The 51,419-nt window shown below is 28.7% G+C and carries 46 protein-coding genes, 1 pseudogene and 1 other annotated feature; of the genes and pseudogenes, 31 read left to right on the top strand and 16 right to left on the bottom strand.

Going from position 1 to position 51,419, the window contains the following annotated elements:
• Positions 1-744: 744 nt before the first annotated feature.
• From B3W71_RS08615 to gltX, 4 genes are all read left to right on the top strand, one after another.
• Positions 745-927 carry a hypothetical protein gene (locus B3W71_RS08615; protein ID WP_414632007.1) on the top strand — a complete coding sequence of 61 codons (183 nt, stop codon included), beginning with the start codon at positions 745-747 and terminating at the stop codon, positions 925-927.
• Between the two features lie 203 nt (positions 928-1,130).
• On the top strand, positions 1,131-4,823 hold the full coding sequence (gene pglX, locus B3W71_RS08610; RefSeq protein WP_346888529.1) for a BREX-1 system adenine-specific DNA-methyltransferase PglX: 3,693 nt from the start codon (positions 1,131-1,133) through the stop codon (positions 4,821-4,823).
• A 224-nt stretch (positions 4,824-5,047) separates the two neighbouring features.
• A complete protein-coding gene (locus B3W71_RS08605) occupies positions 5,048-5,182 on the top strand; it encodes a hypothetical protein (RefSeq protein ID WP_346888528.1) in 135 nt (44 codons plus the stop codon).
• A 413-nt stretch (positions 5,183-5,595) separates the two neighbouring features.
• Positions 5,596-7,251, top strand: a complete 1,656-nt coding sequence (gene gltX / locus B3W71_RS08600) for a glutamate--tRNA ligase (RefSeq protein WP_346888527.1) — start codon at positions 5,596-5,598, stop codon at positions 7,249-7,251.
• Between the two features lie 50 nt (positions 7,252-7,301).
• On the opposite strand, the gene B3W71_RS08595 is transcribed toward gltX, so the two are convergent.
• Positions 7,302-7,937 (bottom strand): DNA-3-methyladenine glycosylase, encoded by a 636-nt coding sequence (locus B3W71_RS08595; protein WP_346888526.1) that lies wholly within the window; start codon positions 7,935-7,937, stop codon positions 7,302-7,304.
• A 443-nt stretch (positions 7,938-8,380) separates the two neighbouring features.
• Here B3W71_RS08595 and B3W71_RS08590 point away from each other — a divergent pair, with 443 nt between their 5' ends.
• Together B3W71_RS08590 and B3W71_RS08585 are read left to right on the top strand one after the other, a co-directional pair.
• The gene (locus tag B3W71_RS08590) at positions 8,381-9,169 is read left to right on the top strand and encodes an SDR family oxidoreductase (RefSeq protein ID WP_346888525.1); all 789 of its coding nucleotides are present in this window, start codon (positions 8,381-8,383) and stop codon (positions 9,167-9,169) included.
• Positions 9,170-9,251: 82 nt separating this feature from the next.
• Positions 9,252-10,805: a methyl-accepting chemotaxis protein gene (locus B3W71_RS08585; RefSeq protein WP_346888524.1), complete on the top strand. Its 1,554-nt coding sequence runs from the start codon at positions 9,252-9,254 to the stop codon at positions 10,803-10,805.
• Between the two features lie 39 nt (positions 10,806-10,844).
• On the opposite strand, the gene B3W71_RS08580 is transcribed toward B3W71_RS08585, so the two are convergent.
• On the bottom strand, positions 10,845-11,090 hold the full coding sequence (locus B3W71_RS08580; RefSeq protein ID WP_346888523.1) for a TIGR03905 family TSCPD domain-containing protein: 246 nt from the start codon (positions 11,088-11,090) through the stop codon (positions 10,845-10,847).
• Positions 11,091-11,209: 119 nt separating this feature from the next.
• Positions 11,210-11,929, bottom strand: a complete 720-nt coding sequence (locus tag B3W71_RS08575) for a lysophospholipid acyltransferase family protein (RefSeq protein WP_346888522.1) — start codon at positions 11,927-11,929, stop codon at positions 11,210-11,212.
• A gap of 188 nt (positions 11,930-12,117) precedes the next feature.
• Between B3W71_RS08575 and B3W71_RS08570 the strand changes: the two genes are divergently transcribed.
• Positions 12,118-12,291 (top strand): hypothetical protein, encoded by a 174-nt coding sequence (locus tag B3W71_RS08570; RefSeq protein ID WP_346888521.1) that lies wholly within the window; start codon positions 12,118-12,120, stop codon positions 12,289-12,291.
• A 125-nt stretch (positions 12,292-12,416) separates the two neighbouring features.
• Here the strand turns inward: B3W71_RS08570 and B3W71_RS08565 are convergent, their stop codons facing one another.
• The 3 genes from B3W71_RS08565 to B3W71_RS08555 form a co-directional block, all read right to left on the bottom strand.
• Entirely contained in the window at positions 12,417-13,181 is a 765-nt protein-coding gene (locus tag B3W71_RS08565; protein ID WP_346888520.1) for an alpha/beta fold hydrolase, read from the bottom strand.
• Between the two features lie 368 nt (positions 13,182-13,549).
• Positions 13,550-13,906 carry a DUF1540 domain-containing protein gene (locus B3W71_RS08560; protein ID WP_346888519.1) on the bottom strand — a complete coding sequence of 119 codons (357 nt, stop codon included), beginning with the start codon at positions 13,904-13,906 and terminating at the stop codon, positions 13,550-13,552.
• A 122-nt stretch (positions 13,907-14,028) separates the two neighbouring features.
• Positions 14,029-14,862 carry a PHP domain-containing protein gene (locus B3W71_RS08555; protein ID WP_346888518.1) on the bottom strand — a complete coding sequence of 278 codons (834 nt, stop codon included), beginning with the start codon at positions 14,860-14,862 and terminating at the stop codon, positions 14,029-14,031.
• A 423-nt stretch (positions 14,863-15,285) separates the two neighbouring features.
• Here B3W71_RS08555 and B3W71_RS08550 point away from each other — a divergent pair, with 423 nt between their 5' ends.
• Both B3W71_RS08550 and B3W71_RS08545 read left to right on the top strand, forming a co-directional pair.
• Positions 15,286-15,663, top strand: coding sequence for a PadR family transcriptional regulator (locus tag B3W71_RS08550; protein ID WP_346888517.1), 378 nt, complete (start codon positions 15,286-15,288; stop codon positions 15,661-15,663).
• Positions 15,664-15,772: 109 nt separating this feature from the next.
• Complete coding sequence (locus B3W71_RS08545) at positions 15,773-16,351, top strand: N-acetylmuramoyl-L-alanine amidase (protein ID WP_346888516.1); 579 nt, start codon at positions 15,773-15,775, stop codon at positions 16,349-16,351.
• A 92-nt stretch (positions 16,352-16,443) separates the two neighbouring features.
• On the opposite strand, the gene B3W71_RS08540 is transcribed toward B3W71_RS08545, so the two are convergent.
• The gene (locus tag B3W71_RS08540) at positions 16,444-17,547 is read right to left on the bottom strand and encodes an iron-containing alcohol dehydrogenase family protein (RefSeq protein WP_346888515.1); all 1,104 of its coding nucleotides are present in this window, start codon (positions 17,545-17,547) and stop codon (positions 16,444-16,446) included.
• A gap of 191 nt (positions 17,548-17,738) precedes the next feature.
• On the opposite strand from B3W71_RS08540, the gene B3W71_RS08535 reads away from it, so the two are divergent.
• The 9 genes from B3W71_RS08535 to B3W71_RS08495 all read left to right on the top strand — a co-directional run bounded on the left by B3W71_RS08535 (position 17,739) and on the right by B3W71_RS08495 (position 27,248).
• Complete coding sequence (locus B3W71_RS08535) at positions 17,739-17,891, top strand: hypothetical protein (RefSeq protein WP_346888514.1); 153 nt, start codon at positions 17,739-17,741, stop codon at positions 17,889-17,891.
• Positions 17,892-18,026: 135 nt separating this feature from the next.
• Positions 18,027-18,755, top strand: a complete 729-nt coding sequence (locus tag B3W71_RS08530) for a pseudouridine synthase (RefSeq protein ID WP_346888513.1) — start codon at positions 18,027-18,029, stop codon at positions 18,753-18,755.
• Positions 18,748-19,290: a class I SAM-dependent methyltransferase gene (locus tag B3W71_RS08525; RefSeq protein ID WP_346888512.1), complete on the top strand. Its 543-nt coding sequence runs from the start codon at positions 18,748-18,750 to the stop codon at positions 19,288-19,290. Before B3W71_RS08530 ends, B3W71_RS08525 begins: the two co-directional genes overlap by 8 nt.
• 216 nt (positions 19,291-19,506) lie before the next feature.
• A complete protein-coding gene (locus tag B3W71_RS08520; RefSeq protein ID WP_346888511.1) occupies positions 19,507-20,394 on the top strand; it encodes a MurR/RpiR family transcriptional regulator in 888 nt (295 codons plus the stop codon).
• 252 nt (positions 20,395-20,646) lie between these two features.
• Positions 20,647-21,999 (top strand): NADP-specific glutamate dehydrogenase, encoded by a 1,353-nt coding sequence (gene gdhA, locus B3W71_RS08515; RefSeq protein ID WP_346888510.1) that lies wholly within the window; start codon positions 20,647-20,649, stop codon positions 21,997-21,999.
• Positions 22,000-22,298: 299 nt separating this feature from the next.
• Positions 22,299-23,516, top strand: coding sequence for an NAD(P)/FAD-dependent oxidoreductase (locus tag B3W71_RS08510; protein WP_346888509.1), 1,218 nt, complete (start codon positions 22,299-22,301; stop codon positions 23,514-23,516).
• A gap of 94 nt (positions 23,517-23,610) precedes the next feature.
• Positions 23,611-24,273, top strand: coding sequence for a (d)CMP kinase (gene cmk / locus B3W71_RS08505; protein WP_346888508.1), 663 nt, complete (start codon positions 23,611-23,613; stop codon positions 24,271-24,273).
• Between the two features lie 58 nt (positions 24,274-24,331).
• Positions 24,332-26,251: a bifunctional 4-hydroxy-3-methylbut-2-enyl diphosphate reductase/30S ribosomal protein S1 gene (locus B3W71_RS08500; RefSeq protein ID WP_346888507.1), complete on the top strand. Its 1,920-nt coding sequence runs from the start codon at positions 24,332-24,334 to the stop codon at positions 26,249-26,251.
• A gap of 130 nt (positions 26,252-26,381) precedes the next feature.
• Positions 26,382-27,248 carry a GNAT family N-acetyltransferase gene (locus B3W71_RS08495; protein ID WP_346888506.1) on the top strand — a complete coding sequence of 289 codons (867 nt, stop codon included), beginning with the start codon at positions 26,382-26,384 and terminating at the stop codon, positions 27,246-27,248.
• Between the two features lie 168 nt (positions 27,249-27,416).
• Here the strand turns inward: B3W71_RS08495 and B3W71_RS08490 are convergent, their stop codons facing one another.
• From B3W71_RS08490 to B3W71_RS19275, 3 genes and pseudogenes are all read right to left on the bottom strand, one after another.
• Entirely contained in the window at positions 27,417-28,613 is a 1,197-nt protein-coding gene (locus B3W71_RS08490) for a pyridoxal phosphate-dependent aminotransferase (RefSeq protein WP_346888505.1), read from the bottom strand.
• An 81-nt stretch (positions 28,614-28,694) separates the two neighbouring features.
• Positions 28,695-29,003 (bottom strand): annotated as a pseudogene (locus B3W71_RS08485) (aminotransferase); the annotation flags it as partial.
• On the bottom strand, positions 28,976-29,152 hold the full coding sequence (locus B3W71_RS19275; RefSeq protein ID WP_414632005.1) for a hypothetical protein: 177 nt from the start codon (positions 29,150-29,152) through the stop codon (positions 28,976-28,978). The pseudogene B3W71_RS08485 and the gene B3W71_RS19275, both read right to left, overlap by 28 nt.
• Positions 29,153-29,586: 434 nt before the next feature.
• On the opposite strand from B3W71_RS19275, the gene B3W71_RS08480 reads away from it, so the two are divergent.
• From B3W71_RS08480 to B3W71_RS08470, 3 genes are all read left to right on the top strand, one after another.
• On the top strand, positions 29,587-30,882 hold the full coding sequence (locus tag B3W71_RS08480; protein WP_414632004.1) for a uracil-xanthine permease family protein: 1,296 nt from the start codon (positions 29,587-29,589) through the stop codon (positions 30,880-30,882).
• 463 nt (positions 30,883-31,345) lie between these two features.
• The gene (locus B3W71_RS08475) at positions 31,346-32,173 is read left to right on the top strand and encodes a DUF975 family protein (RefSeq protein WP_346888504.1); all 828 of its coding nucleotides are present in this window, start codon (positions 31,346-31,348) and stop codon (positions 32,171-32,173) included.
• A gap of 277 nt (positions 32,174-32,450) precedes the next feature.
• Complete coding sequence (locus B3W71_RS08470; protein WP_346888503.1) at positions 32,451-33,482, top strand: pyruvate kinase; 1,032 nt, start codon at positions 32,451-32,453, stop codon at positions 33,480-33,482.
• Positions 33,483-33,753: 271 nt separating this feature from the next.
• On the opposite strand, the gene carB is transcribed toward B3W71_RS08470, so the two are convergent.
• Both carB and B3W71_RS08460 read right to left on the bottom strand, forming a co-directional pair.
• A complete protein-coding gene (gene carB, locus B3W71_RS08465) occupies positions 33,754-36,960 on the bottom strand; it encodes a carbamoyl-phosphate synthase large subunit (RefSeq protein ID WP_346888502.1) in 3,207 nt (1,068 codons plus the stop codon).
• 46 nt (positions 36,961-37,006) lie between these two features.
• On the bottom strand, positions 37,007-38,056 hold the full coding sequence (locus tag B3W71_RS08460) for a carbamoyl phosphate synthase small subunit (RefSeq protein ID WP_346888558.1): 1,050 nt from the start codon (positions 38,054-38,056) through the stop codon (positions 37,007-37,009).
• A 336-nt stretch (positions 38,057-38,392) separates the two neighbouring features.
• Between B3W71_RS08460 and B3W71_RS08455 the strand changes: the two genes are divergently transcribed.
• From B3W71_RS08455 to argS, 6 genes are all read left to right on the top strand, one after another.
• On the top strand, positions 38,393-38,530 hold the full coding sequence (locus B3W71_RS08455) for a hypothetical protein (RefSeq protein ID WP_346888501.1): 138 nt from the start codon (positions 38,393-38,395) through the stop codon (positions 38,528-38,530).
• A gap of 284 nt (positions 38,531-38,814) precedes the next feature.
• Entirely contained in the window at positions 38,815-38,982 is a 168-nt protein-coding gene (locus B3W71_RS08450) for a hypothetical protein (RefSeq protein WP_346888500.1), read from the top strand.
• A 130-nt stretch (positions 38,983-39,112) separates the two neighbouring features.
• Positions 39,113-39,475: a YccF domain-containing protein gene (locus tag B3W71_RS08445; protein ID WP_346888499.1), complete on the top strand. Its 363-nt coding sequence runs from the start codon at positions 39,113-39,115 to the stop codon at positions 39,473-39,475.
• 53 nt (positions 39,476-39,528) lie between these two features.
• Positions 39,529-39,789 (top strand): DUF1653 domain-containing protein, encoded by a 261-nt coding sequence (locus B3W71_RS08440; protein ID WP_414632003.1) that lies wholly within the window; start codon positions 39,529-39,531, stop codon positions 39,787-39,789.
• A 111-nt stretch (positions 39,790-39,900) separates the two neighbouring features.
• Positions 39,901-41,481 (top strand): ABC-F family ATP-binding cassette domain-containing protein, encoded by a 1,581-nt coding sequence (locus tag B3W71_RS08435; RefSeq protein ID WP_346888498.1) that lies wholly within the window; start codon positions 39,901-39,903, stop codon positions 41,479-41,481.
• A 137-nt stretch (positions 41,482-41,618) separates the two neighbouring features.
• Positions 41,619-41,875, top strand: a binding site (T-box leader).
• 79 nt (positions 41,876-41,954) lie between these two features.
• Positions 41,955-43,649 (top strand): arginine--tRNA ligase, encoded by a 1,695-nt coding sequence (gene argS / locus B3W71_RS08430; protein ID WP_346888497.1) that lies wholly within the window; start codon positions 41,955-41,957, stop codon positions 43,647-43,649.
• Positions 43,650-43,703: 54 nt separating this feature from the next.
• On the opposite strand, the gene B3W71_RS08425 is transcribed toward argS, so the two are convergent.
• The 3 genes from B3W71_RS08425 to B3W71_RS08415 form a co-directional block, all read right to left on the bottom strand.
• Positions 43,704-43,862: a FeoB-associated Cys-rich membrane protein gene (locus tag B3W71_RS08425; protein WP_346888496.1), complete on the bottom strand. Its 159-nt coding sequence runs from the start codon at positions 43,860-43,862 to the stop codon at positions 43,704-43,706.
• Between the two features lie 238 nt (positions 43,863-44,100).
• Positions 44,101-45,876: a ferrous iron transport protein B gene (gene feoB, locus B3W71_RS08420; RefSeq protein ID WP_346888495.1), complete on the bottom strand. Its 1,776-nt coding sequence runs from the start codon at positions 45,874-45,876 to the stop codon at positions 44,101-44,103.
• Position 45,877: 1 nt separating this feature from the next.
• Positions 45,878-46,105, bottom strand: a complete 228-nt coding sequence (locus B3W71_RS08415) for a ferrous iron transport protein A (RefSeq protein ID WP_346888494.1) — start codon at positions 46,103-46,105, stop codon at positions 45,878-45,880.
• 237 nt (positions 46,106-46,342) lie between these two features.
• On the opposite strand from B3W71_RS08415, the gene B3W71_RS08410 reads away from it, so the two are divergent.
• The 3 genes from B3W71_RS08410 to B3W71_RS08400 all read left to right on the top strand — a co-directional run bounded on the left by B3W71_RS08410 (position 46,343) and on the right by B3W71_RS08400 (position 49,516).
• Positions 46,343-46,996: a ribonuclease H-like domain-containing protein gene (locus B3W71_RS08410; protein WP_346888493.1), complete on the top strand. Its 654-nt coding sequence runs from the start codon at positions 46,343-46,345 to the stop codon at positions 46,994-46,996.
• 170 nt (positions 46,997-47,166) lie between these two features.
• Complete coding sequence (gene ade, locus B3W71_RS08405; protein WP_346888492.1) at positions 47,167-48,864, top strand: adenine deaminase; 1,698 nt, start codon at positions 47,167-47,169, stop codon at positions 48,862-48,864.
• A 91-nt stretch (positions 48,865-48,955) separates the two neighbouring features.
• Positions 48,956-49,516, top strand: a complete 561-nt coding sequence (locus B3W71_RS08400; RefSeq protein ID WP_346888491.1) for an FUSC family protein — start codon at positions 48,956-48,958, stop codon at positions 49,514-49,516.
• Positions 49,517-49,585: 69 nt separating this feature from the next.
• Here B3W71_RS08400 and trhA read toward each other — a convergent pair whose 3' ends face one another.
• Positions 49,586-50,242 carry a PAQR family membrane homeostasis protein TrhA gene (trhA, locus tag B3W71_RS08395; RefSeq protein ID WP_346888490.1) on the bottom strand — a complete coding sequence of 219 codons (657 nt, stop codon included), beginning with the start codon at positions 50,240-50,242 and terminating at the stop codon, positions 49,586-49,588.
• A gap of 419 nt (positions 50,243-50,661) precedes the next feature.
• Here trhA and B3W71_RS08390 point away from each other — a divergent pair, with 419 nt between their 5' ends.
• Positions 50,662-51,246, top strand: a complete 585-nt coding sequence (locus B3W71_RS08390; protein ID WP_346888489.1) for a DUF1836 domain-containing protein — start codon at positions 50,662-50,664, stop codon at positions 51,244-51,246.
• Positions 51,247-51,419: the final 173 nt, after the last annotated feature.

Raw genomic sequence — 51,419 nt, 5'->3', positions numbered from 1 at the left:
TTAGCTCAGTTGGTAGAGCACCTGACTCTTAATCAGGGGGTCCAGGGTTCGAACCCCTGATGGCGCACCAAAGCTCGTAATACGAATAAAAGTATTGCGAGCTTTTTATTTAAAAACTATAGAACAGTATAGTTTTTAAATAAAATATATTAAAGTAAGTATAGATATTATATGTGATATAAGAAGGAAAAAGTAATGAGTATGGTAAGATATGTCCTCAATGTGGATTTATTAGGTATCCTAGAATAAGTCCGGCTATAATAGTTGCTATAGTTAAGGAAGTAAAGTTACCTATTGTTAGTAGTGCTCAATCAAAACATAGTTTTTATAGTGTTTTAACAGGATTTTTGGAACCGAGTGAAACTTTAGACAATGTGCAGAGAGAGGTAATGGAATAAGTTGCATAAAAGTTAAGAATATAAATTATTTTAGAAATCAGTCATGACCTTTTCTTAACTTTCTTATGGTAGGATTCAAAGTAGAATATGATGCTTATGAAATAGAAGTTGATGGAGTTGGATTGTATGGGCAGAGTTGTTTGATGCAGATAATTTGCCTAATATTCCAAGGAGTATTAGTATTTCAAGAAAATTAATAGATTAAGGAAAATTATACTATATACTAAATTTATAGTTGAATTTAAAGTAAAGAGTAGTTTGTTTTTACAGTATACTAAAGAAACTTTAACACATAATAAATATGAATAGATGTGTTAAAGGAGGGATAAATATGGATCATAAACTAATAAGAGAGCAGCAATATGAGGTTAAACAACGCGAAGATGATAAAAGAAAATATACAAAAGAAAACTATCTTCGTAACGGTAGTAAATCTCAAGGACAATATGCTCAAAGCAGCTTCAATACAACTATAGAAGAGCCAGGTACGAATGATAGTGGTATTGTAGCAAAGAAGAATGGTTATTAAAATCAAATATTTTATTTATAAAAGCTTTCGTTCAATTAATTTTGAATGAAAGCTTTAAATTTTTATTACAATATTTTTAAATGTAAAAATAAAATAGTATAGTTTATAAGTAATTAAATTACATAAATTTTTAATAAAGAATTTTACCTATGGTATAATAAAGCTATTAAATTTTTACATAGTGTATAAGGAGCAATTAAATTATGGATAAGAATAAGGTTAAGGCTTTTGCAATATGGTCAAGAAATAATCTGATTGAAAGAGTAAAAGATAGAGCATATAAAATTGGTATTGAAGACAATAGGATTAAAGATATAGAAGAAGTTGAAGGTGGATTTAAAGTAGTTGGAGGAGAAGAAGTATTCAATATTTTACCTACCCATAGAAAAGCGCTAATAAAGGAAATAGAAAGTAAATCTTTAGATGAAGTTGTAGAAGATGTGGCATATACTTGGTTTAATAGATTTATAGCTTTAAGGTATATGGAAGTGAATGATTATCTTCCTATTGGAATAAGAATTATGTCTTCAGAGATACCAGGTAAGAGAGAGCCTGATATTATATCTAGAGTTGGTGAAGTTATAAGAGAGCTAAAACTAGATTCTGACTTAGTCTATAATTTATTAGATAGCGGTAGAAATGCTGATAGAGAAAGATTATATAAATATATTATAATAAGACAATGTAATGAATTAGGGAATATTATTCCTAGTCTATTTGAAAAAATAGAAGACTATACAGAATTGTTGTTTCCAGATAATCTTTTGGAAGAAGGATCTATATTGAGAAGAATGTGCAATGACATAGATGAAAGAGATTGGAAACAAGAAGTAGAGATTATAGGATGGATGTACCAGTACTATATATCTGAAAAAAAGGATAGGGTTTTTAATGATTTAAAGAAAAATATAAAAATTACTAAAGAAAATATTCCGGCAGCTACTCAGCTATTCACTCCTAAGTGGATAGTGAAATACCTAGTAGAGAACTCTCTAGGAACTATGTGGATTCAAGGACATGAAGATGAAAATTTAAAGAAAGAATTGGAATACTATTTGCCAGAAAGTATTCAAGAATCAGAAATAAATGAGCTTTTAGATAGCATTAGATTAAATAGAAAAAATTTATATCCTGAAGATATAAAAATTCTTGACCCATGTATGGGATCAGGTCACATATTACTATATACTTTTGATGTGCTTCATAAAATTTATAAATCTGCGGCATATCCAGAAAGGGAGATTCCAAGAAAAATATTAGAAAATAATATTTTTGGATTAGACATCGATTCAAGAGCAACTCAAATTGGTACTTTTGCCCTTGTCATGAAGGCTAGATCTTATAATAGAAGATTTTTTAGAGAGGTTGAAAAGAGACCTTTGAAGCTTAATATAGAAGCCATAGAAGAAAGTAATGGTATTACCTATGAAATTATAGAGTACTTCGCAAAGGGAAATGAAGAATTAAGGGGAGATTTATCTTATCTAGTAAATACTTTTAGAGATGGTAGAGAGTATGGATCAATATTAAGAGTTGAGGAAGTTAACTTTCAAGTTTTAGAAGAAAGATTGAAAGAAATAAATGAAGAAAATAATTTAGTATTTAGTGATTATAGACAGGTAATTTTAAATAAATTACCTAAGCTTATAAATCAGGGAAAAATAATGAGTAATAAATATGAAGTTTGTATTACTAATCCACCTTATATGGGGCTTAGAGGTGCTAATGATACCATTGCTAAATATTTAGCTAATAAATATCCTTTGTCTAAGCATGATCTATTCTCTGTGTATATGGAGGTATGTAAGAATTATCTAAAAAAAGATGGAATTTATGCTATGGTAAATCAACATTCATGGATGTTTTTAAGTAGTTTTCTAGAGCTTAGAACAAAAATTTTAGAAGAAAGTACTTTTATAAGTATGATTCATTTAGGAGCTAGGGTATTTGAAGATAATGTTGGAACCATAGTACAAAATGTTGCTTTTATAAATCAAAATAGTGAAATTCCTAAATATAGAACTAGAATTATAGATGTAACCAAGGATACAACTGCTATAGAAAAAGAAATGAAAATAAAGTCAGTTTGTAATGGCATTGATAAACACAGAACTTATGATATATGGCTAAAAAAACTTATGACAATTCCAACAAAACCTATTGCTTATTGGATAAATGACAATATATTAAATTTATTTTATACCCTAGGTAGATTCGAAGATATTGCGAAGCCTAGACAAGGAATGGCTACATCTGATAATAAACGGTTTTTAAGAGAATGGTATGAGGTTAATATAAATGAAATCAATTTTACAGCTGCAGATAGTGAGGAAGCTTTAGCAAGTAAAAAAAAGTGGTTCCCATATAATAAGGGTGGAGAGTTTAGAAAATGGTTTGGAAACAATAGATTTATAATTAATTGGGAAAATAATGGTGCTGAGGTAAAGGATTATGCAGCAAAACTATATAAATCATATAGTAGAACTATAAAGAATGAGGAATTTTATTTTAGAAGCGGCCTTACTTATACTTTTATTTCTGAAGATATGGGAGTGAGATATTCTCCAAAGGGATTTATATTTGATGTTGCTGGCTCTTCTATATTTTTTAATGATAAATCTATAGAAAAAGTAATATTGGCATTATTATGTAGTAAGGTTGCAAATATGTTTCTAGATATAATGAATCCTACTTATAATATACAAGTAGGTGACCTAAAGAATATTCCGGTACATGAAGATATATTTAAAAAAGAAATTAGATCTGTAGTGGATAACATTGTAGAAGAAAATATAGACATTAGTGAAGAAGAGTGGAATAACTTTGAGATATCATGGAACTTTAAGGTTCACCCATTGTTGAGAGGGGCAAGGAAAAATAATTTTAAGGATGTAACAATAGAGTCTACGTTTAACCTTTTAGAAAAAGATAATATTAAAATTATAGAGAAACTTAAAAGTAACGAAGAAAAGCTAAATAAAATTTTTATAGATGTTTATGGATTAAATGAGGAATTGAGTCCAGAACTGTCTTACAAGGATATCACATTAAGAAGAGCTGATGTAGAAAGAGAAGTAAAATCTCTCATATCCTTTGCGGTAGGATGTATTATGGGTAGGTATTCACTAGACGTTGAGGGATTAATATATGGTGGAGGATGCTTTGAAGATAAGTGGGATTTTAAAAATAATAAAGTTAAAAAAGTTGAAAAAGATAATATGGAAAAAGTAATTGTTGATCAATGGATAGATTCAAATTTTATGCCTAAGAGTGATAATATAATACTTATAACAGAAGAAGAATATTTTTCAGAAGATATAATGACTAAATTTGTTCAGTTTGTGACTGTAGTCTATGGAGAAGATACACTAGAAGAAAATCTTAATTTTATAGCTGATACTTTAGGAAGAAAAGATGGCGAAACTTCAAAGCAAAGTATAAGAAGATATCTCTTTAAAGAATTCTACAAAGATCATATAAAGATGTATGCTAAGAAACCTATCTATTGGTTATTCGATTCAGGTAAGAATGAAGGATTTAAGGCTTTAATATATGTCCATAGATATGATAGTGCTACGGTGGCTAGATTAAGGACAGAATATGTTCATACCATGCAGAGAAAATATGAAGATGAGCTAAGTAGACTAGAATTAGTAAGTAATTCACAGGAATATAGTGCAAAGGAAAGGGCCACTGCCAGAAAAAGAAGTGATAAGTTAAAAAGGCAAATAGAAGAGCTTATTGAATATGATGAAATAGTTGGATATGTAGCTAATGAAAAAATAGATATTAGTCTAAATGAGGGAATCAGGAAAAATTATGATAGATTTCAAGGTATTAAGATAATTAAAAGAAATGGCAAGGAATCTAAGAGGAATCTTTTATATAAAATCTAAATAATTTACATTTAAATCTTGGAGGGATAATTATGGGTGGAAAATATAAATAATAATCAATAAGCAACTCTAGGATATATTTATTTTAAAATTCAGACTAAGAATATTATTTTATTGGAAATATTTACTCTGATCATTTTATTATAATAAGAATATTAAATAAGTGCAATTTCTTTAAACAGATATTGAAGGAAAATGCATCTGGCTTATTTTTAGTAGGCTGTATGAATAGAGGTAAAGAGCACTTAAAATATATTGAGGAAACAACGACTTCGAGTAATATTTTCCCAGGAAATGTTTGGAAAGTGATAGATAATCATGATAGTGGATTCATAGAAAATAATTATATAAAACTTTGAATAAGAAAGCCATTAGATAAAATGGAGTGTATAGTGTTTTTTCTTCTATCTGCATTATAGAGGAGGAAAGCAACATTAACTTTTTAACAACCTATAACTATGTAAATTCCAAATTATAAAAGTTAATTTAAAAGAGGATATTTGAGTATTACATATAAAATAATTAATATTATATTTACAATGTTAATTCTTAAAGTTATAATCAAAATTGTGTTAAGTTTAGTAAAATATTTATACATCCTTTTTAATTTATGGTAATACACTGAACTAATTCACATTTAATAGAATTTGTGTAAGTTAAAATTAAAATAAAATTACTACATGTCTCATACTGTACATGAGTCTAAGTTATAATATATAGATTAAGTTAAAGTATGGGATATTTAATAAATATATAAGGTAAGGTGAGTAACATGAACTATGAAATATTAGCAAATACAATTTTCCCTAATATTGATAAGGAGCCACAATATTATATTTCAAAGTATCCAAAGAGAAACCTTAAAGAAGGTGCAATGGTTACTAGATATGCTCCAAGCCCAACAGGGTTTCAACATATAGGAGGAGTATTTTCTGCATTAATAGATGAAAGAATAGCTACTCAAAGTGAAGGAGTCTTTTATTTAAGAATAGAAGATACAGACCAAAAGAGAGAAGTAGCTGGAGCTATTGAAGATACTATAAATACTATGCATAAGTTTGGATTAGATTTCACAGAAGGTATGACAGGAGATAATTCCTTTAAAGGTGATTATGGTCCATATAGACAAAGTGAAAGAGAAGAAATATATAAAAACTTTGCTAAAGATTTAATTAAAAAAGGTCTTGCTTATCCATGTTTTTGTACAGCAGAGGATTTAGAACAGCTTAGAGAAAAACAAACTAATGAAAAATTAACTCCAGGATATTATGGAGAGTATGCAAGCTGTAGAAGTTTATCTCCAGATGAAGCTTTAGAAAGAATAAATAAAGGTGAAAAATACATTATAAGATTAAAATCACCAGGTAGTCCAGAAAATAGAGTGGAATTTCATGATTTAGTTAAGGGTGATATTTCCTTCCCAGAAAATAATCAAGATATAGTTATAGTTAAATCAGATGGACTTCCAACTTATCATTTTGCGCATGCTATTGATGATAGTTTAATGGGAACTACCACAGTAATTAGAGGAGAGGAATGGTTATCATCTCTTCCAATTCATATTCAACTTTTTGATATTCTTGGATTTGATAGACCTGAATATGCACATACACCTACAATAATGAAGTTAGATGGAGATTCAAAGAGAAAATTATCAAAGAGAAAAGATCCAGAAAGTGCGGTAAGCTATTATGATGAAGAAGGATATCCTATGATATCTGTTATCGAGTACTTACTTAATATAATAAATTCTACTTTTGAACAGTGGAGAGAAGAAAATCCATCGTCTGATTATCATGAGTTCAGAGTATATCTAGATAAGATGAGTAAAAGTGGTGCTTTATTTGATATTGTAAAATTAAATGATGTAAGTAAAAATGTTATTTGCAAATTAAAGGCTGATTTAGTATATGAGTATTATATAAATTGGGCTAAAGATTACGATAAAGAAATGTATGATTTAGTAACTAAAAATGAAGCAATGTGTAAGGAAATATTTGAAATTGATAAAGAAGGTCCAAAACCTAGAAAGGATTTTGCTAAGTGGAGTGATGTTAAGGAAAAAATATTTTTCTTTTTTGATGAATTATTCAATGATACTTTAGAAGAAATAGAATTCCCTAAAAATATTGATTTAGTAGAAGCTAAAAGAGTAATAGAAGCTTATAGTAAAGCTTACAACTTCAATACAGATAAAGATACTTGGTTTGAAGAGTTAAAAGTAGTAGCTGTGGAATTAGGATATGCTACAGATAGAAAAGCTTTTAAGAAAAATCCAGAAGAATACAAAGGTATGGTTTCAGATGTAGCAGGTTGCGTAAGAACAGCCTTAGCTCATAGAAATAATACACCTGATCTTTATACTATTATGCAAATAATGGGTGAAGAAAGAGTTAGAAATAGATTTGATAAGTTTATACAATTATAATTAATAGTGCAATTAAAGGTACCTAAATAAAAAAAATCATCTCTGTAATTTTACAGGGATGATTTTTTATCTATAATTGAAACATATTTATTACCATCAATATAATATCTCCAAAGAAAATCTTTTGCTTCTTCTGCGTAATCAATACCTATTCTTCTAGAATATATAATATTAAAGTCTTTAAAATTATCTTCATATAAGGTCAATTCTTCACTGAATATAGAATGAGCATTTAAAGATTTATCTATATTAAAGGCTATACATAGTTTTCCTGGTCCAGAAGTAAGATTTAATATTTCTTTTGAATTAAGCTGGGAGAAAGGTTTTTTAAATCTATTCTCACTCATAATTTCAACACCTTCTATTGGTTCAATAGCACGGATTAAGACCCCTTGAGGATCACCTTCAGCACCAGTTACTATATTCATACAGTTATACATACCATATATTTTGTATACATAAGCTATACCGGCACTTGCAAATAAGGGCTCAGTTCTAGGTGTTCTTTTATAGTTATAGGCATGAGAAGCTTTATCTATTTTACCAACATAAGCTTCAGTTTCTACAATTATTCCTGTAAGTTTAAATCCTTCATAGCTTCTTACTATTATTTTGCCTAATAGGTCTTCAGCAACTTCTCTTGCATCGCGCTGAAAAAAACTAAGAGGAAGAGCGTTTAATTTCATAAGTATCCTCCATATCTACGTTTTATAGTTGAAATAATAAATTTAATTCCTAAGTACTGTAAACTCCATATTTATGAAGGTGGAATCTAACAGTATGTGACTACAGATAAGTTTAACTAAACTTCATTAGAAAATCAAATCTTATCTGAAAGTGAGCTTCACTTTATGTTATAGTTTAAATCAATAGTATATATATTATTTACTTTATATAAATAATTTTAGAGTTATTAAGTTAATTTATCTAGTAATTTTAGCTAAATTGAATTAAAATTTGAACTAATGATATATATAAGTTTTAATAGAGTTTATACATTAAATTTGTTTAGAATTCTAGATTACGCTAGGTAGTATTAATGAATTTTATTTATTGGAATCTATATATTGAAAAAAATAAAATTATGATTATATTAATATGGTTACAGCTTTATCAGGAGGAATTTTAAATGAAAATTAAAAGAAAATGGGCGCTAATTACTGGAGCTTCATCAGGTATTGGATATGAGTTTAGCAAAATATTTGCTAAAAATAACTATAATCTAATTTTAGTTGCTAGAAGCATTAAAGCTTTAGATAGAATTAAAGAAGATTTATCAAAGATTTATGGCATAGATGTTATTATAATTCAAAAAGATTTATCAAAATCTCACAGTGGAGAAGAAATCTTTAATGAGCTTATGAATTTAAATATAAAAGTAGATATACTTATAAATAATGCTGGCATAGGGGATTGTGGTTTATTTCATGAAATTAGTATGAAAAATCATAGTTTAGTTATGAAAACAAATATGATTTCTTTAACAGAGCTTACTCATTTAATTTCCAAGGATATGATTGAAAGAGGTGAGGGAAAGATTCTTAATATAGCTTCTACTGGTGCTTATCAACCAGGTCCTTATACTGCAGTATACTATGCATCAAAAGCCTATGTATTGTCTTTAACAGAGGCTTTATCAATTGAACTAAAACCCTATAATATTCAAGTAAGTGGGCTTTGTCCGGGAAATACGAAAACTAACTTCCATAGTAGAGCTGGTAAAGGAGAATTGCAAGGAGCCATGTCACCTAAGTTAGTGGCTGAAATAGGGTATAAGCAGCTTATTAATGGAAAGAGAATAATTATACCTGGAGTTAAGAATAAAATAGCTATAGGAATATCTAAAATCCTTCCCAGAAAATTATTAGGAATAGTTGTGGGATATATTCAAAAATCAGCTATTTCGCTTAAGAAGTAATATTTATTGTATGAAATTGCTTCATATTAATGTATAATTATATATTATATGGTATAAATTTTATAAAGAAAGGGGTAAGAATTTGAAAACACAAGGTATAATTTGGGGAATGGTATGTATTTTTCTTATAATTTTAATTATTATTTTTACACTTAATAGAAGAATTAAAAGTTCAATAAGAAGATTATCTAATGAGATGGAAAGAATTGCTCGAGGAGATTTAACAAAGAAACTAAAAGATGATAAAGTTAAAATCGTAAAAGACTTAATAATTTATACAAACTCTTTCATGGTAAAGGTTAGAAGACTTATAGGAAAATCTACAGAGATTGGTGATCGAATACTTATAAATTGTGCTACCTTAGATAAAAATATAAAAAACATGGAATTAAATGTGATTGAAAACGTAGAGTCCATAACCACAATATCTGAGGATATGAATAGTCAGGTTGATAAAGTTGTATCAGTTAGAAGAGATATGGAAAATATTGTTTTAAATCATGGAAGTATGGTTAAAAATTCTCATAATGTAGAAAAAATAGCTATATCAATGCTAGAATCTGTAAATGAAAGTAAGAATGAGTTTGATAAACTTATTAGTAAAATGGAAAAATCATTAATTTTAGAAAGTGAGCTATCCATAAGGTTAAAAGACTTAGGTGCAGGGGCTCAGAAGATTCAAGCTATATCTGATACAGTGAAAGAAATAAGCGCTACTACTAACCTATTATCTTTAAATGCATCTATAGAAGCTGCAAGAGCAGGAGAAGCAGGAAGGGGTTTTTCTGTAGTAGCAGAGGAAATAAGAAAATTAGCAGAAATGTCATCTGTACAAGCTAATGAGATTCAGAAAATTACAGATAAGGTACAAAATGATATTTATGAGTTTGGAACTATTATGGAGGAAGATTTATCAGTTATAAAAGAATCCATTTCATACTCCAAAGAAAATAGTAAAAATTTTCAGTCTATATCTAAAGAGAGTATGAATACCTTAGAATCTATACAAGAAATAAATAAAGCTATTGATGAGCAGAATATAAATTTAAAAAATATAGAGCTATCTATAAATAGTATCTCTAACTTTGTATCTAAGACTACTATTCATGTTCAAGATACAGCGGAACGTTCTAAGACTCAACTTGAGGTAGTAAAGAGTGTATCAGATAATATTAAAGAAGTTGTAAGTATGAATAAGGATATGAAACTAGTAATATCGTCATTTGCACAGAATTATACTTTAGATGAAGATACTGAAATATATATAAATAATGCCAAGAATATTTTAAGTAGTATTTCAAGAGAAAAATCAATAATTTCTTTAGAGGAGATTAAGTGTAATAAAGTCTTAAAGGAATTTATAAGAAAATATCCATTCTTTTATTTGCTTTCAGTTATGGATGTAAATGGAGATACCAAGGGGATAACTTTAGAGGGAAGTAGGGCTGAGTTATATTGTAATTACTCCCATAGGCCATATTTTAAGGCAGCCATTAAAGGTTCAGCTTATAAATCAGAGCCCTATATATCTTCTGATACTGATGGATATTGTATAGCACTTTCAGTACCTATTAAAAACCATGCTGGACAAGTAGTTGGGATTGTAATGGGAGATTTAGTGCTAGAAAATAATTAAAATGTAAAGGCTATCTTAGATTACTAAGATAGCTTGACTTTAATTTTCAGATTTATATAGTTCTAAGGCTCTTGCTAATTGATCAGGACATGAAGTATCCTTTACACCACAATGAATTCCTTTAAGCCTAGATATAGCTTCATCTATATCCATATTTTCTACTAGACTGCCAATTCCTAATAGATTACCAGCACAACCTCTTACAAAGCTTACATTTCTTAATTTATTATCAACTACGTCAAAGTTAATTTCCTTTGAACAAACTCCTGAAGTAATATATTTCATTTATTACGCCTCCCATGCAAACTAACATACTATTAGATAATACTTTAATTTGGTTAATACTTCAACATTAAATAACAATTATTTTATAATTAAATAGATAATGTTGTGATAATTAGAAGCTAATTAGAAATTTTACTAGCTATTATTTCTTTAACCATATTAGGAAGCTTTTCTTGTTCTTCCTTAGATAAATTTTTAGTTTCAATTGGAGGATGAATAAATAAATCTACATTGGCAGCTTTAATTTTATTGTTATTGGCCTCCATAAGTTTGTAGGAACCATTTATAGTTATGGGCACAATAGGAGCATTAGACTTAGTTGCTAGCTTAAAGCTACCAGCCTTAAATTCACCTAGAGGGCCTCCTTTACTTCTAGTACCCTCTGGAAATATAACTAGTGAATGTCCATCTTTAATTATCTTTACACCTTCAATTATAGCAGATGCAGACTTCCTAAGGTTGCTTCTATCCATAAATACACAGTGAATATATTGCATCCATGTTCTAACTATAGGTATTTTTAAAGTCTCTACTTTAGCAATAAATCCTTTAGGTTTGTCAATATAACTCATTAATAGTGGAATATCAAAATTGCCTTGGTGATTACTAATAAATACTACAGGGATATCCTTTGGAATATTTTCTTTTCCATGAACAGACACTTTTGCTCCGCTGTATTTGAGCTGAGACATAGCCCACTTTGAAGTTACTTTATGTATATAGGCCTCTTTTTCTTCTATTTTACCTTGTTTATCTAAGGACTTAACTTTATACATAGGTCCTGTTTTGGTCAACAGACTTAGAGCAAAATGACCAAACCATATAATCGTTCTTAACATAATAAATCCTCCATTATAGTAATTTATACTATTATAATTATAGTACAGAGTGTCAATTTAATAAAGAATAAAAATTATATCCTAAGGAAATTATAAAATATTAGAAAATTATTAAATAAAAGTTTTAACAATTTTCATATAATAAGTGGTATAATCCATTATAAGATAATATAGAAAGGGTGATATCTATGACTTTAAAGGATATAGACATAAAGAATAAATTCAAAAATCTTGAATTAAAACAGTTGGAAAAGCACAATGAGAAAATGTCTTCAGTATTAGTTGTAGGTGCAGTTATTGGAGCCATTGGAATTGGATATAAGGTTACTAAAGCTGTGATGAAAATAAAAAATAAAAAATAATCAGGATAAGTTTATACAAAATGAAGTTAAATGGGATAAATATAGTTAGATATATAGAATAATAAAATGGGTNNACCCATTTTATTATTCTATATACATTTAAATATTAAGTTGAATCTATTGGGTTATAAGTATGTGTCAAACCATTGAAGAGTTTCAGAAACCATAGCTTCTGTTATATAGTGATTTAGTCTATCATAGGTTTTCATATCTATTAAATCCTTATTATCATAATGTTCTTTTATTGCATTAAAGAAAGTAATTTCACTTTTTATTGGTACTAAAACATCCTTATCTCCATGAAGTAAGAGAAGAGGTGTATTAGTAAATTTATTAATATTATTTATAGGACTAAAAGAAGACAGTTCATTTAAAATTTTATCTATAAAATTTTTATTTTCTTTATGCTGATCTCCTATTATCTCCATGGTTGCTTCAACCCATGCTCCAGAGCTATTCATAATTACACCAGCTCTAATACACTTATTATGGGCCATAATACCAGAAGTAATCATTCCACCCATGGAATGACCACATACTCCAATCCGATGTTCATCTATATTATAGTGAGATTTAATATAATATAGAATAGAATTAAATTCCTTAACAGAATGTAAGATAGTTGGCCAAAATTTAGTTAGCCCACTATCAACGTGCCAATAATCTAAGGTTCCACGATCGCCATGATTTATTGAATCAGGTATAACTACCATATATCCATTACAAGCTAAGAAGCTCCCAAGATTTTTGTGTACATCTTTGTTAGAACTCCAGCCGTGGTAAAAGAACACTATAGGAAGTTTATTGGTAAAGTTCTTAGGATATATTATAAGAGTAGATATATCCTCTATAGTTGCTCTTTCTATATTAATTAAATTATTAATCCACATTGTTATGCCTCCTTCTCTAAATATCCATAGATTATAATAAGTTATATATTATTTATTAAAAAGTTATAGTTTTCTATTTTGTTTATAAATTACATTATACATAAAACATTATAATTTTGAAAGATGGCCACCATTATTATTGAATGAATATATTAAAATTAGATATTATACTTGAAAAAGTTTTATAATATATATTTATAGTTACATAACTTCATAAAAAATAGAGACAAATTTCACATTTTGTTGTATAAGTTATTTTGCTAACAATCTTTAACAAAATGAATAATTATAAATATTTTTCACATTGCATAAAAATAAGTATAAGTAATAATANNTATTATTACTTATACTTATTTTAAGGTAAATATTTAGCTAGGGTTATATTGAAAAGTAGCACATTGAGTTTCTTCATTAGTAGATGATGTATAGCCAGAAACATCAATAGAGTTTGCGGTGCATTTAAAATTCTTATTATAAACACAATGTTTAGCTCTACAATTTATATTGGAATAAGGTCTATTTATACTTATAGAGTTAGTTAAAGCGTTTGCTTTGTTTATAAAGTTTTCGCAATTTGTACCATCTGGCTGATAAGTATTAGAACCACTAATGGTTATTTCACTTAAGTTACAGTAATTAGAATTATTATTTACACAGTTATGAACTGAACATTGAAGTAAAACCATTTTATCTCCTCCAAAATCAATTTTAACGTAACCATTCATCCACCACATAATGATTAATAACTACAATAAATACAGCATATTGTAGTTAAATTTTACTGAAACTCAATATATAATATGTAATAGATAAATAGTTACATTTTAATTTAGTATACTTAATTATTCTAATTATTATACATAATCATAAATTTCTTAAAATCTTCCTCACTTAGAAACATATCTCCAATATTTCCGTGTTTAGTGTCATCATTAGAAATACCATGAAAATCAGAACCACAAGTTATAATCATATTACGTGATCTAGCTAATGATATAAATTCGTCTGTTTCTCTTTTGAAGTTCTGATAATAGAGTGCTTCAATACCATGAAAATCATATTTTAATATATTCTTAATAGATGTTTTTTTAATAAGTTTAGGATGTGCCAGAACTACTATGCAGTTATATTTCTTTAAAAGTTCAATTCCTTCTGGTATTGATATATGTTTATTAGAAACATAAGCAGGGCTATCATTTCCTATAAAGTTATCAAATATATATTGAAAGTTATATGGATATCCAGCATGGATTATAGCCTGAGCTATGTGAGGTCTAGCGACCACTCCATTACTAATTTTTAAAACATCTTCCGCATTTATTTTAATATTAAAATATTTATCTAAATTATTAACTATAGACAAGGCCCTAGTTTCTCTATTTATTTTTAAATTCTTAAGAAATTCTATTAGGGTTTTATTTTTATAATCAGACCCCTTGAAATATCCTAATATATGTATACTTTCTCCATTATGGTTACAACTTAATTCAATGCCAGGTATAAAATTAAGGGAAATTTCATTAGCTTTTGCTAAGGCTTCCTCAATTCCTTCTGTGGTATCGTGGTCTGTAATAGATAAAAGTTGAACATTTTTATTTTTAGCCATTTCTACTACTTGAGTAGGGGAAAACCTCCCATCTGATGCAGTTGTATGACAATGAAACTCCGCTATAACGTTCATAAAATATCTCCTTTCGCTTTACAGTAAATAATTTAAGTAATATAAATTTATTATATCTTACATAGAGAAGTATTTATACTAAATAAAACGATTCTACAATTTTAAATAAGATATAATCATCATATTTATTATATTTATAATATAATTTGTTATACTAGTTAAAAGTAATATAAATTACACTATAAGTATTTAAGATTTCAGTAGTAATATTAAGTGAAAATATACCAAAATGTTAATAGATAAAATAACTATTTAAAATTTTAAAAAGTTAAATAGCTTACTGTACAACTTTTTAATCTATCTATATAGAAGAGAGTATATATTTGTTTAAGAAAATTAAAATTATATATCATAAAAATGATTGTCATAATTGAAAACAAGTAGTATAATAAAATTATAAAAATAAAATTAAAGGAGAAAAAAATGAAAGGTGAAACAAGAAAGAGAATTGCAACATTAGACAACAGAATTAATACTACAAAACTTGTCAAGTTATATATTCTTCATTATTTAATATATGAAAATAGCGAGGAGTATGGTCTAGAAATAGTAAACTACATAAATAAAAACTTTACTAAAGTTTCCAATGGTTTAGTGTATCCTCTTCTTAGAGATATGGAAGAAAATTTATATCTTACAGCTAAGTGGGAGGATTTCGACAGAAAAAATAAGCGATTATATAAGATTACAGATGAAGGTATAGAACATTATAAAAGAATAAAAACAGATTATTTTGATGCCATAGAGTATAATATTTCTATTTATAATAATGTTTTAAGTCAAATCTATAATAAAAAATAGGTATTTTGTGATATAGCATTATTAGTGTCTATGTACAATTCTTAATCACATATACAATCTAAAAAGAATATCATATATGAAGAGGTTAATTAATAGGGGGCATTAAATTATGTATAAGATAACCTTAGATCCTGGACACGGTGGTAGTGATCCGGGAGGAGTTTATGGTGATTTAATAGAAAAGGATATAGTACTAGCTATAGCTTTAGAATGTGAAAAAGAGTTACGTAGACATGAAGTGGAAGTTCAGATGACTAGAACTATTGATAAATACTTAGGACTTTCCCAAAGGGCTACCATGGCTAATAATAATATGTCAGATTATTTTATTTCTATCCATTGCAATGTAGGTGGAGGAGATAGAGGTGAAATAATTTATTCTATATATAATGGTAACGGTCTAGAGCTTACAAATAAAATTAGTAGTGAAATTATGAAGAATGGTCAGACTCAAGTTAAAACTTATAATAGAATGAATAATAGTGGGAGAGATTACTTTCCATTATTAAGAGATACAACTATGGATGCGATTATTATTCAGTGTGCATTTATAGATAATGATGAGGATAATAAAGTAATTAATACTACAGAAAATCAAAAAAAATTTGGTAAAGCTATAGCAAAAGGAATTCTTTCTCAGCTAAACATTGAGTATAAGGACATTATAGAATCAACTGATAATGATTAAATTCTTTTTAAAAAGAATGAATGTTAAGTTTATACTTATTCATGAAGAATGTATTAGACCCATTAGCATATTAAGTGCTAATGGGTCTAATATTATTTTATACTTTTTACATATATCTGAAGTATATCTTCATAGCTTAATGTATAAGGATGATTTTTAAGTTTTGCTTCATTGGAGCTCATGTATGAAGCATAATTTTTTAATTCATCATGGGTTATTTTAAAATCACTTGCAAATAATTGATCTATAAAGCTTCCAAATTCATTTAGACTGGAGAAGTTTAATAAAGATAGAATTTTATTTACTCTATTATTATCATTCTTTGCATATATTTCAAGATACTCTTTTAGAAGAACTCCGTTAGCTTTACCATGAGGTATATTATGATAATAGGTTAAAGGGTATCCCATTCCATGAGGAATAGATGTACCACTTTGTGAAATTACCATTCCAGCTATGGAAGATGAAATTAATAATTTTTCACGTATCTCAAATGAAATACTTTCAGAAGATATATGTGAAATGCATTCACTAAATAGACTTAGGCCACTTTCTGCAAGGTAGTTACTAAAGTAGTTAGCGTTAGTAGACAAATACCCTTCTATCAAATGTGAAAGAGCGTCTATAGAAGTATTTATTGTTACATTTATGGGTGTATCCATCAAATAAGTAGCATCTAAAAAAGATACTACAGGAAAAATTTTAGGGGATATACCTCTTTTATTTCTTATACTATGGTCTGTTAATATAGAGTAAGGAGTAGTTTCTGTGCCAGTTCCAGCAGTAGTAGGAACAGCAACAATTGGAATGGAGCTAAGATTTGAATTTGTAAATAAATCTTCAATATCAGCTTGAGGGTTTGATAGAAGTACACCTGCAGCTTTAGAAGCATCTATAGGTGAACCACCACCAATTCCTATAATAAAATCTATATGTTTACCTTCACCAAAGGCTTTAATCTTACTAACTGTAGCTGTAGATGGATTTTCTTCTACATCATCAAAAATATGATATTCTATATTATTTTCTTTTAAAGAATTTAAGACATGGTTTAAAGACCCATTAGCTTTAGAAGAATGTTTACCAGTAACTATTAAAGCGGTATTACCTAGAGATTTCATTGTACTACCATAATTTATTATTGCATTTCTTTCACATATAACCTTAGTTGACATAAAAAATATTGGATTGCTCAAAATTTCATTCCTCCCTTAAAGTTTGATTATAATTTTTAAGTTTTATTCCTATATTTTAATATAGCATTTATTACAGATTTTCTCAATTAATTAATAGATACCACAGTTATATAAATTTTTGTTTATAAAAATTATACCTATTGAATATTAAAATTAGTTTTGAAAATAATAGATAGTAGGAGGTGAGCTTTATGGCTAAGAATAAAAAAAATAAACCTAAAAAATCTTCAAATAAGATGAATGGTGAACTTACTTCTATGAATGACAAATCAAATGAAAGTAGAAATTCAAAGACGGGATATAAGGAACAAACACCTAATTCTCACTTAAATCAATTAAAATAAGCCTATATCATACAAAAACCGGTAACTCTATGGAATATAACATGTGGAGTTATCGGTTTATTATTTAATTGCATTGATTTTTTTATTAATAAAAATTATAATTCATTTTATTAGTGGTATGAAGGGATGTTTAGAATGGAAGAGAGATTGCAAAAATATATGGCTAGGTGTGGTGTTGCTTCTAGAAGAAAATGTGAAGAAATAATATTGTCTAGTAGAGTTAAGGTTGATGGTACTATAGTAAATGAATTAGGAATGAAAATTAATGCTGACATTAATGAGATTAGACTAGATAATATAGTAATAGTACCAGAGGAAAAAAAGACATATGTAGCTCTTAATAAGCCAGTAGGATATATATCCGCTGTAAAGGATGATAGAGGAAGGAAAACCTTATTAGATATTGTTAAAGTAGAGGAGAGGATATATCCTATTGGAAGGTTAGATTATGATACTTCTGGACTAATTTTTTTAACTAATGATGGCGATGTATACAATAATATAATGCATCCAAGGGTTTCTATAGATAAAACATATGTAGCTACTGTAGAAGGAATAATAAGTGCTAATGAAATAAAGCTTTTTGAAAATGGAATTGATATTGGAGATTATATAACGGCACCAGGAAAGTGCAAATTATTAAAAGCTCATCAGGCAAGTTGTGATGTAGCTATAACAATTCATGAAGGGAAAAATAGGCAAATAAGAAGGATGTGTGAAGCTATAGGACATCCAGTTATAAAATTAAAAAGAATTTCTATAGGAAAAATAAAATTAGATAAAGAATTAAAAGAAGGTCAATGGAGATATCTAACTGAAAACGAAATAGAGTATTTAAAGAGTGGGGGAGTTAAAAATGTTTAGATATCTAGGTGAGATAACAGATTTGTCTCATTATATAATTAAAAACTTTGTAATAGATAAAAATATAGCTATTGATGAAACTCTTGGAAATGGTGGAGATTGTGATTTTCTAAGTGAGAACTTTAAAAAAGTTTATGCCTTTGATATTCAATCACAGGCTATAGAGCAATATAAGAAAAGATGTAAAGACAATGTAACTCTTATTTGTGATTCCCATGCAAATGTAGAAGAATACATAAATGAAGAAATAGATGTAGCCATATATAATTTAGGATTTCTTCCAGGTGGAGATAAGTCTATAACTACTAAAGCTGTGTCTACATTAAAGAGTATTGAAGGTACTTTAAAAATACTAAAAAGTGGAGGATTTGCCATAATAGCAGTTTATGTTGGTCATAATGAAGGCGCTCATGAGAGTGAAGAAGTATTAAAATATGCAAGTTCTCTGCCTAAAGATAAGTTTGGAGTCATGCTTCATAAAGTGATAAATAGGAGTGAGAAAGCACCATATTTACTAGTAGTCGAAAAGAAATAATACCTTAGAAGTTAGGAACTTACAATGTTTAATATAGATTTATAAATCTTATTATAAGTTTATAAATATCTCTTATATGGAAAAAACTTCATAAAAATCATATTCATCAAAGTTTTAGGTTGAAGGATAATCTATCCTATGTTAATATGAAGTATATAATTCATTTTACTGAAAAATGAATTATATACTTTATAATCTTTTAAAAGGAGCTATGTTATGGAAAAGAATGGGACTGATTTAATGAGAATGATACAAACTAAATTTTCAAGGCTAAGCAAAGGACAAAAACTTATAGCTGAATATATTTTAAAGCACTATGATAAAGCTGCATTTATGACTGCTGCAAAACTTGGAGCAAGTGTTGGCGTTAGCGAATCAACTGTGGTTAGATTTGCTAATCAGCTAGGTTACGAAGGATATCCTGAACTTCAAAAAGCATTACAAGAGCTTATAAAGAATAAACTTACAACAGCTCAAAGAATAGAATTATCTAATGATTTCATTATTCCTAATAATGCGTTAAAGGGAGTTTTAAAATCAGATATAGAAAACATTAGATCAACTATGGAAAAAATAAATTACGAAGCCTTTGAGAGTACAGTGAATAGCATATTAAACTCTAAAAAGATATATATTGTAGGATTAAGAAGTTCCGCTGCACTAGCAGACTTTTTAGGCTTTTATTTAAATTTAATATTAGATAATGTGAAAATTGTGTCTTATGGAATGAGTGATATTTTTGAGCAAATGTTAACTTTAGGAGAAGGGGATTGTGTTATAGGTATAGGATTCCCACGTTATGCTATGAGAACTGTTGAAACTCTTAACTATGCAAAGTCAAGGGGAGCTGATGTAATTGCAATTACAGATAGTGTACTATCTCCTCTGGCTACAAAAGCTGATTATGTGCTGATTGCTGAAAGTAATATGGCTTCTTTCGTCGATTCACTAGTAGCACCATTAAGTGTCATTAACGCTCTTATTATAGCAGTAGGATTAAGGGAGAAGGATAAAATATCTAAAACCTTTACGGACCTTGAACAAGTATGGCAAGAATATCAGATTTATTCTTACAAAACAAGTAAAGATATTAATAAATTTTAATTTTATACTTAAAATGTCTAAATTTTTATAAAATTATGTTGATTTATGATTAAAAGTATTCTATTATGTAAATAAAGGTATGTAATCGTTTTTAAAAACTGCAATAAATCTGTTAAAATGTTTTTGAAAAGAAGGAAAAAAAGCGTTTGCATAGAATATATATTACATGTAAAGATTTACTTAAGTATGCTATCATACAGCAAAGTAAATTATATAAATAATTTTGTTTAAATTTTAGGAGGTATTGATACTATGGACACTAAAGCTTATATTGAGCAAGTATTAGAAAACGTGAAAAAAAGAAACAGCGCTGAACCAGAATTTATCCAAGCTGTTGAAGAGGTTTTGAACTCTATAGGACCTGTACTTAATAACCATCCAGAATATGTAGAGTCTAACATACTAGAAAGATTATGTGAGCCTGAAAGACAAATAATGTTTAAAGTATCTTGGAAAGATGATAATGGTAAAACTCATGTAAATAGAGGATATAGAGTTCAGTTTAATGGAGCTATAGGACCTTATAAAGGTGGGTTAAGATTCCATCCATCTGTTTACTTAGGAATTATCAAATTCCTAGGATTTGAACAAATTCTTAAAAATGCATTAACTGGACTTCCAATAGGTGGGGGTAAAGGTGGCTCAGACTTCGACCCAAGAGGTAGATCTGATGCTGAAATTATGAGATTCTGTCAATCATATATGACTGAATTACAAAGACATATTGGACCAGATATAGACGTTCCAGCTGGAGATATCGGTGTAGGTGCAAGAGAAATAGGATACTTATACGGTCAATATAGAAGAATTAGAGGAGCTTTCGAAAATGGAGTCTTAACTGGAAAAGGTTTAACTTATGGTGGAAGCTTAATGAGACCGGAAGCAACAGGATTTGGTGTTGCTTACTTCTGTGAAGAAATTCTTAAACATGAAGGAACTGATTTCAAAGGAAAAACAGTTGCAGTTTCTGGTTTCGGTAACGTTGCTTGGGGGGCATGCCAAAAGATTGCTGATTTAGGTGGTAAAGTTGTTACTTTATCTGGACCAGATGGTTACATCTATGATAAGGATGGAATAACTACTCCAGAGAAAATTAACTACTTAGTGGAAATGAGAAATTCAGGAAGAGATAAAGTTCAAGATTATGCTGATAAATTTGGATGTGAATTCTTCCCAGGACAAAAACCATGGGGTGTTAAAGTTGATATCATAATGCCTTGTGCAACTCAAAATGATATTCATATAGAACATGCAAAACAAATTGTTGCGAACGGAGTTAAATTCGTATGTGAAGCTGCAAATATGCCATGTACAAATGAAGCTGTTGATTACTTCCTAGCTAACGGATTAATAGTTGGACCTGCTAAAGCTGCTAATGCTGGTGGAGTTGCTACTTCTGCATTAGAAATGGCACAAAATAGTATGAGAATATCTTGGACAGCTGAAGAAGTTGACCAAAAACTTCATCAAATAATGGTAACAATCCATAAAAATGCTATGGATGCAGCTGAACAATGTGGATTTGGCTATAACTTAGTTGCTGGTGCTAATATTGCTGGATTTATGAAAGTTGCTGAAGCAATGTATGCTCAAGGAGATTTTTAATATTAAATTATAATAGTTTTAATATTAAAAGGAGGGAATTTTTAAATTCTCTCCTTTTTCATGTGATATGAAGATATATTTCAATAACATTAATCATGTTTTACTAGAGTAAATAGAAATTTGCTTCTTACATAATACTTAATTTTATAATATTCGATTTTTAATGGTGCTAGGATAGATAAGATACAATATTAATGATATAAAATTTGATTTAACAGAATAAATTCATTGAATAATAAAGAAATTTATATTAAATTATAATATAGGTGTATATTTAGAATAGAAGAGGTGGTGATTTTTTGACACAGGTAGTGGTTGTAGGCGGAGGTCCAGGTGGTATGATGGCTGCAATAGCGGCAAGCAAAAACAATAGGGTTATTCTAATAGAAAAGAATAATAAACTTGGGAAGAAGTTGTTTATTACTGGAAAAGGTAGATGTAATGTAACTAACGGTAAGGATATTAGTGAATTCTTTGATTACATTCCAACCAATCCTCATTTTCTTTATAGTGCTCTTTATACATTTACTAATGAGGATACTATGAAGTTTTTTAAAGAAAGAGGAGTCGAACTTAAGGTAGAAAGAGGAGATAGGGTATTTCCTAAATCAGATAAATCTTCAGATATTATTAAAGCTTTTGAAAAAGCTTTAATAGAAAATAATATTGAAATTAAACTTGGAGTTGCGGTAAAAGACTTAATAGTCAAAAATCACAAGATTACTTCAGTAATACTTGATAATGGTGAATTTATAGAATGCGACAATGTAATTTTAGCTACTGGAGGGGCATCATATCCTCAAACGGGATCTAATGGTGATGGATTTAAAATTTGCAAAAGGATTGGACATAGTATAATACCTATAAAGCCATCTTTAGTTCCTATAGAAATTGGTGAAGAGTGGGTAAAAGAAATCCAAGGACTATCACTGAGAAATATACAGCTTACAGTATTAAATTATAACAATAAAATAATTTTTAAAGAGCAAGGTGAAATGCAATTTACTCACTTCGGAATTTCTGGACCATTATGTCTTAGTGCAAGTAGTTTAATAAAGCCTGGAGAAAAATATAAAATTGTAATAAATCTTAAACCTGCACTTAGCGAAAAAGAGCTAGATTTAAGAATACAAAAGGATTTTTTAAAGTATAATAATAAGGACTTTAAAAATGCTTTAAATGATTTATTTCCACAAAAATTAATTCCTATCATGATTAATTTAAGTAAAATACCAGAAAATCAGAAGGTAAATAGTATTACAAAAGAACAACGTAGGTATTTTGTAAATCTTATTTCAAATCTCACAATGAATGTAAGAGGCTTAAGATCTGTAGAAGAGGCAATAGTAACATCTGGAGGTATTGATACAAAGGAAATTGATCCTTCCACAATGCAATCTAAATTGATTTCTAATTTAAGTTTTGCAGGAGAAATAATAGATGTAGATGCATATACTGGTGGATACAATGTTCAGATTGCTATTTCTACAGGATTTATAGCAGGAAGTAAGATATAAATATATATGTAAGTTATTATTTATAAATAGAGAATTATAAAAGAGTTATTAAAACTATGTATTAATAATAACAATGCAATTGAGGAGTGATACTATGAAAATATCAATAGCTATTGATGGACCTGCTGGAGCAGGAAAAAGTACTATAGCAAAATTAATAGGTGAAAAATATAATTTAATGTATATAAATACTGGATCTATGTATAGAGCAGTCACTTTGTTTGCAATGCAAAGAGGAATAGAGCCTACCCAAGTAAAAGAATTATGTGAACTTATAGATACTTTAAATATGTATTTTAAAAATGAAAATTTATTTGTTAATGATGTAGATATCACTGACCAGTTAACAAGTATTCAAGTTACTAATAATGTGTCTAGATATGCATCCATATTAGAAGTTAGACAAAAGCTAGTTCAAATGCAACAGAAGATAGCCGAAAATTATGATGTAGTCATGGATGGTAGAGATATAGGCACAGTAGTACTTAAAGACGCAAGTTTAAAAATATTTTTAACAGCTAGAGCAGAGGAAAGAGCTAAACGTAGATATGATGAACTTATAGCCAAGAATGTAAAAGTAGATTATAATAATATATTAGAGGATATAAAAAAAAGAGACTATATTGATTCAAATAGGAAAATTGATCCTCTAAGAAAAGCTGAAGATGCTATAGAAATTGATTCTTCTACTATGGACATAAATGAAGTAGTAGAGGCTATATCTAGATACATATCATCGATGCATGTGAAAAAATAGTGATATATAATTTAACGTAAATTGTTTTATAATAAACAGAATTGAAGGTGATAATCACATGGCAGAAGTAATTCTTGCGAGCAAAGCAGGTTTTTGCTTTGGAGTAAAGCGAGCAGTTGAAGAAACTATAAAATTGAGAGAAAAATATAATAGACCAATATATACATTGGGACCATTAATACACAATAACGATGTAGTAAAAAGCTTAGAGGAAAAGGGAATACATTCTATAACCCTTGAAGAAGCATATAATCTTAAAGAAAATGATGTTGTAGTAATAAGATCTCATGGAGTTGGTAAAAATGTATTTGACTATTTAAGGAATAATAATGTTATAATAGAGAATGGGACCTGTCCATATGTGAGAAATATACAACAAAAGGTTGAGGAGTATTACAACAAAAGATATAATATAATTATTGTTGGAGATTATAAGCACCCAGAGGTAATAGGTATCAATGGATGGTGTAATAATTCAGCGATTATATCTAAGGATGGAGAAAACATAAATGCAATTAAAGGTAAGGTGTGCGTAGTCTCCCAAACCACAGAAAAACAAAGTAATTGGGAAAAGGTTTTGAATAAGGTAATATTATTAGCCAAAGAAATAGTTGCTTTTAATACTATCTGCAATGCCACAGAAGAGAGACAAGAATCAGCCCATAAGCTTTCAAAGGATGTTGATTTGATGATAGTTTTAGGTGGATATAATAGCTCTAATACTACAAAACTTTATGAAATTTGCAAAAATAATTGTAAAAATACTTATCATGTAGAAAAAGTAGATTCTTCACTTTTCGATATGATAGGGAATGAAAATATAAATAAAATTGGAATTACTGCTGGAGCATCAACTCCAGAGTATGTAATTGAGGAGGCTATTAGTAAAATGAAAAAACAAAACGATGTAAGTCAAGAGGATATGGACCTTTATGATAAATATTTTAAGGATACCAGCAACATATCTGTAGGTAGCATTTTAGAAGGTGAAGTATTTAAGGTAAATGAAAAAGAAGCATATTTAACTATAGGCGCAAAAACTGAGGCTATAATTACAGCAGAAGAATACTCAAGAGATAATGAAGCTCCTTTAAATGAACAGATTAAAGTAGGAGATATTATTAAAGCAAAGGTAATAAATAGAAAAAATTCTGATGGACTAGTTGTATTATCAAGAACTGAAGTTTTAAGAGCAGAACAACAACAATTACTAAAAGCTGCTTTTGATAATGGAGAAGTAATAAACGTTCAAGTTAAACAAGAAGTAAAAGGTGGACTTGTGGCTTTATTTAAAGGTGAAAGAGTATTCATACCGGCATCTCATATAGAACTAAGTAGAGTTAATGATCTATCTAAATATGTAGGTCAAAATTTTGATATAAAACTTATTGAATACACTAAAGAAAGAAATAGAGTTAAAGTTGTTGGTTCAAGAAGAGAGCTTTTAGAGAAAGATAACGAAGCTAAAAAAGCAACTACATGGGCTTCTTTAGAAAAGGGCATGGTAATTGAAGGTGAAGTTAAGAGATTAACTGCTTTTGGTGCTTTTGTAGAAATTAACGGTATAGATGGATTGCTTCATAGCTCTGAAATGTCTTGGAATAAAGTTAATAATCCATCAAAATTATTTAAAGTTGGTGAAATTATTAAAGTTGGCATTTTAGAAGTTGATAAAGAAAATAACAAATTAGCTTTAAGTGTTAAGATGTTAAGTGAAAATCCATGGAATAATATTAGTGAAAAATATCCAATTGGAAATATCGTAGCAGGAAAAGTAGTAAGATTTGCACCATTTGGAGCATTTGTTGAATTAGAAGAAGGTATAGATGGTTTAGTACACATATCTCAAATTTCCAATGAGAGAGTTGAAAAAGTTGAAAATGTTTTAAAAATTGGAGAAACAGTAAAAGCGGTTATAACTCAAGTAGATTCTGAAGGAAAGAAAATTGGTCTTAGTATTAAAGATGTAGAAGCATAATATATTATTAAAAGGTACACTAAGTGTACCTTTTATTTTTATAAATTAAAATAAATATCCTAAAAATGGTTATATTATTTGAATTTGGATTATAATATATATAGATTCAAGATAAGAGGTAGATGAATTTATGTATAGACTAGAAACATTAAATAGTTCAAATTTAAATTTTATAAATGAATTTAACATTACTAATGAGTATAAAGAGGAGCTTATAGATATATGTACAAATAAAAACATATTTAAAAAGCTTCTGTTTGGGAAAAATATAAAGTATATAAAATCAGAACAAAAATATATAGGTTTTCTATGGTATAGTAAACTTCACCATCAAGTGTATAAGATACATTGCATAAAACTTATTCCAGAATATAGTACATTTGAATACTATAAAGAATTATTTAAGTTCTTTAATAGTTGTAATTCAATTATTATTAGTGATAATAATAATTTAAATACAAATTTATTGATTAATTTAGGCTTTAATGTTGAAAAAACTATTATTGAAATGGAGAGAGAAATAAATCGTTATGAGGATGATGATATTAATAAGGATATTTCTTTTACAACTTTTGAGGATGGAAAGGATGAGAAGTATAGGTGTTTAATTCAGAATAAAGTATTTAATTCAGCAAATAGGCAAGCTATAAATGAAGATGACATTCTATATGAAAAATATCAAAACTATTATATTCCTGAGGGATGTATTTTCATAAAATATAAAGGTATGCATGTAGGTTATGGACAACTAATAAAAAAAGATTTAAGAATTTATATAGCCAACTTTGGAATTTTACCAGAGTATAGGGGGAGGGGCTATGGAAAGAAATTACTTAAATTTATAATAAATCTAGCATATGGACTTGGTAATAGCAAAATATATCTTAAGTGTGATAAAAAAAACATAGAAGCTGTGAATTTATATATATGTGAAGGCTTTAAAGCTCTTGATACTTATTATGAATATAAAAAAGATAACATGAATTTATTTGAATAATATAATTCTATAATTATAAAAAAGTATAAGATAAATTTTAATAACTTTTCTACAGTAGGTTTATTTAAAAATCATAAATTGCATAAAGAAACATTAATAAATTTTATTTATTAGTTCTAATAAAAAAGAAATTAAATCATAAAACTTAATTTCTTTTTTTATTAATTACTATTTTTCAATTTTCATATATTCATCTAAAGCTTTTTCTAATATATCCATTGCATCAGCTAAAGCTTCAGTATTTAAGCAATAAGATAATCTTATTTCATCCATACCAAGGCCTTCTGTTGCATAGAAACCTTCTGCAGGAGCAACCATAACAGTTTTGTTATTATAGTTATAATTTGTAAGTAACCATTTTGCAAAATCTTCACCACTTTTTATTGGAAGTTTTGCTACTATATAAAATGCTCCAGTAGGTTTTTCGCAGATAACACCTGGCATTTTAGAAAGCTTTTCAAACATTATGTCTCTTCTAGCTTCATATTCTTTTTTTACGTTAATGAAATACTCTTTAGGCGTATTGATTAAATTTGCTGCTGCTAATTGCTCAATAGTTGGAACACATAGTCTTACTTGGCACATTTTCATGATTTGACTTATAAGTTCTTTATTCTTAGAAGCTACAATACCAATTCTTGCACCACATGCACTATAGCGCTTAGATATACTATCAATTAAAATCACTCTATCCGCAATATCTTTCATATAAAGAGCTGAAGTATATTTTAATCCATCATAAACAAATTCTCTATATACTTCATCGGCTATAAAGAATAAATTATTTTCCTTACATATATCAGCAAGCATTCTTATTTCATCTTCAGTATAAACAACGCCTGTTGGATTTCCAGGGTTAGAAATCATTATAGCCTTTGTTCTAGATGTTATTTTAGAAGTTATAACTTCTTTTGCAGGAAGATGGAATCCATCTTCAGCTTTAGTTATAAAAGGTACTACTTTTACACCTACACCTTGCGCAAATCCTGCATAGTTTGTGTAGAACGGTTCTGGTATAATTACCTCATCATCTACATCGCAAATTGCTGTTAAAGCTAAAGAAATAGCTTCAGAACCACCATTAGTAATAAGAATTTCATCAGAGAGAAAATCTATATTCCATTCTTTGTAATATTTTATAAAACTATCGATTGCTTCATCTATCCCTTGAGATTGGGCATATTTAAGGACATCATCTTTATAGTTGTTAACTCCCTCCATGAATTCCTTTGGAGTTTCAATATCAGGTTGACCAATATTAAGGTGATATATTTTTATTCCTTTACGTGTAGCTTCAGCTCCATATGGTGCTAGTTTTCTGATTGGGGAATACCCCATAGCCAGTATTCTTTTTGAAAATTCCATTTTAACTCCTCCTAAAATAGTATAAATATTTAAATTTATTGATTTTAATGACTATTTTAATTTATATATAATTTATTATAACTATTTTGTATAATATTTATAAAGCACTTTACCTAATCTTTTAATTCCTTCTACAATTTTATCCTCTGGCATGTTAGAATAGTTTAATCTAAAAAAATTTTTCTTACCACCATTAGGGAAGAAAGAAGCATCAGGTACATAAGCTACATTTTCTTTAAGAGCATCTTCCATAATAATAGTAGAGTCTAAATCTTCTCTGAGTTCAATCCAAGTAAATAATCCGCCTAAAGGATAAGTGCATTTCACATATTATGGAAAACATTCTTCAATGCTACCAATCATTAAATCACGTCTAACTCTATACACTTCAATTCGGTAGAAGCATATTGTAGAGCTACTTTACCTTCTTCCTTTATAACTTTTGATACTATTTCGTTTAGGTTATCTAAAGGAAATAGTTCAGGTGCTGGTAGTCCACCTGTAAAAGAAATAATTTCTGGCTTTTCAGTCAATTTCAAAAATTACCTTATTTCAGACACTTTTAAATTTGAAGTCCTATTTGCATAGCGTATATCTATATATCACCTCTCTAATTAAACTTTTTAAATTAGTTATACTACTTCATCTTACGTACTATGCTTTAATTATAACTTATTTACACTTTTTTTCAAGATATTTTCATGCAGTGTAAAGGCAATGAAACCAAATATAAAAAGTACTTGTTATTTACAAGAATAAGTAGTATAATATGTTGAAGAATAAAATATTTCTTTAAATCAGTCCAGAGAGGCTGGCAAGAAGGTACATATTATAGGATTATACTATATTTCTGTATATACAACTTCTTGCGCAAGTAAGAAGTTTTTTATTTATATACCTTTTAATCAGTACTGAGAGACTGAAAGGGGAGAAAGAAATTTCTCCTAATATTAAAAATATTAAGGAGGCCTATATGTCAGAAATAACATTTAAAAAAGAAGCAGAGAAAACTTTGGCAAAAAGAACTATTAAAGAGGAAGGTAAAAGAATGGTTCTTGCCATGCAGCACTTAATTGCCATGTTTGGAGCAACGGTTCTTGTGCCAGTGCTTACAGGACTCGATCCTTCAGTTTCGCTTATTGCTGCAGGATGTGGTACTTTGATATTTCACCTTTGTACAAAAGGAAAAGTTCCAGCATTTCTTGGATCATCCTTCGCCTTTATACCAGTGATAATAGCTGCTAGTGAACTAAATGGTGGAGACTTAGCATATGCTCAAGGCGGATTGCTAGTTGCAGGATTTATTTATGTAATAATTTCATTAATAGTTAAGAAGATTGGTGTATCTACTATAAAAAAATTTCTTCCAGCTCAAGTTGTAGGGCCTATGATAATAGTTATAGGATTAAATCTTGTACCTACAGCTATAGGAATGGCTAGCCAGAACTTTATTGTAGCAGGAATAACTTTAGCTATAGCCTTATCAATTAACTTCTTTGGAAGAGGATTTTCAAAACAATTAGCTATACTTATTGCAGTATCATCTGGTTACATACTTTCATTATTTATGGGCATGGTAGATACTAGCACAATATCTCAAGCAGCATTTTTATCAATACCTAACTTTACATTACCTAAATTTGATACGGCATCTATACTAATAATTGCACCAGTGGTACTAGCAGTATTAATGGAGCATGTTGGTGATATGATTACAAATGGACAGGTAGTTGGCAAAAACTTCATTGAAGATCCAGGACTTAATAGAACTTTATTAGGAGATGGACTTGCAACCATGTTCTCTGCATTCATTGGAGGACCAGCAAATACAACCTATGGAGAAAATACTGGAGTTTTAGCATTAACAAAAAATTATGACCCATCAATAATAAGAATTACTGCAGTATTTGCTATTATTCTAGGTTTTGTAGCTAAATTAGGAGGATTGCTTTTATCTATACCTAACGCTGTTATGGGTGGAATTAGTATTATGTTATTTGGAATGATTGCTTTAATAGGTGTTAAAACTATTAAAAATGGAGATGTAACCTTTGATTGGAAAAACATATTAGTTATAGCTGCTATAGTAATCATTGGCCTTGGTACTACTAATTTAGAAAAATATACTGGTATATCAATTGGAATTCCCATTGGTGCATCAGTTAAGATAACAGGTGTTAGTTTAGCAGCACTTGTAGGAGTCATACTAAATATGATCTTAAACTTTAAAAATGAAAAGAGTAAAAAAGAGAAAGAAAAAGTAGCTTAATTATATATTCATTAAAATACCATTTAATACATAAATATTGTATTAGATGGTATTTTTTTATACACGATGATATAATGTAATAAATAGAAATGAAGCCTTTTATAAAAGGAAATTCATTATCGCTTTCTATTATCATATGGTCTAGATGGATCTAATAAAGAGTTATTGAATAAAATATATGTACCTATTAGTATAGACTTAGGAGGTTAAAACTATAGAATATAGTTTCAGGCATAATGGTCTAAATATTACTGGTTGTAAATAATGGTAAATTAACTCATAAAAAGCTTAAATAGAAATCTTTCAACATTTTATTTTATAAAATTTGGAATATATTCATTATATTCATAATATTTTAATAATACAAGATATTATATTACTTATTAAAAAGTTAATTTAAGCATGATAAGTAATATTACATTTTATTAATTTATAAATAGAAGGAAGTTTAAGGGGGAAAATGATGGTAAATCGAAAAGAACTAAAAAGTAAATCGAAGGAACAATTAAGAGGTCAGTGGAAAATACCAGTACTTATAACCTTGATAATAAGTATAATACAGATAATATCAAGCTATACCATGGAAATTTTTGTTGATAAGTTACCAATATACATCTTATTACTTATCTTAAATTTACTTATTACATTAAGTATAGGAATTATGGTTAATTCTTTTTATTTAAAAATTTCTAGAGATAAGAAGGTTGGATTCTCTGATATATTTATTTCTTGGAAGACTTTTGGAAAAGGGATAGGAATAGAAGTGTTACTAGGGTTAATAATTATACCTATAGTAATAATTATTGCAATAATTATTGGAGTTGTATGGGGCTTATATATGAGCACTGCAATAATTAATTCTTTAACACCATCCTATGGGATTATGATTGGGATTACGATTCTACTTACATTAATTTTGTGTATACCTTTAATAATATTAGGGTTATATTTCTTTCCTGCAGTAATTTTAGTATGCGAAGATAATAATAGAGGAATTATTCAATGCATAAAGGAAAGCTTAAAATTAATGAAAGGTAACTTGTGGAATCTATTTGTATTGCAACTTAGCTTTATAGGCTGGGCAATTTTATGTATAATACCTACTATATTTATTGCTATACTTACAGCATTTTCCTTAAATGAGGTTGCTGTGGTTATATTATCTAATATTGCTAGTATAGGCTTCTTGTGGTTAGTCCCATATATGAACACAACGCTTTTAAATTTCTTTAATGAAATATCTGGAGCCACTAATAATCCTATGTATAATGAAATAACTTCATTAAATTAGAGAATAAAGCTCTTAGACGCTTTACTTCTTATAAATTTCTATTCTTTAGAAAAGATAAAAACCCAGAGCAACACTCTGGGTTTTTAATATTTAATTCTAATTAAGATTAACAAAGTAATATGGAATTTAAAAATATTACCTTGAAATTAAGGATTATTTGGAAATACTATTGTTTGTTATGAATAAAGGTGATAGATTTATAATATGTTACAATAAAGATAAAATATATTAATTAACTCTTTATTCTATAAATACAAATAAATGATTAGGTGATGAAATGAAGATAGTGTGTTCAATAGGTCCTAATGTTAAGACATTAAGTGATCTAGACAAATTTGTAGATTCGGGAATGGATTCTATGAGATTAAATTTTTCTCATATAGAATATGAAAAAGCTAAGGAACAAATTCAGTATATGAAAGATAAACACCCTGATATTTCTATTATTCAAGACTTGCAAGGCAATAAACTTAGGGTGTCTAAACTATTTAATGGACTATTAAGAGTTAATGCTGGAGAAACAGTATATTTTTGTAGTGAAGAATTTTTTAAAGAAAATCTTAGACATAGCGGAAGACATACATTAATTCCAATTTCCTTTCAGGGAGAATTTTCATGGATTACTAAATGTAAAAAAATCTTAATGAAGGATGGAACCATGAAATTTAAAGTTATAGGAAAACTTAAAGATAAAGAGGCTTTGAAGGCTGAGGTTATTCTAGGTGGTATGGTTAGAGGTGAGAAGGGCTTAAATGCTCCAGGAATGGACAGAACCAGCATGACTTTAACTATGAAGGATAAGAATGATATTGAATTTGGACTTTTAAATGGTGTAAATACAATATGCCTTTCCTATGTTACAAGTGAATCAGATATTATAGAATTAAAGGAATATATAAATAAAGTAAAAAAGCATAATCCTCAGATTAATATGCCTAAAATCTGGGCTAAAATAGAGTGTAAAGAGGGAATTCTTAACTTTGATTCCATTTTAAAAGTAGTTGATGGAATTATGTTAGGTAGGGGAGACTTACTTTCAGAATTAGATATAATTGAGATTCCTTTTGTACAGGATGAGATAATAAGAAAGATGAAAGCAAAAAATAAGGAACTTATAATTGCAACCTATGTACTTGATTCTATGAGAAGCTCCTTTAGCCCTAGAATTTCAGAAGTAGATGATCTATATAATTTTATAAAGAATAAAGTCCATGGGATTATGCTCGCAGGAGAGGTTGGAGTAGGTAAAAATCCACTTCAAGTTATAAAATTTGCTAAAGAATTTATAGAAAGATATGATTCGCTATAAAAATCTTGGGTTACCCTGCTTTATAGTTAAAAACACTGTGAAGGTCACCAACAATATTCTATGTTTTATGAAGAATTTAGAGGGTAGATTAACTTAAATCACTATATAGGAAACTATTTAAAATGTTAAAATGTTAAAATGCTAAAAATATATAATTAAATATATTTATTTAAAGAAAGCTTTGTATAACTTTAATTAAATACTAAGAACAAATAGAAAAGCATATATGCTTATACTGTAAGTATAGCCATACATGCTTTTGCTAATTATATTACTTTCCTAGGTTAAAAACTTCTAGATCATTTATACTTAAATTACGTTTCATTACCGTTACCATAGCTTTCAGTGTGTCTAGAGAAGTCATTAATGAAACACCTGATTCTACAGCTGTTCTTCTAAGCTTAAAGCCATCACGTTGAGAGTCATTTCCTTTGGTTGGGGTATTAACTATCATGTTTATAGATTTATTTCTAATAGAATCTACTATGTCAGGTTTTCCTTCACCAATTTTATTAACTATTTCTACATCTATATCTTCACCTTTAAGCATTTTAGCAGTTCCTTCTGTAGCTATCATCTTACAACCAAGTAAATCCATTTCCTTAGCTAACACTAAGAATTCATCTTTATCACTATTATTTATAGTTGCAAGTAATTTATCTCCAGACTTTAGTATAGGTCTTTTAGCAGCTAAGAAGCCTTTCATCATAGCTTCATCAAAGGTATGTCCTACACCAAGAACTTCTCCAGTAGATCTCATCTCAGGTCCAAGGCTTACTTCAACTCTTGGAAGCTTTTCTGTAGAGAATATAGGTACTTTTACAGTAACAAAGTTAGGTTCAGGACATATTTGTTCTTCATATCCCATATCTTCAAGAGATTCCCCAAGCATAGCACGAGTAGCTAATTCAACTATAGATACATTAGTAACCTTACTTATATATGGAACTGTACGAGAAGCTCTAGGATTAACCTCTATAATATATATTTCTCCTTCAAACTCGATAAACTGAATGTTTATCATCCCAAGAACATTAAGTTCTAAAGCAATTTTCTTTGTATACTCAAAAATTGTTTTCTTAGATTTATCTGATATATTTTGAGAAGGGTAGATGCTTATGGAGTCTCCAGAATGTACACCAGCTTTTTCAAGATGTTCCATAATTCCTGGTATTAATATATTTTTACCATCACAGATGGCATCCACTTCAATTTCTCTACCAACTAAATATCTATCAATTAAAACAGGGTTTTTATGATCTCTTTTAAAGGAATTCTCTAAATACTTCTTAAGTTCTTTCTTCCTATAAGTGATTTCCATACCTTGTCCACCTAATACATAAGAAGGTCTGACAACAACAGGATATCCAAGCTTTTCAGCACCAGAAATTCCTTCCTCAAGATTCCATACAGCTATTCCTTTGGGTCTATTGATATTAAGCTCTTCAAGCATTGAATCAAATCTTTCTCTATCTTCAGCTCTATCTATTCCATCAGCATCTGTGCCTAAAATCTTAATTCCATTTTCTCTTAAGAACTTAGAAAGTTTAATGGCTGTTTGACCACCAAATTGAAGAATTATACCTTCAGGTTTTTCCTTATTGATTATGTTAAATACATCTTCTTCAGTTAATGGTTCAAAATAAAGCTTATCCGATATATCAAAATCTGTTGATACAGTCTCAGGGTTATTATTTACAATAATAGTTTCTATACCTTTTTTCTTAAGAGCTCTAACAGCATGAACAGAACAGTAATCAAACTCTATTCCTTGGCCTATCCTAATAGGACCGGACCCTATAACCATTACCTTTCTTCTATTAGATACTACTACTTCATCAAATTCCTCATAGGTTGAGTAGTAGTACGGTGATATGGCATCAAATTCTCCAGCGCAAGTGTCCACCATCTTATAGGTTGGCATAATATTGTAAAGTTTTCTAAGAGTATATAGTTCTACAGGATTAATATTCATTAAGTCTGCAATACCTTTGTCTGAAAAACCTTTTTTCTTTAAAAGTTTTAGATAGTCTTTATTTAAATCTTCTAATTTTGCTGTTTTTAAGAATTCTTCTTGTTCTACTATCCATTTAATTTTATTTATAAAGAAGGTATCTATTCCTGTAACTTCTGATAGCTTTTCTACTAAATATTTTCTTCTTAGCATTTCAGCTAAATCAAATATTCTTTCATCATCAGGAACCATTACACTACTTTTTAATTGAGCGAGAGTCTTTTCTTGAGATGGTTTATGGTCTAATACATATTTTCCTATTTCTAAGGATCTAATTCCTTTAAGAAAGGCTGCTTCAAAGTTAGAGCCAATGGCCATTATTTCTCCCGTTGCCATCATTTTAGTTCCTAAGGATTTGTTAGCATTTCTAAATTTATCAAAAGGCCATTTTGGTATTTTTACAACTACGTAATCAAGAGTAGGTTCAAAGGATGCCATTGTCTTACCAGTAACTGAGTTTACAATTTCATCTAGAGTATATCCAAGTCCAATTTTTGCAGCCACCTTTGCTATAGGATATCCTGTAGCCTTTGATGCAAGGGCAGAAGAACGAGAAACTCTAGGGTTTATCTCAATAACAGCATACTCAAAGCTATTCGGGTTTAAAGCAAACTGAACATTGCAGCCTCCAATAATTCCAACTTCATGAATAATTTTTAAAGCGGAAGTTCTAAGCATTTGATATTCCTTATCTGAAAGGGTTTGAGAAGGGGCCACAACTATAGAATCTCCTGTATGAACACCAACAGGGTCTATATTTTCCATATTGCATACAGTTATACAATTTCCTTCAGAGTCACGCATAACTTCATATTCAACTTCCTTCCACCCTTTAATACTTTTTTCTATAAGTACTTGATTCACAGGACTAAGATCAAGACCACTTTCTAATATAGTAATTAGCTCTTCTTCAGTATCTGCAATACCTCCACCAGTACCACCTAGAGTATAGGCTGGTCTTACGATTACAGGATATCCAATCTTTTTTGCAAACTTAATTCCGGCATCTACATGATTTACTATATCTGATTCAATAACAGGTTCATTGATTTTTTCCATTAGTGCTTTAAATAAATCTCTATCTTCGCCTTTTTTTATGGATTCTACAGAAGTGCCTATAATTTTAACTCCATACTTATCTAATATGCCTTTTTCTGAAAGCTCTATAGTTAGATTTAGACCTGTTTGTCCACCCATACCTGATAAAATACTATCTGGTTTTTCCTTTACTATAATTTTTTCTATAAACTCAGTAGTTAATGGCTCTATATAGATTTTATTGGCTACTTCCTTATCAGTCATTATAGTTGCAGGATTAGAGTTTATTAGTATAGTTTCTACTCCTTCTTCCATAAGTGCTCTACAAGCCTGGGTTCCAGAGTAGTCAAATTCAGCTGATTGTCCTATTACTATTGGACCAGATCCTATTATTAATACTTTTTTTATGTCATTTCTTTTACTCATTGATTATTCCTCCTACATGAAAGCTCACTGTCTTTCTTAATGTAATTTATTCTATTAAGCTTAAAAAGTTATCAAATATGACGTTATTTTCTTTAGGACCTGGAGATGCTTCAGGATGATATTGTACACTTGCTATTGGTAAATCTTTATGAATCATACCTTCTAAGGTACCATCGTTAACACTAAGGTGGGTAACCTTCATATCAACAGGAAGCTTTGAAACATAGTATCCATGATTTTGACTAGTTATATATACCTTATTTGATATAACATCTTTTACTGGGTGATTTGAACCTCTGTGGCCAAATTTAAGCTTACTAGTTTCTCCACCAAAGGCCCAAGCTAAAAGTTGATGTCCAAGACAAATTCCACAAGTAGGTTTTGCTATAGCTAATTTTTTAACTTCGTCTACAATATTACTTAATTTCATAGGGTCTCCAGGACCATTAGATAAAAATATTAAGTCTGGATTTATTGATAATATATCTTCGGCCTTTGAGGCAGCAGGAAACACAGTTAGTCTGCAACTTCTTTCTTTAAAGTTTCTTAGGATATTTGATTTAACTCCAAAATCTACAACAGCAACGTGAGGTCCTGTACCTGGTATCTCATATACTTCACTAGTGGAAACTTTATAGACAGCATTGTCATTTTGAAATTTTTCTAACTTATCCTTTATATCTTGTATAGATAAGTTTTTAGTTGTTACGTAACCCTTCATAGATCCATGATCTCTTAAAATTTTAGTAAGAGCTCTTGTATCAATACCTTCTAATCCAAAAATTTTATTTTCCATAAGATATCCGTCTAATTCCATTTCACATCTGAAGTTAGAAGGATTATTAGATTTTTCTCTTACAATAAATCCCTTAACTTTTGGTGAAGAAGATTCTAAATCTTCCAAGTTAATTCCATAATTTCCAATCAAGGGATAAGTCATAGTTACAATTTGACCATAATAAGATGGATCTGTAAGAGTTTCTTGATAGCCAGTCATAGATGTATTAAATACTACTTCTCCAACAGTGTCATCAATATATCCAAAGGCTTTACCTTTGAATTCCATTCCGTTTTCTAATATAAGTTTTGCTTCAATATTTTTCGTTTTCAAGAGAAACCCTCCAATCAAAATAAATTAGTGCATAACAAAAAGGACAACAAACGAAGCAAATTAAACATTGCTTAATTTATTATCCTATGGGTTTCTCTTTAAAATAATTATACTTCTAGCCATTATTACGTCTCCTTTCTTGGCCTCTCTGGACCAACTTAAAAGTAGATTTGTCTTTTTGATTTTATAAAAAATTTTTTAAAATGTCAATAATAAAATAAATTTATTAACATAAATATGATTCTAAAGAATTAATAAACATAAATATTAATGAATAAATCTAATAAAATTACTAACAATAATCTTGGGAGGTGATAATAAATGAGCAAAAATAATAACTTAAAAAATAACTGCAATAACTGTGAAAATAATAATAATTTAAAAAATAACAATAACAACAATTTAAAAAATAACAAACAAAATTCAAAAAATAATTGTGAAAACAACAACTTTAGATAGTAAATAGATTATTTATTTAAATATCTAAATACTTAGCCACTAAAAAATTATGAGGTGATTATAATGAATAATAATAACTGCCAAAACAATAATAACAATAATCTAAAAAATAATAACAACAATTGCCAAAACAATAATAACAATAACTTAAAAAATAAAAATAAGAATAACAATCTAGAAAATAAAAATTGTCAAAACAACGATTGCCAATAATAAAGTTAGGATGTATAGATTATACAATGTATCTCAATCATAACTAACTCTTAAGGGTATGAGGTGTTACTATGAATAAAGAAAATAATACATTAAAAAACCATGACAATAATAATTTTCATGATGTAAGTTCAAAGGCCCTTGGTAATTATACTAAAGGTGCTGTAGAAAATTTTGAGAAAAATATTGTTAGTGAAACAAATTATCTAGAGAAAGTAAATAAAAATTTAGATAAATAATATTTCTATAGAAGCTTAGGTAAGTTTAACTTTATCTAAGCTTCTTTTCATTAAATTTTATTAAACTCCATTGCAATTATATTTAAATTATATATTATATTAATTATTAGAGTTATTTAAGGAGTATATTATGAGTTGTTTGGGAAATATTATTTGGTTTGTGTTTGGAGGATTAATTACTAGTATGCAGTGGTTCTTAACAGGGTTACTATGGTGTATAACTATAGTTGGAATCCCCGTTGGAATGCAATGCTTTAAATTAGCTAAGTTACAATTTGCTCCCTTTGGCAAAGAAATTATCACAACCAATGACAGTAGTATGGGATTTTTATTAAATATTTTATGGTTGATATTTGGAGGTTTACCTCTTGCAATAACTAATTTGATTAGTGCATTACTACTTTCTATTACTATAATAGGCATACCTTTTGCAGCACAATCTTTAAAAATGGCCAAGTTATCTTTAGCACCTTTTGGTAAAGATGTAGTATAAAAATTAAATTAATATCAAATATTTCAACCTAATTTAGTGATATTGGAGGAATTATGAGAGATATATCAGAATTCAAAGGTAAAATTTTTAGACATTTTAAGGGTGACTTATATTTGTTTGAGGATTTTGTAATAAATTCAGAAACCCAAGAGAAGATGGTACTTTATAGAGCATTATATGGTGAATGTGGATTATTTGTAAGACCTTATGACATGTTTGTTGAAGAGGTACCAAATAATAAGATAAATCCAACAGGACAAAAGTATCGATTTGAAGAAATAACAGTAGAAAGTAAAAATATTCATAGTAAATAATAGTATAAAGGATAAATCTATGTTATAATGATATTTGTATGTTTTAATGAATAGTTCAAAAGGTTTTACCCAATGGGTAAGACTTTTTTAATGATAATTGGAGGTAACGTTATGATTAGTACTACAGGAGTTAGTTTAAGATACGGAGCACGTAAACTTTTTGAGGATGTTAATATTAAGTTCACAGAAGGAAATTGTTATGGATTAATAGGAGCAAATGGGGCAGGAAAGTCTACATTCCTAAAGATATTAGCAGGAGATATAGAGCCTAATACAGGAGAAGTTAGTATAACCCCAGGACAAAGATTAGCAGTTTTAAAACAAGATCACTTTGCTTATGATGAAGAAGAAGTATTAAAAACCGTAATAATGGGTCATACTAGATTAATTGAAATTATGAATGAAAAGGATTCTCTTTATGCTAAAGAAGATTTTAGTGATGAAGATGGGATAAGAGCTTCTGAGCTTGAAGGAGAATTTGCGGATCTTAATGGTTGGGAAGCTGAAAGTGAAGCGGCTACATTACTTCAGGGGCTTGGAATAACAGAAGATTTACATTGCAAGTTAATGAAGGATTTAGACGGTTCAGAGAAGGTTAAAGTTTTACTTGCACAAGCTTTATTTGGTCATCCAGATATTCTTTTACTTGACGAGCCTACTAACCACTTAGATATTAAATCTATAGCTTGGCTTGAAAACTTCCTAATGGATTTTGAGGGAACAGTTATTGTGGTATCCCACGATAGACACTTCTTAAATAAAGTATGTACCAATATGGCTGATGTAGACTTTGGGAAAATTCAAATGTATGTTGGTAACTATGACTTTTGGTATGAATCAAGTCAGCTAGCACTACAAATGTCTAAGGATCAAAACAAGAAAAAAGAAGAAAAGATAAAAGAACTTCAAAACTTTATAGCTCGTTTTAGTTCTAATGCATCAAAAGCTAAGCAAGCTACTAGTAGAAAGAAACAATTAGATAAATTAACCCTTGATGATATTAAGCCATCTTCAAGAAGATATCCTTTCGTTGGATTTAAGGCTGATAGAGAAGCTGGAAATGATTTATTGGTTGTCGAAAATCTATGTAAAACTATCGATGGAGTTAAGGTTCTTGATAATGTCAGCTTTATGATATATAAAAATGATAAAGTAGCATTTTTAGGTGATGGTATTGCTAAAACTACTTTATTCAAAATATTAATGGGAGAAATGGAGCCAGATAGTGGAAGCTTTAAATGGGGAATAACTACATCTCAATCGTATTTCCCATCTGATAACTCAGAGTTCTTTGATGATTGTGATTCAAACCTTGTGGACTGGTTAAGACAATTTTCAGAAGAAAAAGCAGAAAGCTTTATAAGAGGATTCTTAGGTAGAATGCTATTCTCAGGAGAGGAAGCATTAAAGCAAGCTTCTGTACTTTCTGGAGGAGAAAAAGTTCGTTGCATGCTATCAAAGATGATGTTAAGTGGAGCTAATGTGTTAATTTTAGATGAGCCAACAAACCACTTAGACCTAGAATCTATAACAGCAGTTAATAATGGATTAATCAATTTTGTTGGAACTATACTATTTACATCTCATGACCATCAGTTTATTAATACAGTTGCAAGCAGAATAATAGAAATTATTCCTGGCGGTGTAATTGATAAAAATATGACTTATGATGAGTATCTAGAATTAAAATAGAGCATAATATGTTAATAATTATAATAATGTTTAGTTAAACATCATTATGTATAAACTAACTACTTATTTGTATAAATTAATTTAGTTGACATTCTGACAATATTTATTTATAATACAAATAATATAAAATTTAATATGAAAATTCTATGAAAAGGATAGTACTTTCTTTGTTAATTCTTAAAGCGAGTGGAGGTTGGTGTGAGCTTCACAAGAATTGAAGAATCTTATCAAGTAATTGTAAAGAGATTTATTTATAATAAATTAGGAATAGAACCTTGGAGAAACTGCCCCAAAAGGTTACTTAGTAGGGTAAGTCGCTATTGCGTTAAAATTATGAGTGGACTTTTATAAAAGTCAATTAGAGTGGTACCACGGTTATATAACCGCCTCTTTCCTATGGAAAGAGGCGGTTTTTTATATGCATTTTAAAGTTTTGACAAATGAGAATATATAAAGCAAAAGGAGGATTTATTATGGATTATAAAAGTATAATAGCAGAAAATTTATGTAAGCATATAGATATGGAAAAGGAAACAATAGAAAGACTGGTTGAAAACCCACCAAAACCGGAAATGGGTGATTTTGCATTTCCATGTTTTCAACTAGCAAAATCTATGAAAAAAGCACCAAATATGATAGCTCAGGATTTAAAAGTACTATTAGGAAGTATAGATGGCTTTGAAAAAATAGAAGCCTTTGGACCTTATATAAACTTTTTTGTAGCTAAAAATGATTTCATGAAGGAAATCATTGAAAAAATATTGAATGAAAAAGAGACTTATGGAAATACAAAAGAAGGGGAAGGGAAAAACGTAATTGTTGAATATTGTTCAGCAAATATTGCAAAGCCATTCCATGTAGGTCACTTATATACTACTATGATTGGTAATTCGCTTTATAAAATATTCAATTCTCAAGGGTATAATGCTATAGGAATAAACCATCTAGGAGACTGGGGGACACAATTTGGTAAACTTATATATGCATATAATAATTGGGGTGATGAGAAGGCTTTAGAGGAAGAGCCAATTAAAGAAATGTTAAGGGTTTATGTAAAATTCCATGATGAAGCAGAAAAAAATCCTGCTCTTGATAATGAAGGAAGAAAGCATTTTAAGCTTTTAGAGGATGGTAACGAAGAAGAAGTTAAGCTTTGGACTAAATTTAAAGACTTAAGCTTAAAGGAATTTGATAAATTATTTGAAATGTTAAATGTTAAATTTGATTCTTTTGCTGGTGAGAGCTTCTACCAAGATAAAATGGATGCTGTTATTGATGAGATTGAATCTAAGGGTTTGTTAACTGAAAGTAACGGCGCTAAGGTTGTTATGTTAGAGGAGCTTAATATTCCACCTTGTATAATAAAGAAAGCAGATGGAGCTACAATATATGCAACTCGTGATTTAGCAGCTATGTTCTATAGAAAGAAAACTTATGATTTCTATAAGAATATATATGTAGTTGCAAAGGATCAATCTCTTCACTTTAAACAAGTATTTAGTACAGTTAAAAAGATGGGTTATGAGTGGGCTGATGATTGTATACATGTACCATTTGGACTAGTTCGTTTCCCAGATAAGAAGCTTTCTACAAGAAAAGGCGATGTAGTATTCCTTGAAGATTTATTAAATGAAGCTGTAGTTAAAACAGAAGAAATAATAAATGAGAAAAATCCTACATTAGAAAATAAAAGAGACGTAGCTAAAAAAGTAGGAATAGGAGCCGTTGTCTTTGCTTATCTTAAAAATTCAAGAGAGAGAGATATAATCTTTGATTGGGATGAAATGCTTAGCTTTGAAGGAGAAACAGGGCCATATGTTCAATACACATATGCTAGAGGAAAGAGTATCCTAAGAAAATTAGGAGAAGGTACTGGAGAAGTTGATTATAGTAAGCTTATTTCGGAAGAAGAGTTTGAGTTAGTAAAAACTTTAGCTGGATTTAATAATGCTATTAAACAAGCATTAGATAAATTACAACCAAGTATAGTTACAAGATTTACTATAGATGTAGCTAAAGCCTTTAATAAATTCTACAACTCTGTAAATATATCTAACTCAGAAGATGATATAACAAAAAGTACCAGATTAGCTTTAGTTAAGGCTACTCTTCAAGTAATAGAAAATGGATTACACCTTATAGGACTTGAAACAGTAGATGAAATGTAATTAAGAAGTAATAGATAAAAATCCCTTCGATAGTAAATTATCGAAGGGATTTTCTTATTTATTATTCTCATCCTTTTTTATTGTATTAACGAAATTAGGACATTTAGAGGTACAACTACCACAATTACATCCTTTAGATTTTTTCTTTAAACTTTTAAAAAGTAAAAATGTAGCTAACGCAACAATAAGTATAGTTATTAATATTTCTAACATGATATCACCTCTTTAAAATATAGCCAATAGTGTTAATTATATTGCTTAACTATTATATGTCAAGACTTAGGAAAATTTCATGCAGTAATCCAATCTACGAAGCAGGCTTAGCAATGATAAATATGGAAAGCACTATCTTAAAGATTCTATTAAACAAAAATTTTACTGTCCATCTAGAACATGAGACATTAATTTTTTAAATCAATATTCACTTTTAAAGGATCAATTATGTTCATTACTATATAAGCAGAGCTAAATGATATATTCCAAAGGCAAAAATCCATGCCACAACAAATTGATATATAACTGAGAAGATAGCAAGCCTTCCACTGAATTCTTTTTTTAAGGTAGCTACAACTGAAACACATGGTGTATATAATAAAGTAAATACTAAGAATGCAATACCGCTTTCTACAGTAAATGTTGTAGCTATGTGAGCAGCTAAATCTCCAGTATAGAGTACTCCAAGAGTTCCTATAACTACTTCTTTTGCCATAAGCCCTGTTAATAGAGCTACAGAATTTTCCCATGTGCCAAATCCTAATGGAGTGAAAATTGGAGATATAAAGTTACCAATATATGCAAGGAAACTTTCGTCAATTTCAGTCATTCCATTCATATTAAAGTTTGATAAGAACCATACTAGGACTGATATAGAGAAGATTAAAGTTCCAGCTTTCTTTAAAAATCCCTTACCTTTCTCCCAAGTATGAATTATCAAACTTTTAAATTCAGGAAGTTTATATTCGGGTAATTCTATAATAAATGGCTCTTCATCTTTTTTGAATAAAGTATTTTTAAATATAAATGCTATTATAAATGCTACGATAAGCCCCAAGAAATATAGTCCAAATATAACTAGGGATTCATAACCTGCAAATAGAGCACCAGCAAATAGGGCATATACAGGTAATCTAGCATTACAAGACATAAATGGAATAATTAAAGCTGTTAGCTTTCGATCCTTTTCGCTTTCTAAGGTTCTAGCAGACATTATTCCAGGTACTGAACAGCCGAATCCCATTATTAAAGGTATAAAAGCCTTTCCTGAAAGTCCTAATTTTCTCATTAACTTGTCCATAATAAACGCTGTTCTAGCCATATAACCACTATCCTCAAGAAAACTTATTCCTATAAATAGTGTTAATATGATTGGTAAAAATACAATTACAGAACCAACACCACCAACAATACCATCAATTATTAAAGACTTAAACCAAGGTGATACATTAGCCAAAGGTATTTCTATTAGAGACACAAAGCTTTCATTAACTAATTTATCAGCTAACTCCTGTAAAGGTCCACCAACCCAATCAAAAGTAAATTTAAAAATAATAAACATAATTCCTAGAAATATAGGGTAGGCTAGAAATTTATTAAGAACAATAGAATCTATTTTTTCAGTAATAGTATTTGTATTTGTTTTTTTACCCTCTACACATTTTTGCAAAATATTTTCCATATAATAATAGGTTTCTTTTTCATTCATTTTATTAAATTCATGTTTAGAATTTATAGTTTTATCTAAATGTTCAAAGGAATCATTATTAAGAAGAAAATCCTTAACCTCTTTTACCCCTTCCCCCTTAGAAGCAGATATAGGCATTATAGTAGCTCCCAATTCCTTAGAGAGGTCATAATAATTTATATGAATTCCTTTACTTTCAGCTACATCTATCATATTTACTACTAATAATATAGGTTTATTAAATTCGGTTAATTGAGAGGTCAAGTAAAGGTTTCTCTCCAGGTTAGAACCATCTATTATATTTATAATTAAGTCTACTTCATCGGTGTATAAAAAGTTTTTAGAAACTTTTTCTTCATTAGAAAAGGTATCCATAGCATATATACCTGGTAGGTCAACAATTTTTATATCCTTTGATAAATATCCTTCTTTTTTATCTACAGTTACACCCGCCCAGTTACCTACATATTGGTTAGAACCTGTTAGTGCATTAAATAAAGTTGTTTTTCCTACATTAGGATTACCAATAAGGGCAATGGTTTTCATATTACACTGCCTCCTTAATATAAATTAACTCAGCATCTTTTTTTCTAATAGCAAGGTCTGTCCCTCTCAGGCTTATAATAATTGGATCTCCTAAAGGAGCAGCTTTCTTCACTAAAACCTCTGTCCCTTCAACAAATCCTAAAGCCAATAATCTTTTAGCTAATTTATCATCACATGCAAGTTCTTTAATTAATCCTTTATGGCCAGGCTTTAAATTAAAAACGTTCATGAATATCACTCCTTTATGAAAATAATTATCAATTTCTATATTTACATTATATTCTAAATGATAATTAATGTCAACTTAAAGTGCGTATTAATAAACTTATATATAATATAGATAAAAAGGATTTAATTGTGATATAATATAATTATATATTTTTATGGTATACATCATATAATAATATATAAGCTTCTTTAAAGTACATTTGAAGCACAATACCTATTTAAAGAAATGAGTGGTAAGGTGATAGTTAAAGAAAGTACTATAGACATTAAAAAGGATGAGTTTAAACAGAGTCTAAACATTGATGGAGATAATGAACTTTACAAAAAATCAGTTTTCTTTGACTTAGAACATTATGTTTATAAGAAACCTATATGTATTGGAGTCTTTGGAGCAGGATATTATGACGAAGAAAATAATAAGCTGATAATTACTCAATATATGATTGAAAATAAACATGAGCTTGAAAATATTCTTATTTTATCTAAGGATTATTTTGAAAAGATGAAAAATGAGCTTAAAAAAGAATATGTGGTTACTTTTTCAGGGAACAATGACTATATAGTGATTGACTATCTCTTTAAAAAGTATAAGTTAAACTATATTCTTGAAGATTATTTTCAAAGCATAGATTTGCAAAAAAAATACGAGCAAGTTAAGCAGAAGTCAATAGGACTTAAGGCTTTAGAGAGTGAATGTGCTATTGTTAGAGAAAGTGAAGTTATAAGTGGGTCCACACTAGCAAAAACCTTTAGCAAAGTTATGAAGGATGATATGTATTTTTCACGAATGCCAATGGAAAAGAAAGAAAAAATACTTTTATACAACATGCAAGATGTGGTTAGCTTATTTCATATCTATACTCAGTGGAATAAGTATGTTAGACCAGAATAATTAAAACTATCTCATAGAAAAATATAAATTTTTATTTTTCTATGAGATAGTTTTATATATATTATATTTTACATAAACCTTTGATATATAAGTTTTATTAAAATTTCTATATTAAATTTGCTTACAATCCAAGATTACACTAATGAAAATTAAGATATAGAGGTGACGTTATGGAAATATTAAGGAAGAGTAGATGTGCTACTATAGAAAATGACAAATGTGATTTAGTACTTAAAAATGGAAAATTTATCAACGTATTTACAGAAGAAATAGAAGAAGGGGATATAGGAATTATTGATGATACAATTATAGGAATAGGTTCATATGATGGAGTTAAGGAAATTGATTGTAGTTCAAAAATTATATGTCCAGGCTTTATAGATGGGCATATTCATGTGGAATCCTCCATGGTAACTCCTGAATCTTATGGAAATGTAGCTTTAAAAAATGGAGTTACTACAGTGGTAGCTGATCCTCATGAAATTGCTAATGTACTTGGTACAGAAGGAATAGAATTTATGCTAGATAATTCACAAAAGAGCCTTTTAGATATCTATTTTATGATGCCTTCTTGTGTTCCAGCAGTATCCTTTGAAGAAAATGGTGCTATATTAAGTGCTGAAGATTTATCTAAGTTTATAGATAAACCTGAAGTAATTGGTCTTGGAGAAGTAATGGACGTACCTTCTGTCATAAATCAAGTACCGTCTATGATAAATAAATTAAATGCTTTTAAGGAAAAAATTATAGATGGACATGCACCTGAAATTTCTTATAGAAACCTTAATCAATATATTTTATCAGGTATAAAAACAGACCATGAATGTTCTTCAAAGGAAGAAGCCTTAGAGAAAATCAAATTAGGAATGTATGTTCTTATAAGGGAAGGCTCTGCAGCTAAAAATTTAAAGGATTTAATTCTAGCAGTTAATGATAAAAATTTTCGGAGATTTTTATTTTGTACCGATGATAGACATCTAGAAGATTTGGTAGAAGAAGGCTCCATAAATAATGCTATTAGGCTTAGCATACAACAAGGAATTGATCCTATAAAAGCTTGCATAATGGGAAGTTATAATGGATATACTTGCTATGGAATAAAGAATAAAGGAGCTATAGCTCCTGGATATAAGGCTGATCTAGTTATTTTAAATGATTTAGTAAAGGTAGATATTTGCAAAGTTATTAAATCAGGTAAAGAAATAGATAACAATAAAAAGCCATCTTATACACTTAAAAGCAAAAATACTATGAATATAGAAAAAGTAGAAGAAGAGAACTTCAAAATAATATCTAATGGAAGTAAGGTAAATGTAATTGGTGTAAATCCTGGATCCCTTGAAACTAAATTATTAGTAAAACCTAGTAATGCCGTAGATGGATATTTAGATATGAATGAGTATGAAGATATCTTAAAAATAGGAGTTTTCGAGAGACATAAAAATACTAATAATTATTCCTTGGGATATTTATCAGGGTTAGGCATTAAAAACTGTGCTATAGCTCAAAGTATAGCCCATGATTCTCATAATATTATTGTGGTAGGAGACAATGATGGGGATATGGCTAAAGCTGTAAATAAGTTAATTGACATAGGTGGAGGAATTACTATAGTAAGAGATGGTATGTTAATTGATAGCTTATCACTAGAAATAGGAGGCTTAATGACTAATTTACATATAGATTATGTATATAATAAGCTTAAAAATTTGAATAGTATAGTAAAGAGCTATGGATTAACTCCTGATATGGATGCATTTATAACCTTATCCTTTATGAGTTTACCAGTAATTCCAGAGGTGAAGCTTACAAGTAAAGGGTTATTTTCATATGATTTATTTAAATTTATTAAACTTTCTTTTGATTAATGATGATATAATATTATAAAGCATATATAATATTAATAATGCCTATTATATAATTTAAAGGCAAGCAACATTAATTAAGGAGAATATAATTTTGAAGAACTTAAAGGCTATAAAAAATTTTAAGACATATGTTGGCATGAGAAATATAAAGACTGCTTTAGCTGTAGCAATAAGTGTAATTGTAGCTGAAATATTTCATCTTCAATCACCATTTTTTGTTGCTACAGGAGCTTTAATTTCTATGGAGACTACAGTGAAAAAAGGAATTAATGCTGGAATAGCAAGAGTACTAGGTACTATCATGGGAGGATTAATAGGGATTATAACTGCGCTAATAGCTCCAAGTAATATATTTTTACTTTTTCTTGGAACAGTACTTTTAATAACCTTACTTAATATATTAAAATGGCAAGACTCTATATCTATAGCTTGTGTTGTGTTTTGTGTAATTATGATTACAATGACCAATGAAAACATAGTATTATATGCATTTCAAAGAACTATTGATACTATAGTCGGTATTGTCATATCCATAATAATTAATTATCTTATTTCTCCACCTTTAGACTCTAAACTTTCTAAAAATAAAGATGATGATGAGATAGAAGCTTTTATTATGAGAATTCCTGAAAAAATTGATATAAAAGAATAGGGATATTACAAGGCTATTGGTATAATCCACCAATAGCCTTTTTGTTTTAAGAATTCTATTAATTAATTGTTAAAGATTAAATACATATCTATAAATGAAATAGTAATGAGTAATACTACCTAGTAAAACAAATATATGAAATATTTCATGGGCTCCGAAAGTTCTATGCTTTCCTTTTCTTTCTAAGCAGTATATAACTCCTCCTATAGTATAGAGTACTCCTCCTAATACTAATATTAATAGACCGTTACTAGATACAACCTTTGAAAGGGGATTAAGAATAAATATAGCCATCCACCCCATGACTATATAAATAGCTGATGATAGCCATGAAGGGCAATCAATCCAGTACACTTTAAAAAGAATACCAATTATAGCTATTCCCCAAATTGAAGATAACATATAGTATTTAATTGGAGTCTCTAATAACACTAAACAAATAGGAGTGTAAGTTCCTGCTATTAGTACAAATATCATTGCATGATCGATTTTTCTAAGAATATTAATTATAGATTCTTTAGCAATTGTGAGATGATATACACTACTTGCAGTATAAAGTAGAATTAAACTTATACCAAAGATAACAGTTGATATCAAAGTATATAAATTATAGTTGTTAGTATAAAGCTGAACAAATAGTAAAAAACATAAACCCAATAAAGAAATTATAGCTCCTATCATATGCGAAAAACCACTAAAAGGTTCTCTAAATTTTGAATTAATCATATTATACCTCCTAAATTATGTTTTATATATAGTTTTCAATACTATGTTAGTTGATATGTATATTATATCATGTCGGTAAGATAAATGTACATAATAATTATTAAAAATATATTAATAATTATTATAAGAGAATTATGTATTGTTAATATTATAAAAATATTATTTGTATTTATGTATAATATTATTTACTACTACTAGTAATAATATTATAATAAATCTAAATATAGAAATGAGCGTAATCGATCCTTTAAAAGTAAATATTAATTTAGAAAATTAATATTGGAAAAGTTAGGATTATCAATGCTAAACCTGCTTTGTAGACTGGATTAACGTATAAAAGGCTTTTGCAAGCCTTGATATATAAGGGGTAAGCAATATGATTAGCCCTACAAAATTAAATATACATATGAGGTGATAATATGAACTTTAGTACAGAGAACTTAGAAGAATTTCTTATTAGCATAAATTTAGATAATAAGATTGATAGCAGTAAAATACCTGACATTGATCTATATATAGACCAGGTAATTCAACTATTTGAAAACAACTTAGACCATGTAAAAAGAAACCCTACAGATAAAATTTTAACTAAAACTATGATAAATAATTACTCAAAAGATAAATTACTTTTTCAGAATAAAAATAAAAAGTATTCCAAAAATCATATACTTTTAATGATCTTGATTTATGATTTAAAGCAAATCCTATCCATAGCAGATATAAAAAGACTATTTACACCTATGACAGAGACCCTATCAGAGAATGAGTCTGAATTTAATTTAAATAGTATATATGACGAATATCTTTTATTAAAGCAAAATGAAATAGATAGGGAGAAAGAATTATTAAATTCGATTCTTAATGAGGTAAATAACTTATGTGAAAAAGATACAATTAAAAATTATGAGGATTACAAGAAGCTACTATTAATTACATTGACACTTCTAAATTCAGCTTCTTTAAATAAACGAATTGCAGAAAAGATAATAGATACTTATTTTTAAGTTATAATAATAGTTCTATACTATCTGTATATTTGATTCTCATGGAATGCGCAGACTGGTAAAAGTGTAATTATAATATCAAAGCAATTTAAAAGTAAAGATTGTAAATTTGTTGGAGTCATAGCTATGGATCTATCAATTGATTTTGTTAGGAGAAGTACATTTAGAGAATT

Source organism: Clostridium sp. UBA1056 (genome assembly GCA_002316385.1).
Classification (GTDB): Bacteria; Bacillota; Clostridia; order Clostridiales; family Clostridiaceae; genus Clostridium_J.
This window is presented reverse-complemented; position numbering and strand designations above follow the sequence as displayed.

What these genes read in the sequence shown, in the direction of transcription:
- pglX (WP_346888529.1), top strand. Translation starts at nt 1,131, where the DNA reads ATGGATAAGAATAAGGTTAAGGCTTTTGCAATATGGTCAAGAAATAAT.
- B3W71_RS08605 (WP_346888528.1), top strand. Translation starts at nt 5,048, where the DNA reads ATGAATAGAGGTAAAGAGCACTTAAAATATATTGAGGAAACAACGACT.
- gltX (WP_346888527.1), top strand. Translation starts at nt 5,596, where the DNA reads ATGAACTATGAAATATTAGCAAATACAATTTTCCCTAATATTGATAAG.
- B3W71_RS08595 (WP_346888526.1), bottom strand. Translation starts at nt 7,937, where the DNA reads ATGAAATTAAACGCTCTTCCTCTTAGTTTTTTTCAGCGCGATGCAAGA.
- B3W71_RS08590 (WP_346888525.1), top strand. Translation starts at nt 8,381, where the DNA reads ATGAAAATTAAAAGAAAATGGGCGCTAATTACTGGAGCTTCATCAGGT.
- B3W71_RS08580 (WP_346888523.1), bottom strand. Translation starts at nt 11,090, where the DNA reads ATGAAATATATTACTTCAGGAGTTTGTTCAAAGGAAATTAACTTTGAC.
- B3W71_RS08575 (WP_346888522.1), bottom strand. Translation starts at nt 11,929, where the DNA reads ATGTTAAGAACGATTATATGGTTTGGTCATTTTGCTCTAAGTCTGTTG.
- B3W71_RS08570 (WP_346888521.1), top strand. Translation starts at nt 12,118, where the DNA reads ATGACTTTAAAGGATATAGACATAAAGAATAAATTCAAAAATCTTGAA.
- B3W71_RS08565 (WP_346888520.1), bottom strand. Translation starts at nt 13,181, where the DNA reads ATGTGGATTAATAATTTAATTAATATAGAAAGAGCAACTATAGAGGAT.
- B3W71_RS08560 (WP_346888519.1), bottom strand. Translation starts at nt 13,906, where the DNA reads ATGAATGGTTACGTTAAAATTGATTTTGGAGGAGATAAAATGGTTTTA.
- B3W71_RS08555 (WP_346888518.1), bottom strand. Translation starts at nt 14,862, where the DNA reads ATGAACGTTATAGCGGAGTTTCATTGTCATACAACTGCATCAGATGGG.
- B3W71_RS08550 (WP_346888517.1), top strand. Translation starts at nt 15,286, where the DNA reads ATGAAAGGTGAAACAAGAAAGAGAATTGCAACATTAGACAACAGAATT.
- B3W71_RS08545 (WP_346888516.1), top strand. Translation starts at nt 15,773, where the DNA reads ATGTATAAGATAACCTTAGATCCTGGACACGGTGGTAGTGATCCGGGA.
- B3W71_RS08535 (WP_346888514.1), top strand. Translation starts at nt 17,739, where the DNA reads ATGGCTAAGAATAAAAAAAATAAACCTAAAAAATCTTCAAATAAGATG.
- B3W71_RS08530 (WP_346888513.1), top strand. Translation starts at nt 18,027, where the DNA reads ATGGAAGAGAGATTGCAAAAATATATGGCTAGGTGTGGTGTTGCTTCT.
- B3W71_RS08525 (WP_346888512.1), top strand. Translation starts at nt 18,748, where the DNA reads ATGTTTAGATATCTAGGTGAGATAACAGATTTGTCTCATTATATAATT.
- B3W71_RS08520 (WP_346888511.1), top strand. Translation starts at nt 19,507, where the DNA reads ATGGAAAAGAATGGGACTGATTTAATGAGAATGATACAAACTAAATTT.
- gdhA (WP_346888510.1), top strand. Translation starts at nt 20,647, where the DNA reads ATGGACACTAAAGCTTATATTGAGCAAGTATTAGAAAACGTGAAAAAA.
- cmk (WP_346888508.1), top strand. Translation starts at nt 23,611, where the DNA reads ATGAAAATATCAATAGCTATTGATGGACCTGCTGGAGCAGGAAAAAGT.
- B3W71_RS08500 (WP_346888507.1), top strand. Translation starts at nt 24,332, where the DNA reads ATGGCAGAAGTAATTCTTGCGAGCAAAGCAGGTTTTTGCTTTGGAGTA.
- B3W71_RS08495 (WP_346888506.1), top strand. Translation starts at nt 26,382, where the DNA reads ATGTATAGACTAGAAACATTAAATAGTTCAAATTTAAATTTTATAAAT.
- B3W71_RS08490 (WP_346888505.1), bottom strand. Translation starts at nt 28,613, where the DNA reads ATGGAATTTTCAAAAAGAATACTGGCTATGGGGTATTCCCCAATCAGA.
- B3W71_RS08480 (WP_414632004.1), top strand. Translation starts at nt 29,587, where the DNA reads ATGTCAGAAATAACATTTAAAAAAGAAGCAGAGAAAACTTTGGCAAAA.
- B3W71_RS08475 (WP_346888504.1), top strand. Translation starts at nt 31,346, where the DNA reads ATGGTAAATCGAAAAGAACTAAAAAGTAAATCGAAGGAACAATTAAGA.
- B3W71_RS08470 (WP_346888503.1), top strand. Translation starts at nt 32,451, where the DNA reads ATGAAGATAGTGTGTTCAATAGGTCCTAATGTTAAGACATTAAGTGAT.
- carB (WP_346888502.1), bottom strand. Translation starts at nt 36,960, where the DNA reads ATGAGTAAAAGAAATGACATAAAAAAAGTATTAATAATAGGATCTGGT.
- B3W71_RS08455 (WP_346888501.1), top strand. Translation starts at nt 38,393, where the DNA reads ATGAGCAAAAATAATAACTTAAAAAATAACTGCAATAACTGTGAAAAT.
- B3W71_RS08450 (WP_346888500.1), top strand. Translation starts at nt 38,815, where the DNA reads ATGAATAAAGAAAATAATACATTAAAAAACCATGACAATAATAATTTT.
- B3W71_RS08445 (WP_346888499.1), top strand. Translation starts at nt 39,113, where the DNA reads ATGAGTTGTTTGGGAAATATTATTTGGTTTGTGTTTGGAGGATTAATT.
- B3W71_RS08440 (WP_414632003.1), top strand. Translation starts at nt 39,529, where the DNA reads ATGAGAGATATATCAGAATTCAAAGGTAAAATTTTTAGACATTTTAAG.
- B3W71_RS08435 (WP_346888498.1), top strand. Translation starts at nt 39,901, where the DNA reads ATGATTAGTACTACAGGAGTTAGTTTAAGATACGGAGCACGTAAACTT.
- argS (WP_346888497.1), top strand. Translation starts at nt 41,955, where the DNA reads ATGGATTATAAAAGTATAATAGCAGAAAATTTATGTAAGCATATAGAT.
- B3W71_RS08425 (WP_346888496.1), bottom strand. Translation starts at nt 43,862, where the DNA reads ATGTTAGAAATATTAATAACTATACTTATTGTTGCGTTAGCTACATTT.
- feoB (WP_346888495.1), bottom strand. Translation starts at nt 45,876, where the DNA reads ATGAAAACCATTGCCCTTATTGGTAATCCTAATGTAGGAAAAACAACT.
- B3W71_RS08415 (WP_346888494.1), bottom strand. Translation starts at nt 46,105, where the DNA reads ATGAACGTTTTTAATTTAAAGCCTGGCCATAAAGGATTAATTAAAGAA.
- ade (WP_346888492.1), top strand. Translation starts at nt 47,167, where the DNA reads ATGGAAATATTAAGGAAGAGTAGATGTGCTACTATAGAAAATGACAAA.
- trhA (WP_346888490.1), bottom strand. Translation starts at nt 50,242, where the DNA reads ATGATTAATTCAAAATTTAGAGAACCTTTTAGTGGTTTTTCGCATATG.
- B3W71_RS08390 (WP_346888489.1), top strand. Translation starts at nt 50,662, where the DNA reads ATGAACTTTAGTACAGAGAACTTAGAAGAATTTCTTATTAGCATAAAT.